This window comes from Pseudomonas sp. NFIX10, from assembly GCF_900111955.1.
GTDB lineage: Bacteria > Pseudomonadota > Gammaproteobacteria > Pseudomonadales > Pseudomonadaceae > Aquipseudomonas > Aquipseudomonas fluorescens_AA.
The window spans coordinates 54,302-111,271 of sequence record NZ_FOKH01000019.1 but is presented as its reverse complement, the minus strand read 5'-3'; the positions used below and the strand labels follow the sequence as shown (position 1 = coordinate 111,271).

The 56,970-nt window shown below is 62.0% G+C and carries 52 protein-coding genes and 1 pseudogene (2 of these 53 only partly in view); 37 read left to right on the top strand and 16 right to left on the bottom strand.

What is annotated here, in order from left to right:
- The 4 genes from BM321_RS18270 to BM321_RS18255 all read left to right on the top strand — a co-directional run.
- On the top strand, positions 1-2,106 hold the 3' portion of the coding sequence (locus tag BM321_RS18270; RefSeq protein WP_092443816.1) for a TonB-dependent receptor. Its footprint begins 489 nt before the window's first position; 2,106 of the gene's 2,595 nt are visible here — the last part of the coding sequence; its start codon lies off the left edge, out of view; its stop codon occupies positions 2,104-2,106.
- A 141-nt stretch (positions 2,107-2,247) separates the two neighbouring features.
- The gene (locus tag BM321_RS18265) at positions 2,248-2,838 is read left to right on the top strand and encodes a biliverdin-producing heme oxygenase (RefSeq protein WP_092443814.1); all 591 of its coding nucleotides are present in this window, start codon (positions 2,248-2,250) and stop codon (positions 2,836-2,838) included.
- A 120-nt stretch (positions 2,839-2,958) separates the two neighbouring features.
- Positions 2,959-3,402: a YbaN family protein gene (locus BM321_RS18260; protein ID WP_092443812.1), complete on the top strand. Its 444-nt coding sequence runs from the start codon at positions 2,959-2,961 to the stop codon at positions 3,400-3,402.
- 34 nt (positions 3,403-3,436) lie between these two features.
- Positions 3,437-4,783 (top strand): CoA transferase, encoded by a 1,347-nt coding sequence (locus BM321_RS18255; protein ID WP_092443810.1) that lies wholly within the window; start codon positions 3,437-3,439, stop codon positions 4,781-4,783.
- A gap of 118 nt (positions 4,784-4,901) precedes the next feature.
- Here the strand turns inward: BM321_RS18255 and arcD (BM321_RS18245) are convergent, their stop codons facing one another.
- Entirely contained in the window at positions 4,902-6,329 is a 1,428-nt protein-coding gene (arcD, locus tag BM321_RS18245; RefSeq protein WP_092443806.1) for an arginine-ornithine antiporter, read from the bottom strand.
- A 392-nt stretch (positions 6,330-6,721) separates the two neighbouring features.
- On the opposite strand from arcD (BM321_RS18245), the gene arcD (BM321_RS18240) reads away from it, so the two are divergent.
- The 6 genes from arcD (BM321_RS18240) (at position 6,722) to BM321_RS30565 (ending at position 12,342) form a co-directional block, all read left to right on the top strand.
- Entirely contained in the window at positions 6,722-8,149 is a 1,428-nt protein-coding gene (arcD, locus tag BM321_RS18240; RefSeq protein ID WP_092443804.1) for an arginine-ornithine antiporter, read from the top strand.
- Positions 8,150-8,179: 30 nt separating this feature from the next.
- The gene (gene arcA / locus BM321_RS18235) at positions 8,180-9,436 is read left to right on the top strand and encodes an arginine deiminase (RefSeq protein ID WP_092443802.1); all 1,257 of its coding nucleotides are present in this window, start codon (positions 8,180-8,182) and stop codon (positions 9,434-9,436) included.
- Positions 9,437-9,507: 71 nt separating this feature from the next.
- Complete coding sequence (locus tag BM321_RS18230) at positions 9,508-10,518, top strand: ornithine carbamoyltransferase (protein ID WP_092443800.1); 1,011 nt, start codon at positions 9,508-9,510, stop codon at positions 10,516-10,518.
- A gap of 60 nt (positions 10,519-10,578) precedes the next feature.
- Positions 10,579-11,508: a carbamate kinase gene (gene arcC / locus BM321_RS18225; RefSeq protein ID WP_092443798.1), complete on the top strand. Its 930-nt coding sequence runs from the start codon at positions 10,579-10,581 to the stop codon at positions 11,506-11,508.
- Between the two features lie 63 nt (positions 11,509-11,571).
- A complete protein-coding gene (locus BM321_RS18220; RefSeq protein WP_092443796.1) occupies positions 11,572-11,931 on the top strand; it encodes a DUF5064 family protein in 360 nt (119 codons plus the stop codon).
- Positions 11,932-12,165: 234 nt separating this feature from the next.
- Positions 12,166-12,342, top strand: a complete 177-nt coding sequence (locus tag BM321_RS30565; RefSeq protein ID WP_162843733.1) for a hypothetical protein — start codon at positions 12,166-12,168, stop codon at positions 12,340-12,342.
- A 7-nt stretch (positions 12,343-12,349) separates the two neighbouring features.
- On the opposite strand, the gene BM321_RS18215 is transcribed toward BM321_RS30565, so the two are convergent.
- Positions 12,350-13,243, bottom strand: a complete 894-nt coding sequence (locus tag BM321_RS18215; RefSeq protein WP_092203951.1) for a helix-turn-helix domain-containing protein — start codon at positions 13,241-13,243, stop codon at positions 12,350-12,352.
- 175 nt (positions 13,244-13,418) lie between these two features.
- On the opposite strand from BM321_RS18215, the gene pobA reads away from it, so the two are divergent.
- Entirely contained in the window at positions 13,419-14,609 is a 1,191-nt protein-coding gene (gene pobA, locus BM321_RS18210) for a 4-hydroxybenzoate 3-monooxygenase (RefSeq protein WP_092443794.1), read from the top strand.
- A 69-nt stretch (positions 14,610-14,678) separates the two neighbouring features.
- Complete coding sequence (locus BM321_RS18205) at positions 14,679-16,196, top strand: MDR family MFS transporter (RefSeq protein WP_092443792.1); 1,518 nt, start codon at positions 14,679-14,681, stop codon at positions 16,194-16,196.
- A 133-nt stretch (positions 16,197-16,329) separates the two neighbouring features.
- Here BM321_RS18205 and BM321_RS18200 read toward each other — a convergent pair whose 3' ends face one another.
- Positions 16,330-17,679: a spinster family MFS transporter gene (locus BM321_RS18200; RefSeq protein ID WP_092443790.1), complete on the bottom strand. Its 1,350-nt coding sequence runs from the start codon at positions 17,677-17,679 to the stop codon at positions 16,330-16,332.
- Positions 17,680-18,038: 359 nt separating this feature from the next.
- Between BM321_RS18200 and BM321_RS18195 the strand changes: the two are divergent.
- Positions 18,039-20,215: pseudogene (locus tag BM321_RS18195) on the top strand (hypothetical protein).
- A gap of 286 nt (positions 20,216-20,501) precedes the next feature.
- On the opposite strand, the gene BM321_RS18190 reads toward BM321_RS18195, so the two are convergent.
- Complete coding sequence (locus BM321_RS18190) at positions 20,502-20,807, bottom strand: DUF2288 domain-containing protein (RefSeq protein WP_092443788.1); 306 nt, start codon at positions 20,805-20,807, stop codon at positions 20,502-20,504.
- 340 nt (positions 20,808-21,147) lie between these two features.
- Between BM321_RS18190 and BM321_RS18185 the strand changes: the two genes are divergently transcribed.
- From BM321_RS18185 to BM321_RS18145, 9 genes are all read left to right on the top strand, one after another.
- Complete coding sequence (locus tag BM321_RS18185) at positions 21,148-22,275, top strand: branched-chain amino acid ABC transporter substrate-binding protein (protein ID WP_092443786.1); 1,128 nt, start codon at positions 21,148-21,150, stop codon at positions 22,273-22,275.
- A gap of 230 nt (positions 22,276-22,505) precedes the next feature.
- Positions 22,506-23,429 carry a high-affinity branched-chain amino acid ABC transporter permease LivH gene (livH, locus tag BM321_RS18180; RefSeq protein ID WP_060738894.1) on the top strand — a complete coding sequence of 308 codons (924 nt, stop codon included), beginning with the start codon at positions 22,506-22,508 and terminating at the stop codon, positions 23,427-23,429.
- On the top strand, positions 23,426-24,682 hold the full coding sequence (locus tag BM321_RS18175) for a high-affinity branched-chain amino acid ABC transporter permease LivM (protein ID WP_092329158.1): 1,257 nt from the start codon (positions 23,426-23,428) through the stop codon (positions 24,680-24,682). Before livH ends, BM321_RS18175 begins: the two co-directional genes overlap by 4 nt.
- Positions 24,679-25,446, top strand: a complete 768-nt coding sequence (gene livG, locus BM321_RS18170) for a high-affinity branched-chain amino acid ABC transporter ATP-binding protein LivG (protein WP_060738896.1) — start codon at positions 24,679-24,681, stop codon at positions 25,444-25,446. Before BM321_RS18175 ends, livG begins: the two co-directional genes overlap by 4 nt.
- Positions 25,447-26,148: an ABC transporter ATP-binding protein gene (locus BM321_RS18165; RefSeq protein WP_053119042.1), complete on the top strand. Its 702-nt coding sequence runs from the start codon at positions 25,447-25,449 to the stop codon at positions 26,146-26,148.
- Between the two features lie 278 nt (positions 26,149-26,426).
- The gene (locus BM321_RS18160) at positions 26,427-26,732 is read left to right on the top strand and encodes a BufA1 family periplasmic bufferin-type metallophore (RefSeq protein ID WP_092443784.1); all 306 of its coding nucleotides are present in this window, start codon (positions 26,427-26,429) and stop codon (positions 26,730-26,732) included.
- Between the two features lie 25 nt (positions 26,733-26,757).
- On the top strand, positions 26,758-27,627 hold the full coding sequence (locus tag BM321_RS18155; protein WP_092443782.1) for an MNIO family bufferin maturase: 870 nt from the start codon (positions 26,758-26,760) through the stop codon (positions 27,625-27,627).
- Positions 27,624-28,382 carry an HvfC/BufC N-terminal domain-containing protein gene (locus BM321_RS18150; protein ID WP_092443780.1) on the top strand — a complete coding sequence of 253 codons (759 nt, stop codon included), beginning with the start codon at positions 27,624-27,626 and terminating at the stop codon, positions 28,380-28,382. Before BM321_RS18155 ends, BM321_RS18150 begins: the two co-directional genes overlap by 4 nt.
- Positions 28,379-28,858 (top strand): DoxX family protein, encoded by a 480-nt coding sequence (locus BM321_RS18145; RefSeq protein WP_092443778.1) that lies wholly within the window; start codon positions 28,379-28,381, stop codon positions 28,856-28,858. Before BM321_RS18150 ends, BM321_RS18145 begins: the two co-directional genes overlap by 4 nt.
- A gap of 134 nt (positions 28,859-28,992) precedes the next feature.
- On the opposite strand, the gene BM321_RS18140 is transcribed toward BM321_RS18145, so the two are convergent.
- The gene (locus BM321_RS18140; protein WP_092329173.1) at positions 28,993-29,907 is read right to left on the bottom strand and encodes a LysR family transcriptional regulator; all 915 of its coding nucleotides are present in this window, start codon (positions 29,905-29,907) and stop codon (positions 28,993-28,995) included.
- A gap of 104 nt (positions 29,908-30,011) precedes the next feature.
- Here BM321_RS18140 and BM321_RS18135 point away from each other — a divergent pair, with 104 nt between their 5' ends.
- From BM321_RS18135 to BM321_RS18125, 3 genes are all read left to right on the top strand, one after another.
- Positions 30,012-30,611, top strand: coding sequence for a short chain dehydrogenase (locus BM321_RS18135; RefSeq protein WP_092329176.1), 600 nt, complete (start codon positions 30,012-30,014; stop codon positions 30,609-30,611).
- Positions 30,612-30,672: 61 nt separating this feature from the next.
- A complete protein-coding gene (locus BM321_RS18130; RefSeq protein ID WP_092443837.1) occupies positions 30,673-31,347 on the top strand; it encodes a COG3650 family protein in 675 nt (224 codons plus the stop codon).
- A gap of 73 nt (positions 31,348-31,420) precedes the next feature.
- Entirely contained in the window at positions 31,421-33,034 is a 1,614-nt protein-coding gene (locus tag BM321_RS18125; protein ID WP_092443776.1) for an NAD(P)/FAD-dependent oxidoreductase, read from the top strand.
- Positions 33,035-33,147: 113 nt separating this feature from the next.
- Here the strand turns inward: BM321_RS18125 and BM321_RS18120 are convergent, their stop codons facing one another.
- The gene (locus BM321_RS18120; RefSeq protein WP_092443774.1) at positions 33,148-34,242 is read right to left on the bottom strand and encodes a PLP-dependent cysteine synthase family protein; all 1,095 of its coding nucleotides are present in this window, start codon (positions 34,240-34,242) and stop codon (positions 33,148-33,150) included.
- 269 nt (positions 34,243-34,511) lie between these two features.
- On the opposite strand from BM321_RS18120, the gene nhaA reads away from it, so the two are divergent.
- Positions 34,512-35,699 carry a Na+/H+ antiporter NhaA gene (gene nhaA, locus BM321_RS18115; RefSeq protein ID WP_092443772.1) on the top strand — a complete coding sequence of 396 codons (1,188 nt, stop codon included), beginning with the start codon at positions 34,512-34,514 and terminating at the stop codon, positions 35,697-35,699.
- Positions 35,700-36,595: 896 nt separating this feature from the next.
- Here nhaA and BM321_RS18110 read toward each other — a convergent pair.
- A complete protein-coding gene (locus tag BM321_RS18110; RefSeq protein WP_092443770.1) occupies positions 36,596-37,060 on the bottom strand; it encodes an outer membrane lipoprotein in 465 nt (154 codons plus the stop codon).
- Positions 37,061-37,231: 171 nt separating this feature from the next.
- Here BM321_RS18110 and BM321_RS18105 point away from each other — a divergent pair, with 171 nt between their 5' ends.
- On the top strand, positions 37,232-37,519 hold the full coding sequence (locus BM321_RS18105; RefSeq protein ID WP_092443767.1) for a hypothetical protein: 288 nt from the start codon (positions 37,232-37,234) through the stop codon (positions 37,517-37,519).
- Here BM321_RS18105 and pdxH read toward each other — a convergent pair.
- From pdxH to dinG, 4 genes are all read right to left on the bottom strand, one after another.
- Entirely contained in the window at positions 37,467-38,114 is a 648-nt protein-coding gene (gene pdxH / locus BM321_RS18100; RefSeq protein WP_092205462.1) for a pyridoxamine 5'-phosphate oxidase, read from the bottom strand. The genes BM321_RS18105 and pdxH overlap by 53 nt on opposite strands.
- A 24-nt stretch (positions 38,115-38,138) precedes the next feature.
- Positions 38,139-39,275 carry an OmpA family protein gene (locus BM321_RS18095; protein WP_092443765.1) on the bottom strand — a complete coding sequence of 379 codons (1,137 nt, stop codon included), beginning with the start codon at positions 39,273-39,275 and terminating at the stop codon, positions 38,139-38,141.
- 115 nt (positions 39,276-39,390) lie between these two features.
- Positions 39,391-40,536 (bottom strand): serine hydrolase domain-containing protein, encoded by a 1,146-nt coding sequence (locus tag BM321_RS18090; RefSeq protein WP_092443763.1) that lies wholly within the window; start codon positions 40,534-40,536, stop codon positions 39,391-39,393.
- Between the two features lie 237 nt (positions 40,537-40,773).
- Entirely contained in the window at positions 40,774-42,918 is a 2,145-nt protein-coding gene (dinG, locus tag BM321_RS18085) for an ATP-dependent DNA helicase DinG (RefSeq protein ID WP_092443761.1), read from the bottom strand.
- Positions 42,919-43,017: 99 nt separating this feature from the next.
- On the opposite strand from dinG, the gene BM321_RS18080 reads away from it, so the two are divergent.
- Positions 43,018-43,482 (top strand): CopD family protein, encoded by a 465-nt coding sequence (locus tag BM321_RS18080; protein WP_092443759.1) that lies wholly within the window; start codon positions 43,018-43,020, stop codon positions 43,480-43,482.
- A 124-nt stretch (positions 43,483-43,606) separates the two neighbouring features.
- On the opposite strand, the gene BM321_RS18075 is transcribed toward BM321_RS18080, so the two are convergent.
- The 4 genes from BM321_RS18075 to BM321_RS18060 all read right to left on the bottom strand — a co-directional run bounded on the left by BM321_RS18075 (position 43,607) and on the right by BM321_RS18060 (position 46,290).
- Positions 43,607-44,365: a hypothetical protein gene (locus tag BM321_RS18075; RefSeq protein ID WP_092329199.1), complete on the bottom strand. Its 759-nt coding sequence runs from the start codon at positions 44,363-44,365 to the stop codon at positions 43,607-43,609.
- Positions 44,358-44,630, bottom strand: a complete 273-nt coding sequence (locus BM321_RS18070) for a DUF1145 domain-containing protein (protein WP_092205456.1) — start codon at positions 44,628-44,630, stop codon at positions 44,358-44,360. Before BM321_RS18070 ends, BM321_RS18075 begins: the two co-directional genes overlap by 8 nt.
- Positions 44,631-44,775: 145 nt before the next feature.
- Positions 44,776-45,501, bottom strand: coding sequence for a PA1041 family peptidoglycan-binding anchor lipoprotein (locus BM321_RS18065; protein WP_092443757.1), 726 nt, complete (start codon positions 45,499-45,501; stop codon positions 44,776-44,778).
- Between the two features lie 90 nt (positions 45,502-45,591).
- Positions 45,592-46,290, bottom strand: a complete 699-nt coding sequence (locus tag BM321_RS18060; protein ID WP_092205454.1) for a PA1041 family peptidoglycan-binding anchor lipoprotein — start codon at positions 46,288-46,290, stop codon at positions 45,592-45,594.
- Between the two features lie 192 nt (positions 46,291-46,482).
- On the opposite strand from BM321_RS18060, the gene BM321_RS18055 reads away from it, so the two are divergent.
- From BM321_RS18055 to BM321_RS18040, 4 genes are all read left to right on the top strand, one after another.
- Entirely contained in the window at positions 46,483-46,980 is a 498-nt protein-coding gene (locus BM321_RS18055; RefSeq protein WP_092329207.1) for a DUF6231 family protein, read from the top strand.
- A 2-nt stretch (positions 46,981-46,982) separates the two neighbouring features.
- Complete coding sequence (locus BM321_RS18050) at positions 46,983-47,471, top strand: YchJ family protein (protein ID WP_092205465.1); 489 nt, start codon at positions 46,983-46,985, stop codon at positions 47,469-47,471.
- A gap of 70 nt (positions 47,472-47,541) precedes the next feature.
- The gene (locus tag BM321_RS18045) at positions 47,542-48,027 is read left to right on the top strand and encodes an LEA/WHy family protein (RefSeq protein ID WP_092329210.1); all 486 of its coding nucleotides are present in this window, start codon (positions 47,542-47,544) and stop codon (positions 48,025-48,027) included.
- Between the two features lie 5 nt (positions 48,028-48,032).
- Complete coding sequence (locus tag BM321_RS18040) at positions 48,033-48,236, top strand: SEC-C metal-binding domain-containing protein (protein ID WP_003198420.1); 204 nt, start codon at positions 48,033-48,035, stop codon at positions 48,234-48,236.
- 141 nt (positions 48,237-48,377) lie between these two features.
- Here the strand turns inward: BM321_RS18040 and BM321_RS18035 are convergent, their stop codons facing one another.
- Positions 48,378-48,935, bottom strand: a complete 558-nt coding sequence (locus BM321_RS18035; RefSeq protein ID WP_092443755.1) for a cysteine hydrolase family protein — start codon at positions 48,933-48,935, stop codon at positions 48,378-48,380.
- Between the two features lie 205 nt (positions 48,936-49,140).
- On the opposite strand from BM321_RS18035, the gene BM321_RS18030 reads away from it, so the two are divergent.
- The 5 genes from BM321_RS18030 to BM321_RS18010 form a co-directional block, all read left to right on the top strand.
- Complete coding sequence (locus tag BM321_RS18030; protein ID WP_092443753.1) at positions 49,141-51,591, top strand: penicillin acylase family protein; 2,451 nt, start codon at positions 49,141-49,143, stop codon at positions 51,589-51,591.
- Positions 51,592-51,796: 205 nt separating this feature from the next.
- On the top strand, positions 51,797-52,828 hold the full coding sequence (locus BM321_RS18025; RefSeq protein ID WP_092443751.1) for a ligase-associated DNA damage response exonuclease: 1,032 nt from the start codon (positions 51,797-51,799) through the stop codon (positions 52,826-52,828).
- Positions 52,825-54,516: an ATP-dependent DNA ligase gene (locus BM321_RS18020; RefSeq protein ID WP_092443749.1), complete on the top strand. Its 1,692-nt coding sequence runs from the start codon at positions 52,825-52,827 to the stop codon at positions 54,514-54,516. Before BM321_RS18025 ends, BM321_RS18020 begins: the two co-directional genes overlap by 4 nt.
- A gap of 482 nt (positions 54,517-54,998) precedes the next feature.
- On the top strand, positions 54,999-56,147 hold the full coding sequence (locus tag BM321_RS18015) for an acyltransferase family protein (RefSeq protein WP_092443747.1): 1,149 nt from the start codon (positions 54,999-55,001) through the stop codon (positions 56,145-56,147).
- Positions 56,148-56,474: 327 nt separating this feature from the next.
- Positions 56,475-56,970, top strand: the 5' portion of a protein-coding gene (locus BM321_RS18010) for a transporter substrate-binding domain-containing protein (RefSeq protein ID WP_092443745.1). The gene runs 287 nt beyond the window's last position; only the first 496 of its 783 coding nucleotides appear in the window; the start codon lies at positions 56,475-56,477; the stop codon falls past the right edge of the window.

The window sequence follows — 56,970 nt, the reverse complement described above, 5'->3', positions numbered from 1 at the left end:
AATACCCTCAAGGACCTGGTGCGCTATGAGCCGGGCGTGTCGGTGGGCGGTGCGGGCCAGCGCGGCGGCATCAGTGGCTACAACATTCGCGGCATCGACGGCAACCGGATCCTGACCCAGGTCGACGGCGTGGAAGTACCCGGCGGTTTCTTCAACGGCCCCTACGCCAAGACCCAGCGCAATTACGTCGACCCGGAAATCATCAAGCGCGTGGAAATCCTCCGCGGTCCGGCCTCGGTGCTGTACGGCAGCAATGCCATTGGCGGTGCCGTTAGCTACTTCACCCTCGATCCGGACGACATCATCAAGCCCGGCCAGGACGTTGGCGCCCGCCTGAAGACCGGCTACAGCTCCGCCGACGAGAGCTGGCTCAAGTCTGCCACCGTCGCCGGCCGCAGCGGCCCATTCGACGGCCTGCTGCACTACAGCCAGCGCGACGGTCACGAAACCGAATCCTACGGCAGCCACAACGGCACCGGCCTGGACCGCACCGCCGCCAACCCGGAAGACGTGCGCGCCAACAACGTGCTGGCCAAGTTAGGCTGGAACTACAGCGATGACGCACGCCTTGGCCTGGTCTACGAGAAATACAAGGACGACCGCGACAGCGACCTGAAAAGCGCCTACGGCGGCCCCTACGCCAACGGCCAGCCGGCGATCCCCGACTTTGTACTGCCCGGCGGCATGTACCAGTGGCGCACCGGCAACGACACCATCACCCGCGAGCGTTTCGGCCTGGAGCACAGCTTCGTCCTCGACAGCCTGCTGGCCGACCACGTCAAGTGGAGCCTGAACCACCAGGTCGCCAAGACCGACCAGAGCACCGCCGAGTTCTATTTCCCGATCACCCGCCAGGTATTGCGCACCCGGGATACCCTCTACGAAGAAAAGCAGTGGGTCTTAGATGCACAACTGGACAAGGCCTTCAGCCTCGCCGACACCGACCACGCGCTGACCTACGGCACCACGATCAAGCAACAGAAAGTCACCGGCTCGCGCAGCGGCAATGGCGTGTGCCTGGCGGTGGGTGTCGGTTGCTCTGCGGTGGGCGCCATCAGCACCCGGGACGCGCTGGCAAAAGCCAGTGACTTCCCCGATCCGACCATCAACAGCTACGCCCTGTTCGCCCAGGACCAGATCAGTTGGGACAAATGGACCTTCACGCCCGGCCTGCGCTACGACTACACCCAGCTCAAGCCGCACCTGACCGAGGAATTCCTCAACACCGTGGACCCTACCGGCGGCGGTGAAGTCAGCGACAAGAACAAGACCTGGCACCGCGTCTCGCCGAAATTCGGCGTGACCTATGCCCTGACCGACCAGTACACCTGGTACGGGCAGTACGCCGAGGGTTTCCGCACCCCGACCGCCAAGGCCTTGTACGGTCGTTTCGACAACCCCAACGCCGGCTATAGCGTGGAACCCAACCCCGACCTGGAACCGGAAAAAAGCAAAAGCTACGAGACCGGCCTGCGTGGGCGTTTCGACTCCGGCTCGTTCGATGTGGCGGTGTTCTACAACAAGTACCGCGATTTCATCAACGAAGACGCCGTCACCCCCGGCGCCAACCAGTTGACCTTCCAGAGCAACAATATCAAGCACGCCACCATCAAGGGCGCCGAGGTCAAGGGACGCCTTGAGCTGGATGTGCTGGGCGCGCCAAAGGGCCTGTACACCCAAGGTTCGGTGGCCTATGCCTACGGTCGCAACAACGACACCGGCGAGCCGCTCAACAGCGTCAACCCGCTGACCGGCGTGTTCGGCCTGGGCTACGACCAGGACCACTACGGCACCTTGCTCAGCTGGACCCTGGTCAAGAAAAAGGACCGCGTCGACGACAGCAACTTCAACTCGCCCGATGGCGTGAGCAGCCAGTTCAAGACACCAGGCTTCGGCATCCTCGACCTGACGGGTTTCTACAAGGTGACCCACGACGTGACCGTCAGCGGCGGCCTCTACAACCTCACCGACAAGAAATACTGGCTGTGGGATGACGTGCGCGGCTACGACAGCGTCGGCGAAGCGGCGGTGCTGAGCCCCGCCAACCTCGATCGCCTGACCGCGCCCGGGCGTAACTTCGCAGTGAACCTGATCTGGGATATCTGACCCAGACCCAAGGATTTCCCCTGTGGCGAGGGAGCTTGCTCCCGCTGGGCTGCGAAGCGGCCCCTGGATTTTGCGGTCGCTGCGCAACCGAGCGGGAGCAAGCTCCCTCGCCACAATGTGCTCACTCAAAGGATTTTTTTCATGAATACCCTGCGCCCCGTTTCACGTTCCCAACGCCTGAACCAGATCACCCACGAGCCTCACAGCAAGCTCGACGCCCTGGTCAAGGCCCATGCCCCATTCGAAACCCAGGCCAGCTTCGCCCGTTTCGTCGTCGCCCAGTACCTGTTCCAGTCGGAACTGGTGGCGCTGTACAACGACGCCAAGCTGTCCGCCCTGATTCCCGACCTGCCGGCCCGTTGCCGGGCCGAGGCAGCCAGGGCGGATCTCGCCGACCTGAACACCGAAGTCCCCGCGCCGGTGGCCGGTGCGGTGCACAATCCGACTCAGGCCGAAGCCCTGGGCTGGCTGTTCGTCTCCGAAGGGTCCAAGCTCGGCGCCGCATTCCTGATCAAGCGTGCCGTGGGCCTGGGGCTGAGCGAAACCTTCGGCGCCCGGCACCTGGCGGAACCTGCCGGCGGGCGCGCCGAAGGCTGGAAAACCTTCACCCGCACCCTCGACGGCCTGGCCTTCACCGAACAGCAGGAAGCCGAAGCGGATAAAGGCGCGCTGGATGCGTTCAACCGCTTTACCGTGCTACTGGAACAGGCTTATGCGGCCGAGCCGGCTTGATCTGTGGGAGCGAGCTTGCTCGCGATGGCGGACTTTCAGCCACCTTATTGGCCGCCTGATACACCGCTATCGCGAGCAAGCTCGCTCCCACAAGGTAAAGTGCATGTCGGATAGAAGTACATGAGCCGCACGCCCTCCAAACTCACCCAACTGCTCTTCGCCCTGCTCGCCTACACCAGCCTGGCCATCGGCCTGGTCGCCATCGTCGTGCCCGGCCTGCCGACCACCGAGTTCATCCTGCTGGCCGCCTGGGCCGCGACCCGCAGTTCGCCGCGCCTGAGCGCCTGGCTGGAGAGCCATCGGTTGTTCGGGCCGATGCTGCACAACTGGCGCAACGGCAAGGTCATCCCGCGCCGGGCCAAGGTGGCTGCCACCGTCAGCATGCTGCTGTGCGCCGGGCTGATGCTGGTGATGCTCGACCACGGCTGGCCGGTTTACCTGGCACTCGCGGGCATGGGCCTGGGCAATCTGTGGATCTGGTCGCGCCCGGAACAGGCACAGGGCACTTGTGGCGAGGGAGCTTGCTCCCGCTGGGGCGCGAAGCGGCCCCCAACGGATTTTTGATCTATGATCGCCCTCTCGTACTGGAGGGCTTTCGATGTCAGATCTGCTCACGTCCATGCAAACCGCACTCGGCTTGCCCACGACCCCAATCACCTTCAGCGGCGAAGGCGCCCTGCCCTCGGCCTTCGCCGTCACGGAGCTGGCCAGCGCCAGCATCGCCGTGGCGGGCCAGGCGGCGGTCGCACTCATTCACCAGCAAACCGGACGCCAGGCGCCCGTCGAGGTCGACCGGCGCCTGGCGTCGTTCTGGTTCTCCACCTCCCTGCGCCCCATCGGCTGGAGCGTGCCGCCGATGTGGGACCCGGTGGCCGGCGACTACGCCAGCGCCGACGGCTGGATTCGCCTGCACACCAACGCACCGCATCATCGCCTGGCCGCGGAAAAAGTCCTCGGCACCTGCACCGACCGCGCCGACATGGCGGCGAGGGTGGTCCGTTGGAACAAGGCCGAGCTGGAACAGGCCGTGGTCGACGCCGGCGGTTGCGCCGCCCAGATGCGTTCGTGGCAGGCCTGGCAGGCCCATCCCCAAGGCATGGCGGTGAATGCCGAACCGCTGGTGCAACTGGGTGAAACGACTGCCGAGCAGCGCAAGCCCTGGCTCGGCTCCGTGACCCAGCCACTGGCGGGCCTCAAGGTGTTGGACCTGACCCGCGTGCTGGCCGGTCCCGTCGCCAGCCGCTTCCTCGCGGGCCTGGGGGCCGACGTGCTGCGCATCGACCCGCCGACCTGGAACGAACCCGGCGCGGTCCCGGAAGTCACCCTGGGCAAACGCTGCGCCCGCCTCGACTTGCATCGGCCTGATGATCGCGCGGTGTTCGAGGCGCTGCTCAAGGACACCGACATCCTCCTGCATGGCTACCGTGCCGATGCCCTGGAGCACCTGGGCTATGGCGCCGAACAGCGTCGGCAACTGGTCCCGGACCTGATCGACGTCAGCCTCAACGCCTATGGCTGGAGCGGCCCGTGGCAGAACCGGCGTGGCTTCGACAGCCTGGTGCAGATGAGCAGCGGCATTGCCGAAGCTGGCATGGGTTGGAAACACACCGACAAACCGACACCGCTGCCGGTGCAGGCGCTGGACCACGGCACCGGCTATCTGCTGGCGGCCAGCGCCCTGGTGTTGTTAACCCGGCGCCTGGAGAGGGGTCACGGCGGCTCGGCTCGCTTGTCACTGGCGCGCACGGCGAAGCTGTTGATCGAGCGTGGCCCAGGGGACCCGACGCCATTGCGCGCCGAGGACGATAACGATCAGGGCCTGGTGGTCGAACAAACGCCATGGGGGCCAGCCCACCGCTTGCAGGTGCCGTTGAAAATCACCGGGACGCCCCTGCAATGGACCTTGCCGGCGGCAGAGCTGGGCGCCCATCGGCCGCAGTGGTGAAGAAGGCCTGTGGCGAGGGAGCTTGCTCCCGCTGGGGCGCGTAGCGGCCCTGTTTTTTTGGGGGCTGCTGAGCAGCCCAGCGGGAGCAAGCTCCCTCGCCACGGGAACCGCACGAGCCTTACAACACCAGCACGCCAACGTACAACCCATAAGCCGCCACCCCCGCCCCCGCCATCACACAGGCAAAGACGCCTTTCTCCACAGGGGTGAACAAGGGGAGGCGCTGCTCGCGCTTGGCCTGGGCAAACAGGATCACCCCCGGCGCGTACAACAACGCCGACAGCAGCAGGTATTTCACGCCACCGGCATACAGCAGCCACACCGCGTAACACAGCGCAACGCCGCCAATGCACAGGTCCTTCATGCGCCGGGCCGAGGCTTGCCCATAGGTTTCGCCTCGTGCGCAAAGCAACACCGCATAGGCTGCCGACCACAGGTACGGCACCAGGATCATCGATGAGGCGAGGTAGATCAGGCTGGTATAGGTGCCTGCGGAAAACAGGGTAATCAGCAAAAACAACTGGATCATGCCATTGGTCAGCCATAACGCGTTGACCGGCGCACGGTTGGCGTTTTCCTTGGTCAGGAACGCCGGCATCGTCTTGTCCCTGGCGGTGGCATAGAGAATTTCGGCGCATAACAGCGCCCATGACAACAGCGCACCCAACAACGACACCGCCAGGCCGAGGCTGATCAACAACGCGCCCCAAGGCCCGACGATATGTTCCAGCACGCCGGCCAGGGACGGGTTCTGCAGTTGCGCCAGGGCAGGCTGGCTCATGATCCCCAGGGACAACACGTTCACCAGCACCAGCAGCGCCAGGACCCCCAGGAAACCGATCACCGTCGCACGCCCGACATCCGCGCGTTTTTCCGCCCGCGCCGAATAGACACTGGCGCCTTCGATGCCAATGAACACGAACACCGTGACCAGCATCATATGGCGCACCTGGTCCATCACGCTGCCCAGGTCCGGGTTCATCTCGCCCCAGATGTCCCGGGTGAACACCTCGACTTTGAACGCCACCGCGGCAATGACAATGAACATCACCAGCGGCACCACTTTGGCGATGGTGGTCACCAGGTTGATGAACGCCGCCTCCTTGATGCCGCGCAATACCAGGAAATGCACCGCCCACAGCAGCAACGATGCACAGGCAATGGCCACTGGCGTGTTGCCCTCGCCGAACACCGGGAAAAAATACCCCAGGGTGCTGAACAGCAACACGAAGTAACCGACGTTGCCCATCCAGGCACTGATCCAGTAGCCCCACGCGGAAGAGAAGCCCATGTAGTCGCCGAAACCGGCCTTGGCATAGGCATAGACCCCCGAGTCCAGCTCGGGCTTGCGATTGGCCAGGGTCTGAAAGACAAAAGCGAGGGTCAGCATGCCGACGGCGGTGATCGCCCAACCGATCAGCACCGCTCCAACGTCCGCCCGGGCCGCCATGTTTTGTGGCAGGGAAAAGATCCCGCCACCGATCATCGATCCCACCACCAGCGCCACCAGCGCACCGAGTCGTAACTTTTCAATCGGCTGCGGCATCTTTCTCGCTCATTAAGTAAATAATGCGACATAACGTTCTTGAATAACGTCATGCGCGTAAAACCCAAGGGATTATTACCTCGAGTATTGTCCAGAACAGCAATAAGAAAGACCAAGACAGCCGATTATTTTTTGCCAGAAAAGCCACCTTCAAAATAGTTGCGATCCAGTGGAAATCAACTAGCTTGAATAGTCCTACGGGGACAGGTTCCGTCTCGCCTCGCCTTCCAGAGCCTATAGAATGGGGCTCCCGCCAATTTATGGACGTGAAGGAAAGCATTTAACTCCTTCATTAACAACGTAATGTTGTCATGTACTGATCCAGATCAGCTATTTAACTTTCAAATCGACTTAGTCTGTTGACTCTCTTCTCCTGCATTGGAGTCTCGTAAATGTCTGATACCCCCGGAAAACTTCGATTGGGTGCGCTAGTTGCACTGGTTGTCGGCTCCATGATCGGCGGCGGGATCTTTTCCCTGCCACAAAACATGGCCGCCAGCGCCGACGTCGGTGCGGTGCTGATTGGCTGGGCGATTACCGCTATCGGCATGCTGACCCTGGCGTTCGTGTTCCAGACCCTGGCCAATCGCAAGCCCGACCTGGATGGCGGCGTGTATGTCTACGCCAAGGCCGGGTTCGGCGACTACATGGGTTTCTCGTCGGCCTGGGGCTACTGGATCAGCGCCTGGCTGGGCAACGTCGGCTACTTCGTACTGCTGTTCAGTACCCTGGGCTACTTCTTCCCGATTTTCGGTGAAGGCAACACCGTTGCCGCGGTGATCGGCGCCTCGGTATTGCTGTGGGCGGTGCATTTCCTGGTGCTGCGCGGCATCAAGGAGGCGGCGTTCATCAACCTGGTGACCACCATTGCCAAGGTCGTGCCGTTGCTACTGTTCGTGTTGATCGCAGTGTTCGCCTTCAGACTCGACATCTTCACCGCCGACATCTGGGGCGTGAAAAACCCGGACCTGGGCAGCGTGATGAACCAGGTGCGCAACATGATGCTGGTCACCGTGTGGGTGTTCATCGGCATCGAGGGCGCCAGTATCTTCTCGGCACGGGCCGAGAAACGCTCCGACGTCGGCAAGGCCACAGTCATCGGTTTCATCACCGTGCTGCTGTTCCTGGTGCTGGTCAACGTGCTGTCGCTGGGCATCATGACCCAACCTGAACTGGCCAAGCTGCAGAACCCGTCGATGGCCGCCGTGCTGGAACACGTGGTGGGCCATTGGGGCGCGGTGCTGATCAGCGTCGGCTTGATCATCTCGCTGCTCGGCGCCCTGCTGTCCTGGGTGCTGCTGTGCGCCGAGATCATGTTCGCCGCCGCCAAAGACCACACCATGCCCGAGTTCCTGCGCCGGGAGAACGCCAATCACGTACCAGCCAATGCCCTGTGGCTGACCAACGCGATGGTTCAGCTGTTTTTGGTCATCACCCTGTTCTCGGCCAGCACTTACCTGTCACTGATCTACCTCGCCACCTCGATGATCCTGGTGCCGTACCTGTGGTCGGCGGCCTACGCCGTGCTGCTGGCGGTGCGCGGCGAGACCTACGAAGGCTTCGCGGTCGAGCGGCGCAAGGACCTGGTCATCGGCGCCATCGCCCTGATCTACGCGGTGTGGCTGCTGTATGCCGGCGGGATCAAGTACCTGCTGCTCTCCGCCCTGCTCTATGCCCCCGGCGCGATTCTGTTCGCCAAGGCCAAGCGCGAGTTGGGCAAACCGGTTTTCACCTCTATCGAGAAGCTGATTTTCGCCGCAGTGATCGCAGGCGCCCTGGTGGCGGCCTATGGGCTCTACGACGGCTTCCTGACCTTGTAGTTGGCTGATTGTTTAACTGGAGGATTTGTAATGACCACGGAAAAAGTGAAGTACGGCGTTCACTCCGAAGCCGGTAAATTACGTAAAGTCATGGTGTGCTCCCCAGGCCTGGCCCATCAACGCTTGACCCCGAACAACTGCGATGAGCTGCTGTTCGACGACGTGATCTGGGTCAACCAGGCCAAGCGCGATCATTTCGACTTCGTCACCAAGATGCGCGAGCGTGGCATCGACGTGCTCGAGATGCACAATCTGTTGACCGACATCGTCGCCATCCCCGAAGCCCTGGACTGGATCCTGCAGCGCAAGATCACCGCCAACTCGGTGGGCCTGGGCCTGGTGAACGAAGTCGGTTCCTGGCTGCGCAGCCTGGAGCCGCGCCATATCGCCGAGTTCCTGATTGGCGGCGTCTCGGCCGACGACCTGCCGGACAGCTTCGGTGGCAAGACCATCCAGATGTTCCGCGACTTCCTCGGGCATTCCAGCTTCATCCTGCCGCCGCTGCCCAATACCCAGTTCACCCGCGACACCACGTGCTGGATCTACGGCGGCGTGACCCTGAACCCGATGTACTGGCCGGCGCGGCGCCAGGAAACCCTGCTCGCCAGCGCCATCTATAAATTCCACCCCGAGTTTACCCAGGCTGACTTTCAGATCTGGTACGGCGACCCGGACCAGGAGCATGGCAACGCCACCCTCGAGGGCGGCGACGTGATGCCCATCGGCAACGGCGTGGTGCTGATCGGCATGGGTGAGCGCTCGTCCCGTCAGGCCATCGGCCAACTGGCGCTGAACCTGTTCAAGCACAAGGCCGTGGAGCGGGTGATCGTCGCCGGCTTGCCGAGATCCCGCGCCGCCATGCACCTGGACACCGTCTTCAGCTTCTGCGACCGCGACCTGGTCACGGTTTTCCCGGAAGTGGTGGGCCAGATCGTTGCTTTCTCCTTGCGTCCAGACGAGAGCAAGCCCGGCGGCATCGACGTACGCCGCGAGGAAGGCAGCTTCCTCGACACCGTGGCCGCGGCCCTCAAGCTGCCAGCGCTGCGGGTGGTGGAGACCGGCGGCAACAGCTTCGCCGCCGAACGCGAGCAATGGGACGACGGCAACAACGTGGTGGCCATGGAACCGGGCGTGGTGATTGGCTACGACCGCAACACCTACACCAACACGCTGCTGCGCAAGGCCGGGGTGGAAGTCATCACCATCAGCGCCAGCGAGCTGGGCCGCGGCCGCGGCGGTGGCCACTGCATGACCTGCCCGATCATCCGCGACCCGATCGACTACTGACCTTTGAGCCTGGGCCGGTATCGAGCCGATATCCGCCCAGGGGATAACCGAAACCCAAGGAGATCCATATCATGGCTTTCAACATGCGCAACCGCAGCCTGCTGAGCTTGATGCACCACACCCACCGCGAGCTGCACTACCTGCTGGACCTGTCCCGCGACCTCAAGCGTGCCAAGTACACCGGCACCGAACAACCGCACCTCAAGGGCAAGAACATCGCGCTGATCTTCGAGAAGACCTCGACCCGCACCCGCTGCGCCTTCGAGGTCGCGGCCCACGACCAGGGCGCCCACGTCACCTACATCGACCCGGTGTCGTCGCAGATCGGCCACAAGGAAAGCATGAAAGACACCGCCCGGGTCCTGGGGCGGATGTTCGACGCCATCGAGTACCGGGGCTTCGAACAGGAGATCGTCGAGGAGCTGGCCAAGTTCGCCGGAGTGCCGGTGTTCAACGGCCTGACCGCCGAATTCCACCCCACCCAGATGATCGCCGACACCCTGACCATGCGCGAGCACAGCGACAAGCCGTTGCATGACATCAGCTACGCGTACCTGGGCGATGCCCGCTACAACATGGGCAATTCGCTGCTGATGATCGGCGCCAAACTGGGCATGGACGTGCGCATCGGCGCGCCGAAAGCCCTGTGGCCGCATCAGGATTTCATCGACCAGTGCCAGGCCTTCGCCGCCGAAAGTGGCGGGCGCATCACCATCACCGAAGATCCGAAAGAAGCGGTCAAGGGCGTGGACTTCATCCACACCGATATCTGGGTGTCCATGGGCGAACCGGTGGAAGCCTGGGACGAACGCATCGAGCAATTGCTGCCCTACCAGGTCAACGCGCAAATGATGAAAGCTTCGGGCAACCCGCGGGTGAAATTCATGCATTGCCTGCCGGCGTTCCACAACAGTGAAACCAAGGTCGGCAAGGACATCGCCGCCCGCTATCCGAACCTGGCCAACGGCGTGGAAGTGACCGAAGAGGTGTTCGAGTCCCCGGCCAACATCGCGTTCGAGCAGGCGGAGAATCGCATGCACACCATCAAGGCGATCCTGGTGTCGGCGTTGGCGGATATCTGAAACCAACACAGTTCCCTTGTGGGACCGCGTTGTTCGTCCATTTTTTTGAAGGACAGCATCATGCGCATCGTCGTTGCCCTGGGCGGTAACGCCCTCCTGCGTCGGGGTGAACCCCTGACCGCTGCCAATCAACGCAGCAACATCCGCACCGCGACCGGACAGATCGCCAAGATCCACCCCGGCAACCAACTGGTCATCGCCCACGGCAACGGCCCGCAGGTCGGCCTGCTGTCGTTGCAGGCGGCGGCCTACACCGCGGTCACGCCATATCCACTGGACGTGCTCGGCGCCGAAACCGAAGGCATGATCGGCTACATCATCGAACAGGAACTGGGCAATCTGCTGGACTTCGAAGTCCCCTTCGCCACGCTGCTGACCCAGGTCGAAGTGGATGGCAACGACCCGGCCTTCCAGAACCCCACCAAGCCCATCGGCCCGGTCTACAGCCAGCAAGAGGCGCAGAAGCTGGCGGCTGAAAAAGGCTGGACCATCGCCCCGGACGGCGACAAGTTCCGCCGGGTGGTGGCCAGCCCACGGCCCAAGCGCATCTTTGAGATCCGTCCGATCAAGTGGCTGCTGGAAAAAGGCAGCATCGTGATCTGCGCCGGCGGTGGCGGCATTCCGACGATGTACGACGCCGACGGCAAGCTGCAGGGCGTGGAAGCGGTGATCGACAAGGATCTGTGCTCGGCGCTGCTGGCCGAACAGCTGGAAAGCGATCTGCTGGTGATCGCCACCGACGTCAACGCCGCGTTCGTCGACTTCGGCAAGCCGACCCAGAAAGCCATCGTCCAGGCCCACCCCGACGAAATGGAAAAGCTCGGCTTCGCCGCCGGCTCCATGGGGCCGAAGGTGCAAGCAGCCTGCGAGTTCGCGCGCAACACGGGCAAGGTCGCGGTGATCGGGTCGCTGTCGGACATCGATGCTATCGTCCAGGGTCAGGCCGGCACCCGCATCAGCACGTCGACACCTGGCATCGCTTATCGATGACAGGAAACTTGCGGGGCGGATCCGGGGTCTGCCCTACACCCACGCCCTCGAGGAGAGTCGTTTATGGCCATGTTCGAACCCGGTCACCTGCACATGGAACGCCACGCGCTGAACAAGGATGACTTCAGCTACAACCTGTGCATCGACTACGAGGTTGCGCAGGACCCCAAGGAAGGCACCGGCATGTCGTTCCGGGTGCATGGCACGGTGGAGGAAAAGTCCCTGGACGAGACCTTCTTCCTGGCCAAGGACCAGGCCTTCGACTTCGCCCGCCACGCCACGCGCATCGCCCAGAAATACGGCCTACCCAAGACCGCCAGCATCGGCTCGATGCACGAGTACTACGACAAAATGTTCGAAGACGTGCGCCAGCAACTGGACGTCAAGCCGGGCGATCCGATGAAGCCGGAACACCTGGCATAACCCGGCTAAAAGATCACCCCAATCCCCTGTGGGAGCGAGCTTGCTCGCGATAGCGGTAGCTCAGTCGAAACACATAGTGACTGGCCCACCCTCATCGCGAGCAAGCTCGCTCCCACAAGGGTTATCAATGTTCTGAATAGTGGGTTAAACACCCTCACCGCCTGACTGGCAACCTGCCACGGCTGACCTATGCTGAAAGTAGTACCCCCGGGTATTCGTTCAGAGGTCACCGCCATGAACATCAAAACAAGAAGACGCCTCGCTATTTTCGTCACCTGCGCCGCCACGCTTGCGCTGTATGGCACTGCGGCCTACCGGGTCGAGCAGGCCAGGCAACTGCCCCGTGAATACGCCAGCTGCAACTTCGAACGCTGCATCCCCCACAGCGCAACCCTGAACGCCCTGCGCTGAGGCGTGGTCAGTCGTCCTGCTGATCGGTCTTGAGCCGGTCCCGGAACGCCTTGGGCGAGATGCCGACGCGCCGGCGGAACAGCCGGGTGAAGTTGGTCGGGTCGGAAAACCCGAGCAGTTCGGAGATCTCGTAGATGGTCATGCCGGTGTAGGTCAGCAGGCGCTTGGCTTCCAACAACTGGCGCTCATGCATGATCTGCAACGCCGGTTGCCCCGCCAGTTCCCGACAGGTGCCGTTGAGGTGCGACACGGAAATGCCCAGGCGGTGGGCCAGGTCTTCGACCTTGACGTGCTCGCGATAGGTTTCTTCCACCAACTGAATGAACCCGTTGAGGTATTCCCGGGCCCGTTGCGGGCGCTGGGCCTGGGTGTGTCGCTGCATCACCTGGCGGCTGACCCAGACCATGATCACGCTGACCAGCGCATGCATCAGCATTTCCCGAGCTGGCTGGTGCCCCATGTATTCATTCTGCAGGGCGCTGAACAGGCTGTTGAGATACTCGGCATTCTCGAGGGCGGGGTAGCTTTCGGCCTGGGCCAGCACATTGACCGAATGCCCCAGTTGCGCTTGCAGGTGCGTGACCAGCGGCGCCGCCAGGGTCACCACGTAACCTTCCACATCCTCGGAAAAACGAAAGCCATGGACCGACAGCGGCGGCAGGATCTGCACGGCCGGCTCGGTGAGCTGCGTGCGCCGGCCTTCGATTTCCAGTTCCGCCTGGCCCTTGAAGACAAACAGCAACTGGCACAGATCGGCGTGCCGATGGGGTTTGATTTCCCAGTGATGCTCGCGGCTGCGCTTGGAGATGGTTTCGCAGTGCAGCAGGTCCGGGGTCGGCCATTCCTGGCTCTCACCGTAGAGCTTGAACACCGGGATCGAAGGCAGATCAGGTTTTTTCATAACGTGGATCCGGGCCTGGGGTTGCGGGCGATAATCGCACCAATTGGCAGAAAGTACAGGTATCGGCTCAGTTTTCCCCTTCAACTGACAGGTCCGCAAGCGAAAAATGTAGGCACTCGATTTCTAATAATCAACACCGACCCTGGTCGCGTGCTTCGTGCGAGTCATAAGAACAATGAAAACCCTCAAGACCCAAGTCGCTATTATCGGCGCCGGCCCCTCTGGCCTCCTGCTCGGCCAGCTGCTGCACAACGCCGGCATCGACGCTGTCATCCTCGAACGCCAGACCCCGGACTATGTATTGGGCCGCATCCGCGCCGGAGTGCTGGAGCAAGGCATGGTCGAACTGCTGCGCCAGGCTGGCGTCGGCCAACGCATGGACGCCGAAGGGCTGCCCCACGACGGCTTTGAACTGGTGCTCAACGACCGGCGGGTGCACATCGACCTCAAGGGCCTGACTGACGGTAAAAACGTCATGGTCTATGGCCAGACCGAAGTGACCCGTGACCTGATGGCCGCCCGCGAAGCCGCCGGCGCCCGCACGTTGTACCAGGCCAGCAACGCCCAGCCCCACGACATGCAAACCGAGCACCCTTTCGTGACCTTCGAACATGAAGGGCAAACCTTGCGCCTGGACTGCGACTACATTGCCGGTTGCGACGGTTTCCACGGCGTGGCGCGACAGTCCATTCCGGCGGAAAAACTCAAGGTTTTCGAGCGTGTCTACCCGTTTGGCTGGCTCGGCGTGCTGGCCGACACCCCGCCGGTTCACGAAGAGTTGGTCTACGCTCGGCACGCCCGCGGCTTTGCCCTGTGCAGCATGCGCTCCAAGACCCGCACCCGTTACTACCTGCAAGTCCCCGCCGAGGAGCAAGTGGCCGACTGGCCGGACGAGCGTTTCTGGCATGAACTGAAAAACCGCCTGCCCACCGACCTGGCCGAAGCCTTGGTGACCGGCCCGTCCATCGAGAAAAGCATCGCGCCGCTGCGCAGCTTCGTGGTCGAGCCGATGCAGTACGGGCGGATGTTCCTGGTGGGCGACGCGGCCCACATCGTCCCGCCGACCGGGGCCAAGGGGCTGAACCTGGCCGCCAGCGATGTCAGCACGTTGTTCAACATCCTGCTCAAGGTCTATCGCGACGGCCGTGTGGACTTGCTGGAGCAATATTCGGCCATCTGCCTGCGGCGCGTCTGGAAAGCCGAACGGTTCTCGTGGTGGATGACTTCGATGCTGCACCGCTTCGACGACGATGCCTTCAACCAGCGCATCAGCGAAGCCGAGCTCGAATACTTCCTCGACTCCGAGGCCGGCCGAAAAACCATTGCGGAAAATTACGTCGGACTTCCTTATGAGGCTATCGAATAGCCGCCTACCGACTTAAACTGCGGGCTTCGTCCCATTCGCCTCTTCGACGCAATGCCCGCAGGTTCTGCCGTGACTCAGCTCAATACACCCCAAGCTCCGAAACCGGCCATCCGCAGCGTGCTGGTGGCCCTGATGCTGGCGATTTTCCTGGGTGCCCTGGACCAGACCATCGTCGCCGTCTCGATGCCGGCCATCTCCGCACAATTTGCCGACGTCAGCCTGCTGGCCTGGGTGATTTCCGGCTACATGGTCGCCATGACCGTGGCGGTGCCCATCTACGGCAAGCTCGGTGACCTCTACGGACGTCGGCCGTTGATGCTGTTCGGCATGGGCCTGTTCACCCTGGCCTCGCTGTTCTGTGGCCTGGCGCAAAACATGGAGCAACTGGTGCTGGCGCGGATCGTCCAGGGCATCGGTGCCGGCGGGATGATTTCGGTGAGCCAGGCGATCATCGGCGACATCATCCCGCCCCGCGAGCGGGGTCGCTACCAAGGGTATTTCAGCAGCATGTACGCGGTGGCCAGCGTGGCCGGGCCGGTACTCGGTGGCTACATGACCGAATACTTGTCGTGGCGCTGGGTGTTCTGGATCAACCTGCCGCTGGGCCTCACGGCCTGGTGGGTGGCCCGCCGCACCCTGGTGGGGCTGCCCGTACCGCAACGCACGCCGATCATCGATTACCTGGGCACCGTGTTGCTGATCATTGGCCTGACGACGTTGCTGCTGGGGATCACCGAGGTCGGCCAGGGCCATGCCTGGCACAGCCGTGAAGTGCTCGGATTACTGGGTTGCGCGGGGATAGCCCTGGGGGCGTTCGCCTGGTACGAGCGCCGGGCGCGAGAACCGTTGCTGCCGATGCACCTGTTCGCCAACCGCAGCGCGGTGCTGTGCTGGTGCACGGTGTTCTTCACCAGTTTCCAGGCGATTTCCCTGACGGTGCTGGTGCCGTTGCGCTTCCAGAGCGTGACCGGCGCCGGTGCCGACAGTGCGGCGTTGCACTTGCTGCCGCTGGCCATAGGGCTGCCGCTCGGCGCGTATATCGCCGGCCGCCGGACCTCGGTCACGGGGCGCTACAAACCGATGATCCTCAGCGGCGCACTGCTCTTCCCCTTCGCCATCCTCGGCATGGCCTTCACTGCGCCTGACGCGCTCTGGCTGAGCAGCCTGTTCATGCTGCTCAGTGGCATCGCCTCCGGCATGCAGTTCCCCACGTCACTGGTGGGTTCACAGAATGCCGTCCACCAACAGGACATCGGCGTCGCCACCAGCACCACCAACCTGTTCCGCTCCCTCGGCGGCGCGGTGGGCGTGGCGTTGATGTCGGCCTTGCTGCTGGCTTTGCTACAGGACTCAAGTCTGGCCCAACTCGCCGGTGCGTCGCTGATCGGTGAAGGACATGCCGGCAACGTCTTGCTGGACGGCCTCAACGCCGCCCCAGGCGAGGCCCGGAACGCCTTGCGCCAGGCATTGCAGGCGACATTCCGGCATTTGCTGTTGATCAGCGCGGCGGTATCGCTGTTGGGGCTGGCGGCCGCGGTGGCGATGCCCAATCGCTTGCTGCGTGGGCGGGATGAGAAGGTTGGGTAACCTGTATCGGTGAAGAAGGATTGTGGGAGCAAAGCTTGCTCGCGAAACAAGCACCTCGGTTTTTTGAAAGACCGCATCGCCTTCATCGCGGGCAAGCCTTGCTCCCACACAAGCTTTGCTCGCACAAATACTATCAAGCCGTCGCTGCCACCCCCCCCGGCTCCGCCACCACGCTCATCCCATCCTTCATCCGCTTGGCATCGCGCACGAAGCAGCGTGACGCCAGGAACAAAAACAGCATGGTCAAGAGCAGCGCCACCGGGATCAGGTACATCGCGTCATGCAGGCCGATGGCCTTGAATGCTTCGGTCATCTGGTCGACACCCGCGGTGGCCATGGCCATGCGGGCGAAGTAGTCGGACAAGCCGCCCACCACCACCGGCCCCAGGCCGCCGCCGAGCAAATACAGCCCGGCAAAGTACAACGCCATCGCCGTGGCGCGCAGGCGCGGCTCCACCACGTCCTGGATCGCGGTGTAGACGCAGGTGTAAAAGTTATAGGCAAACAGCCAACCCACGCTGAACACCGCCACGAACACGCCGATTTCAATGCGCCCGGCATGCAGCGCCCACGCCGTGGTAACCGTCGAAATCGCCAGGCTGAACGCTGCAAACAGCAGGCGGCCGTTGGGCACGCGTTGATGAATCTTGTCCGCGACCCAGCCGCCCAGGGTAAGCCCGAACAACCCCGTCACGCCCACCATGATGCCAGTGGCCACGGCCGCCTCGTGCAGCGGCATCAGGAAATAACGTTGCAGCATTGGCACCAGGAAGGAGTTGCAGGCATAGGTGGCGAAGTTGAAGCACAGCCCCGCCAGCACCAGCCACAGGAAGGTGGGAATCGCCAGCACCCGGCGCACCGGCTTGTCGATCTTTTCCTGGGAGACCTGCACGGTTTCCGCCGCACCGCGCTTGGGCTCCTTGATGAAAAACATGAACACCGCCAGCACCAGCCCCGGTACCGCCGCGATGAAGAACGGCGCACGCCAGCTGTCGAACGCCTTGACCATCGCGCCAATGGTGAAAAACGCCAACAGCAGGCCCAGGGGCAGGCCGAGCATGAAGATGCCCATCGCCCGAGCCCGGCGGTGGGCCGGGAACAGATCGCCAATCAGTGAGTTGGCGGCTGGCGCGTAGCTGGCCTCGCCGATGCCGATGCCCATGCGCACCACCAGGAACGCCCAGAAACTGCCTACCAGGCCGTTCACCGCCGTCAGTCCGCTCCAGGCCGCCAGGCCCCAGCCCATCAGCTTGCTGCGCGAACCGGTATCGGCCATGCGCCCCAACGGCAAGCCGGCAATGGCGTAGACGATGGTGAAGGCGGTGCCGATGATGCCGATCTGGAAGTCACTGAGGCTCCATTCCATGCGGATCGGCTCGATGATGATCGCCGGAATGGTGCGGTCAAAGAAATTGAACAGGTTGGCCAGGAACAACAGGAACAGAATGCGCCAGGCATTCGCCGCTTGGGTCGAGTTCTGCATGGGTCCGTCTCTTTTATTGTTATGGGCCAACGGTCCGTGGCCTGGATATGCAATCTAGACAGCGCTACGGGCGCTGTCTCCAATCATTCGCAAGACTGATACCCCCCCATGGGACGCGGCGTATTTCTTGATGCCAATCAAGCTCCTGTAACAATTGCCACCCTTTTGCCTTTTGCTGGTTAAAGATCGAAGTCCGGTGGCCGATCCAACGTGATCAAGAAAAAGAATATCCCGAGCGCTGCTCAGGCCGCAGCCCTGGCCGCTCGGATCGATTTTCGCGTTTATCCAGGCGCGAATTCCCATCCGTGAGCGTTCGATGACGCATTCGTCGAGCCACCCGTTCAGGCACATGGCGCACAATGACCTCAAAAAAAACAGCCACTGCGGTATCCGATCTGACCTTGAGCCCCGCCGCCAACGGCCCGGAAGCCTCGAAGCCGTCGAGCCCCCCGCGCCCTCTGTCGACCCAGCAATATCTGTATTTCACCGAAACCAACACCGACCGTATCCTCGATAACCTCGACGGCCTGCGTGACACCGTGTTCCCGCGTCCGCCGCACCTGGTGGACGACGAATACGACCGCGCGCAACAGGAGTTCCCGTCGGTGTGCCTGATCGGTCTGGGTCGCTGCGGCTCCAACATTGCCCTGGACGTGGCCGAGCTGGTGTACAACGCTCGCAAGTTCTACCTCAACGAATTCAACGCCGAAGACAAAGGCTACAGCGACAAGGGCTACAGCCCCGCACAATGGATCCGCAACAACCTGCGCCTGGGCACCAGCAAGGCCAGCAAGCCGGTGTTCCTGGTGGAGCCGCTGGTGATGCTCGGCGACCTGGACAAGGACATCGCCGGGCGCATCCGCTTCTCGCGCAAGGGTGAAAAAAGCGGCTTCTTGCGCGACTACAGCAAGATGAAAATCATGGACCTGTCGGAAGTCCAGCCGGTGGCGCCGGTAACGCGCCGATCCTCGGCCAGTACCTGGCCAAGATCATCCTGAACAAGGACACCCAGCGCTTCTCCAGCCCCGACTGGAAAATGATCCACTCGTACCTGATCGACAGCTGCGGCATCAAGGCCAACCAGTCGCGCCTGTACTTCTCGATCTTCAGCGCCGGCGGCGGTACCGGTTCGGGCATGGCTTCGGAGTTCGGCCTGGCCCAGCAGTACTCGTACATGAACAAGACGTTCGACACCAAGCCGATGGACGAACACGACAGCAAGAGCGGCCATTCCTTCGTCTTCGAGCCGATCTTCACCAGCGGCATCTGCGTGCTGCCGAACATTTCCGACCACCGCAGCGAAATGTCCGAAGCCTTGCACATCAACGCCGGACGCCTGCTGTGCAAGTACCTGTCGGAAGAATGGGATTTCTCGTACAACTTCGCCAATGAAGACAGCAGCGAAGCCAGCGTGATGGGCCGTATCCGTCCATGGAACGCGATGATGCTGATCTCCAACGACATCATGCGCTACGCCGAAGAAAGCGATGACGGCAACATCCAGAACATCGATGTCAATGCCATGGAGAAGCACGCCAACCAGTACATCTCCCAGCAGATCTTCAACATCCTGACGGCCCAGGCCGTCACCACCGACTACGACCAGAATTACTTCCGCCGTGCCGGCATCGACATCGGCGAAACCATTCGCCTGGACGCCAACGACCTGTTCATGAGCCTGGCCGGCCCGGTGGCAATCGCCTACGCCGAGTCTGTCGTCCCGGAAACCCCGGCACCGAGCGGCGACAAGTTCAAGGTGTTCGAGAAAGAGCCGCCGCGCCTGAACATCGACGACCTGTTCTTCCGCTCCATCGACCTGCCGCACTTCAACAAAGTCACCCAGGCCATCGAAGGCATCAGCCTGTTGCCGATCGAATCCAAGCGCTACCGTGCCTCGCTGGAGCAATACAAGAATTCCGGCTACGACGCCGCGGCCCTGCATGACCTGCACTTCTTCAAGAACTGCTCGTCGGTGGTGTCCATCGTCTCCTTGCCCAAGGACTATAAGCTGTCCTACATGGACCTGAACCGGCTCAAGACCCACCTCAACAGCCTGTTCCCCAACACCACGCTCAAGCGTTACGCGCTGGTGATCGGCGCCTCGGCGAACCTGTCGCTGACCACCCTGATCGCCAAGAGCCCGTGCCTGTCGGATGATTTCCTGACCTTGATCGTGGCCTTCATCAAACGCTGCTTCGCCCGCACCCCGTACCGTTTCGACGACACCCTGGACAACTCGATCCTGGACTTCATCATCAATGAAGACTTCGACGAAGCACGCATCGACGACCTGCTCAACGAGTTCGAAAACCCGGCGAAGATCCTCGACACCAACTGGTACGCGATCAAGCCGATGTACGAGAAGAAGTACCGCGAGCTGATCAATGACAAGGACAAGTTCGTCTCGATCAACGACATCCGCCTGTCCCGCGACTGCGTGAAGAAATCCATCAAGTACCTGCGCGAGATCTACCGTCACCGCATTGGCAAGACCAAGGTCATTTCTCTGAATAACCATACTGGCAGGACTTACTGAGGCCGGCGCAGCACCGTGTTGCCCCCAATCGCGAGCAAGCTCGCTCCCACAGGGTTTTGTGTACACAGACCCACTGTGGGAGCGAGCTTGCTCGCGATAGCGCTCTTGACTCACCACCGGAACAACATCCAGAAACAATTGAGCAGCCCAAAGGCTGCTCCATGAACTGTTCCCGTTACGTATACGTCACCCTGCCTTGTGGCGTTTCGCCACGGCAGGGTGCTATCACGCTACTCACCTACACACTTTTTCAAACACAAAAACACGAACCAATTTGGTGCATCAATCAATTCGACGCCCTTTCCTGGACCATAATCCACGGCGAAACCACCACAGCCCAAAGCTGCGGATCGCGCGCCAGAAAATCCAGCGCCCGCGTTTCAGACAGCTTGGCGAGCTGGTCGGCGGCCAGCCAGGCGGCGACTTTGGTACCTTCGTCCCGGGCGACGGCCTCGGCCGCGGCGATCAAATCCAGTGCCGGATCGACCCACAATAGGGCACCCTTGGCAAAGAACGGCTCCAGCTCTTTCCAGGTGATGGATGCGGTTTCTCCAAGCAGCTTGGCATAGAGGGTGCTAGGTTCTTGATTCATGGGACCTGTCCGGAAAAGAAATCGGCGCGAATGATAACGTCGGTGGTCTGGCAGAAAAACCCGGTAGCAAATTGCAGTACCGATTGAAAAGCGCAGGAAAGCCAAGGATTGCCGAAACGACCGGACAACCCCCGCCGCTATTCTGTCTTTTTCTTTCAATTAAGCGACACCCCCAGGTTTTGCCCCCAAGCGCCAGCTTCCCTTGCCAACAATGGGCGCTCTACACTGTACCGGTACAGTTGCCGGGGGCATTTTCCGCGAGGGTATCCAAGATATCTGACCCGGTTCTGCTGCTACGGCGCCAGGACTATAAAAACTACAACAGCATGAGTGGAGCACTATGACTAAGGCTACTAAGCAGATTTCCAAACTGTTTGCCGCTATGGTTCTGGCCGGGGTTGCCAGCCATTCGTTTGCCGCCGACACCATCAAGATCGGCATCGCCGGCCCCAAGACCGGCCCTGTAGCCCAATACGGCGACATGCAGTTCAGTGGCGCGAAAATGGCCATCGAACAGATCAACGCCAAGGGCGGCGTCGACGGCAAGCAGCTCGTCGCCGTCGAATACGATGACGCCTGTGATCCAAAACAAGCGGTCGCGGTCGCGAACAAAGTCGTCAACGACGGCGTCAAGTTCGTGGTCGGCCACCTGTGCTCCAGCTCCACCCAGCCAGCTTCCGACATCTACGAAGACGAAGGCGTGGTCATGATTACCCCGGCGGCTACCAGCCCGGACATCACCGCTCGCGGCTACAAGATGATCTTCCGCACCATCGGCCTGGACAGCGCCCAAGGCCCTGCGGCCGGCAACTACATCGCCGACCACGTCAAGCCGAAGATCGTTGCGGTCCTGCACGACAAGCAGCAGTACGGTGAAGGCATCGCCAGCGCCGTGAAGAAAACCCTCGAAGGCAAAGGCGTGAAAGTGGCCGTCTTCGAAGGCGTGAACGCCGGCGACAAAGACTTCTCCTCGATGATCGCCAAGCTCAAGCAAGCCAACGTCGACTTCGTCTACTACGGCGGCTACCACCCGGAGCTGGGCCTGATCCTGCGTCAATCCCAGGAAAAAGGCCTGAAGGCCAAGTTCATGGGTCCGGAAGGCGTGGGTAACGACTCCATCTCGCAAATCGCCAAGGAATCCTCCGAAGGCCTGCTGGTGACCCTGCCGAAATCCTTCGACCAGGATCCGGCCAACGTTGCCCTGACTGACGCGTTCAAGGCCAAGAAAGAAGACCCGAGCGGTCCGTTCGTGTTCCCGTCCTACTCCGCTGTCCAGGTGATTGCCCAGGCCATCACTTCGGCCAAGAGCGAAGACGCAGGCAAAGTGGCTGAAGCCATCCACACCGGCACCTTCAAGACGCCAACGGGCGACCTGAGCTTCGACGCGAAGGGCGACCTGAAGGACTTCAAGTTCGTGGTCTACGAGTGGCATTTCGGCAAACCTAAAACCGAAGCTTCGCCTCAGTAAGGCCTGGCCTGACTGACTGCCAATAAAGCCCACGGCGTGCCGTGGGCTTTGTTTTAAATGTATTGGGCCGCGCTGGCGTGATCCGCCAGCCTCCCCACCTGAAAATCTCAAAACCGTCATCAGCGGTTCGCTGGCAAACCTCGTGTTCGAAGTGGATGCAGATCCACGGGGCCCGGGCGGGAAAATGACTCCACCAGTGAAATGCGTATCAGGTTTTTAGGAGCGCTGTAATGCCTGACATCTATCACTTCTTCCAGCAGCTGGTTAACGGTCTGACCGTTGGCAGCACGTATGCCCTGATCGCCATCGGCTATACGATGGTCTACGGCATCATTGGAATGATCAACTTCGCCCACGGCGAGGTGTACATGATCGGCTCCTACGTGGCGTTCATCGCCATCGCCGGGCTGAGCATGATGGGACTCGACAGTGTCCCGCTGTTGATGACCGCGGCGTTTCTCGCGAGCATCGTCGTCACCAGCTCCTATGGCTACAGCATCGAACGGATCGCCTACCGCCCCCTGCGCGGCAGCAACCGTCTGATCCCGCTGATTTCCGCCATCGGCATGTCGATCTTCCTGCAGAACACGGTACTGCTTTCCCAAGACTCCAAGGACAAATCCATTCCCAACCTGATCCCGGGCAACTTTGCCATCGGGCCAGGCGGGGCACATGAAGTGCTGATTTCCTACATGCAAATCGTGGTGTTCGTGGTGACCCTGGTCGCCATGCTCGGCCTCACGCTGTTCATCTCCCGTTCCCGCCTCGGCCGCGCCTGCCGCGCCTGTGCCGAAGACATCAAGATGGCCAACCTGCTGGGCATCAACACCAACAACATCATCGCCCTGACCTTCGTCATCGGTGCGGCCCTGGCGGCCATCGCCGCGGTGCTGTTGAGCATGCAATACGGCGTGATCAACCCCAACGCCGGCTTCCTCGTGGGCCTGAAAGCCTTCACCGCCGCGGTATTGGGCGGCATCGGCAGCATCCCCGGGGCGATGCTCGGCGGGTTGGTGCTGGGCGTGGCGGAAGCCTTTGGCGCCGACATCTTCGGCGACCAGTACAAGGACGTCGTCGCGTTCGGCTTGTTGGTTCTGGTTCTGTTATTCCGGCCGACCGGCATCCTGGGCCGCCCGGAGGTTGAGAAAGTATGACTAGGCATCTCAAATCGGCGCTTTTCAGCGCCCTGCTGGTCTGGGCCGTGGCCTACCCGGTACTGGGTCTTAAACTGACCATCGTCGGCATCAACCTGGAAGTGCACGGCACCAGCCCGGCGATCCTGGCGACCATCGCCGTGTGCTCGCTGCTGATGTTCGTGCGCGTGCTGTTCAGCACGCAGATCAGCGCGGCGTGGAAGTCTTCGCCCGGCCTGCCGGTGATCCCGGCCAAGGCCAGCCACTTCCTGACCCTGCCGAGCACCCAGCGCTGGATCGTGCTGGGCCTGATCGTCGTGGCCCTGGTGTGGCCGTTCTTCGGCTCTCGCGGCGCGGTGGACATCGCCACGCTGATCCTGATCTACGTGATGCTGGGCCTGGGCCTGAACATCGTCGTAGGCCTGGCCGGCCTGCTGGACCTGGGCTACGTGGGTTTCTACGCCGTCGGCGCCTACAGCTACGCGCTGCTGTCCCATTACTTCGGCCTGAGCTTCTGGATCTGCCTGCCCATCGCCGGGATGATGGCCGCCACCTTCGGCTTCCTGCTGGGCTTCCCGGTGCTGCGCTTGCGCGGCGATTACCTGGCGATCGTGACCCTGGGTTTCGGCGAGATCATCCGCCTGTTCCTGCGCAACCTGACCGACATCACCGGCGGCCCGAACGGCATCAGCAACATCCCCAAGCCAACGTTCTTCGGACTGAGCTTCGATAGAACCGCCGCCGAAGGCCTGCAAACCTTCCACGAATACTTTGGCCTGGAATACAGCTCGATCAACAAGGTGATCTTCCTCTACCTGATTGCGCTGTTGCTGGCCCTGGCCGCGCTGTTCGTCATCAACCGCCTGCTGCGCATGCCGATTGGCCGCGCGTGGGAAGCCTTGCGTGAAGACGAAATCGCTTGCCGCGCCCTGGGTCTCAACCCGACCGTGATCAAGCTGTCGGCCTTTACCCTCGGCGCTGCGTTCGCCGGTTTTGCCGGCAGCTTCTTCGCCGCTCGCCAAGGCCTGGTGACGCCGGAATCCTTCACCTTCATCGAGTCGGCGATCATCCTCGCCATCGTGGTGCTGGGCGGGATGGGCTCGCAACTGGGCGTGATCCTGGCGGCGATCGTGATGATCCTGCTGCCGGAAATGATGCGTGAATTCAGCGAATACCGCATGTTGATGTTCGGCGCCTTGATGGTGCTGATGATGATCTGGCGTCCTCAAGGTCTGCTGCCTATGCAACGCCCCCACATGGAGCTGCGCAAATGAGCCGCGAGATCCTCAAGGTTGAAAATTTAAGCATGCGCTTCGGCGGTTTGCTGGCGGTCAACGGCGTGGCCCTGACCGTGAAAGAGAAGCAAGTGGTTGCCCTGATCGGGCCCAACGGCGCGGGCAAGACCACCGTGTTCAACTGCCTGACCGGCTTCTACCAGCCCACCGGCGGCACCATCCTGCTGGACGGCGAGCCGATCCAGGGCCTGCCCGGCCACCACATCGCCCGCAAGGGTGTGGTGCGCACCTTCCAGAACGTGCGGCTGTTCAAGGACATGACGGCGGTCGAGAACCTGTTGATCGCCCAGCATCGTCATTTGAACACCAACTTCTTTGCCGGCCTGTTCAAGACCCCGGCGTTCCGCAAAAGCGAACGCGAGGCCATGGAGTACGCCGAGTACTGGCTGGACAAGGTCAACCTCACCGAGTTTGCCAACCGTACCGCCGGCACCCTGGCCTACGGTCAGCAACGGCGCCTGGAAATCGCCCGCTGCATGATGACCCGTCCGCGGATCCTCATGCTCGACGAGCCGGCCGCCGGCCTGAACCCCAAGGAAACCGAAGACCTCAAGGCGCTGATCGGCGTGCTGCGTGAAGAGCACAACGTCACCGTGCTGCTGATCGAGCACGACATGAAGCTGGTCATGAGCATTTCCGACCACATTGTCGTGATCAACCAGGGCACGCCCCTGGCCGACGGTACGCCGGAACAGATCCGCGACAATCCTGAAGTGATCAAAGCCTACCTGGGGGAAGCGTAAATGCTGCAGTTCGAAAACGTTTCCACTTTCTACGGCAAGATCCAGGCCCTGCACAGCGTCAACGTCGAAGTCCGCCAGGGCGAAATCGTCACGCTGATCGGTGCCAACGGTGCCGGCAAATCCACCCTGCTGATGACGCTCTGCGGTTCGCCCCAGGCCCACAGCGGCAGCATCCGCTACATGGGTGAGGAACTGGTGGGCCAGGACTCGGCGCAGATCATGCGCAAGAGCATCGCCGTGGTACCTGAGGGTCGTCGGGTATTTGCCCGGCTGACCGTGGAAGAAAACCTCGCCATGGGCGGATTTTTCACCGACAAGGGCGACTATCAGGAACAAATGGACAAGGTCCTGCACCTTTTCCCACGCCTGAAAGAGCGCTTTACCCAGCGCGGCGGCACCATGTCCGGCGGCGAACAGCAAATGCTCGCCATCGGCCGTGCGCTCATGAGCAAACCCAAGCTGCTGTTGCTCGACGAGCCTTCCCTGGGCCTGGCACCGATCATCATCCAGCAGATCTTCGACATCATCGAGCAACTGCGCAAGGATGGCGTGACGGTGTTCCTGGTGGAGCAGAACGCCAACCAGGCGCTGAAAATTGCCGACCGGGCGTATGTGCTGGAGAACGGCCGGGTGGTGATGCAAGGCACCGGCGAGGCGCTGCTGACCGACCCGAAAGTGCGCGAGGCGTATCTGGGCGGTTGAGTCCTGTCGCAGTAACAGAAACGGCCTTCGGGCCGTTTTTTTTTTGCCCGGACCGCCCGCAATCCCCTGTGGCGAGGGAGCTTGCTCCCGCTGGGCTGCGCAGCGGCCCCAAGATTTTGCGGTTGCTGCGCAACCGAGCGGGAGCAAGCTCCCTCGCCACGGGTTTTGCAGTGCGTAAAAAAATCGAGAGTCCGCTGTAACACTTCCCCACCTCCCTTCTCTAGTTCAGCAGACCGGCGCTAACGCCGGTTCATTTCCCTGAAGACTGGAGAATCACCATGACTGCTTCGACCCGTACCCTGTCCGCCGCTGCCTTGGTCCTCGCCCTGGGTTCTGCCCTGAGCATGACTGCCGTCACGACCGCTCACGCAGCCGACGACGCCATGGAAAAATGCTTCGGCGTCGCCCTCAAAGGCAAGAACGACTGCGCCGCCGGGGCCGGCACCACCTGCGCCGGTACCGCAAAGATGGACTATCAGGCCAACGCTTGGAAATCGGTCCCTAAAGGCACCTGCACCACCACCAAAAGCGAAACCTCCCCCACCGGTTTCGGCCAGCTCGAAGCGTTCAAAGCCAAGTCCTGATCGCACCCGCCTGAGGCCCGCCACCATGTTGAACGCCCCATCCCTCACCACTGATAGCCGGCTGCCGCCAAGGGCAGGGTTGGGGCTCAAGAGTGCGCATTTTCGTGAGGTCCTGCAGACCCGACCGGATCTGGGCTTTTTCGAGGTGCACGCGGAAAACTACATGGTGGCCGGTGGGCCGCTTCATCACTTCCTGGGGCTGATACGCGAACAGTACCCGCTGTCGTTGCACGGCGTCGGCCTGTCGATCGGTGGGGAAGGGCCGCTGGATGTCGCGCATATGCAGCGCCTGGCCGCCCTGATCGAACGCTATCAGCCCCAATCCTTTTCCGAACACCTGGCCTGGTCCAGCCACGGCCCGGTGTTCCTCAATGACTTGCTCCCCCTGGCCTATGACGCAGCAACCCTCGACCGGGTCTGCGAACACGTCGACCAGGTGCAGTCCAGCCTCAAGCGCACGCTGTTACTGGAAAACCCGGCCACCTACCTGGCCTTTGAAACCTCGACCTTCGACGAGCCACAGTTCATGAGCGAAGTGATCCGTCGCACCGGCTGCGGCCTGCTGCTGGATGTGAACAACGTCTACGTTTCGTGCGTCAACCATTGCCGCGATCCATTGGCCTACCTCGACGCCCTGCCTCTGCAAGCGACCGGCGAAATTCACCTGGCCGGCTTTGCCGAAGATTCCGACAGCCTCGGCGAGCGCCTGTTGATAGACGATCACGGCGCCCCCGTCGACCACGCGGTCTGGCAACTGTATCTCCAGGCACTGGAGCGGACCGGGCCGGTCGCCACCTTGATCGAGCGCGACAACCACGTCCCGGCATGGGAGGTGCTGCTGGCCGAAGCACGCCAGGCCGATCAACTGTTGAGCGCCGCTGGAGCCCGGCCATGAGCAACCAGCACGCATTTGCCGCCGCAATGCTCGACCCGCGCAAGGCATGTCCGACCGGCCTGGTCAGCGCCAATGGGGCGGCCCCGGAAAGCCGTTTCGCGGTGTACCGCAACAACGTACTCAGCTCATTGATCAACGCCCTGGCCGACAACTACCCGGTGGTGGCGCAACTGGTGGGCGAGGCATTCTTCCGGGCCATGGCCGGGGTCTATGTCCAATCGACGCCGCCGCGCAGCCCGGTGATGAACGACTACGGGGGCGACTTTGCCGAATTCATCGAACACTTCGAACCTGTCGCCAGCGTGCCTTACCTGGCGGACGTCGCTCGGCTGGAGCGACTGCATGTGCAAGCCTGGCATGCCGCCGACGCCGAGCCCATGGCGCAAGAACGAATCGTGGCGGCGCTGTCGTCCCCCACGCTGGCGGGGCACCTGAAGATCGGGCTTCACCCGTCACTGCGGCTGCTGCAATCCCCCTACGCCGTGGTGACGATCTGGGCCGCTCATCAGCACCAGGCGCCCGTACCGTTCGAAACGTTTCCCGCGCAAAACGCCTTGGTGCTGCGCAACGGCCTGGATGTGGAGGTGTTTGCGATCAGTCGCGCTGCCCATGGGTTCATCGCCGCCCTGCAACAAGGGTCTTCCCTGACGGCTGCCATCGAAGCCTCAATCGATCTTGACCTGGAACAGACCCTGGCGGGGCTCATCCGCCACCAGGCCATCACCCACCTCCTAGCCGAACAGGTATCCCCATGAACGCCCTGATTGCCGGTTTCATTCAATGGCTGGAGAAAATCCCCCACAGCCTGATCGCCTTCGTCGCACGCTTCTCGATTGCCGCCGTGTTCTGGAAATCCGGCCAGACCAAAATCGAAGGACTGGCCATCGACCTGTTCGACGGCACCTTCCAGATCGGTCTGCCGCGGCTGGCGGACTCGGCCATCCCCCTGTTCAAAAGCGAATATGCCTTGCCGCTGCTGTCGCCGGAACTGGCTGCGCACTTGGCGGCCTCTGCCGAGCATGTGTTCCCGGTACTGCTTCTGTTTGGCCTGGCGACACGCTTTTCGGCAATGGCCTTGCTCGGCATGACCTTGACCATTCAGGTGTTCGTCTACCCGGACGCCTACCCGACCCATGGCACCTGGGCGGCGGTCTTGCTCTACCTGATGGCCCGTGGACCGGGGGTGTTGTCGATCGATCACCTGATCGCCAAGCGTTACGCCCACGGCTGAACACAGATCCCCTCACAGATCCCCTGTGGGAGCGAGCTGGCTCGCGATAGCGGTGGGTCAGCTTGCACAAATACCGGATGTACCACCGCCTTCGCGAGCAAGCTCGCTCCCACAAGGGATGACAAATGACCGGGTTATCGCTGTAGCCGATCCAACGCCTCGCCACTGCGCTTGAACCAGTCGATCAAGTAGTCGGCCAGCACCTGGGTGCGCTTGGGCAGGCCGCCCTGGTACGGGTGCACCAGGTACATCGGCATGCGCCGGGTCTGGTAGTCGCGCAGCAGCCAATGCAGACGTCCGTCCGCCAACGCTTCATGCAGCAGGTACGACGGCAGCCGGGCGATTCCGGCACCGGCCAGGGCGGCTTTTTTCAGCAGGCTGTAGTGATTGCTGGCGAACGGCCCCGACACTCGGACCCGCAACAGTTCGTGTTGTTGGTGGTAAAGCCATTCTTCCCGGCCGCTGTAGTGGCTGTTGAGCAAACAGCGGTGCTCGGCCAAGGCCTGGGGCGTTTCAGGTTCGCCATAGTGTTCGAGGTAGGCCGGGCTGGCGCAGGTCATTTCGTGCCACGCCAACAATGGCCGGGCCACCAGCCGCTCATCGATGGCGGCGTCGGAGCGGATCGCCAGGTCGAAACCATCGCGGCTCAAGTCACGGTAACCGTTGTTGAGCTCCAGTTCGATCTGCACGTTGGGGTACGTGCGAGCGAACTCCATCAGCAAGCCCTCGAAGAAGGTTTCACCCAACGAAACCGGAACCGTCATACGCACCGGCCCGCAAATGTCATCCTTCAACCGAGCCAATGCCTGACGCGCCCTTTCCACCTGCACCAGCAGCGCCTGGGCCTGAGGCAACAGCGCCGCCCCTGCCGCCGTGAGGCTCAAGCGCCGTGTGGTGCGTTGCAGCAACACCACCGAAAACCGGCTTTCCAACAGGCTGATGCGCTTGGACAACTGGCCCTTGCTGCACCCCAATTGCTGGGCCGCCAAGGTAAAACTGCCGGCCTCCATCAACACGGCGAACGCCGCCAGGTCATCCATTTCGCTCATTGGATTGTTTCCAAATGAAAACCAAAGGTTGCCTATTAGCATGATTATCACTGGAAAGAACCCCTCTAGACTGAAAACTCGTTCAACCCATTAAGGAACAACTCATGAAAATCCTCTTGATCGGCGCCAACGGCACGATCGGTTCGGCCATTGATAAAGAACTGTCGCCCCGCCACGAAATCGTTCGGATCGGCCGCCACAGCGGTGAACTGCAGGTGGATATCAGCGACAGCGCCTCGATTCGCGCCCTGTTCGAGAAGACTGGTCGTTTTGACGCCCTGGTCTGCGCCGCCGGCAACGTCACCTTTGCGCCCCTGGCCGACATGACCGAAGACAGCTTTGCCCTGGGCTTGAAAGACAAGCTGATGGGCCAGGTCAACCTGCTGCTGATCGGTCGCGAATTCGCCAATGACGGCGCCTCCTTCACCTTCACCACCGGCGTGCTCAGCCACGACCCGATCAAGAGCGGTGCTTCGGCGGCCCTGGTCAACGGCGCCCTGGACAGTTTCGTGCGCGCCGCGGCAATCGAGTTGCCACGGGGCCTGCGGGTCAACTCGGTGAGCCCGAACGTGCTGCTGGAAGCCATGGACAAATACGCGCCTTATTTCCGCGGTTTCAAACCCGTACCCGCAGTGGATGTGGCATTGGCCTACGCCAAGAGCGTCGAAGGCCTACAAACCGGTCAGACCTTTCATGTGGGTTAACACCCCTTGTGATGCAGGATTAGTCTGAGTAACGTGGCGGCACTTGTCTGGAGACCCAATGATGCGTGCCGCCCGCTCCCTGCTGTTTGTCGCCCTCCTGCCGCTGTTCACCGGCTGCCAATTGCTCGACACCCCACGTCAGAGCGCCTCCCACGCCGGACAGACACGCCTGCAGGGCGAACTCACGGCGGCCGATGGCAAACTAGTGCTCCAACCGTGCCAGGAACAGCGCCGCTACATCGTCAACGACAGCGGTGGCACCAGCGTGCTGCAACAGGCCGCCAGCCTGGCCGATGACCAGGGCAAACTGTTTGCCGATGTACGTGGCCGTATCGTTTCCAGCGCAGCGGCCGGCACCGACAGTCAGTTGGACGTTGAACAGCTGTATCGACTGGAGCGTTCGGGAACGGCTTGCGAAGACGTCGACTTCAAACGCGTGATCCTGCGCGCCGCGGGACACAGCCCGGAATGGACGCTCAAGGCCAGTGGCAAGGGCCTGGTGCTGGACCGCGAAGGCCAGCCGCCGCTGGCGGTGCCTTACGTCGAGGAGCAATTGGGCGATGGCCGCTTCAACCTGGGCACCGAGGCCAACGGCCAGAAAGTCGAGCTGTGGGTCACACCTGCGCGTTGTGTCGACAGCGTCAGCGACAGCGTGCAACACATGAGCGCCGAGTTGCGGGTCAACGGCCAGGTCCAACGCGGCTGCGCCTACTTCGGCGGCGCGCGCGACGACTGATTCACAGCTTTTGGCTTATAATCGCCGGTTCACGCCCTGGTGCAGTTGTGCATCCCGCGAACCGGACCCCGCCATGTTACGAATCACCGAACTCAAGCTGCCAATCGATCACCCCGAAGAAGACCTGCGCCCTGCCATCGTGCAGCGCCTGGGCATCGCCAGCGATGACCTGCTCGACTTCACCCTGTTCAAGCGCAGCTACGATGCGCGCAAGAAATCCTCCGAACTGTGCTTCATCTACACCATCGACCTGACGGTGCGTGATGAAGCCAGCCTGCTGCGCAAGTTCGCCGATGACCGTAACGTCAACGAAGCGCCGGATGTCAGCTACAAAGTGGTGGGCCAGGCCCCGGCCGACTTGAGCGAGCGGCCGATCGTGGTCGGCTTCGGCCCGTGCGGGATTTTCGCCGCCCTGTTGCTGGCGCAGATGGGTTTCAAGCCGATCATCCTCGAACGTGGCCCGGAAGTGCGCCAGCGCACCAAGGACACCTGGGGCCTGTGGCGCAAAAGTGTGCTCAACCCCGAGTCCAATGTGCAGTTCGGTGAAGGCGGCGCAGGGACGTTTTCCGATGGCAAGCTCTACAGCCAGATCAAGGATCCGAAATTCCTTGGCCGCAAGGTCCTGCACGAATTCGTCAAGGCCGGGGCGCCGGAAGAAATCCTCTACGTCAGCAAGCCGCACATCGGCACGTTCCGCCTGACAGGCGTGGTGGAAACCATGCGTGAGCAGATTCGCGCCCTGGGCGGCGAAGTACGCTTCCAGCAACGGGTCACCGATGTGCTGATCGAGGACGGCCAACTGGTCGGCGTCGAATTGGCCGGCGGTGAACGCATTCATTCGAAACACGTGATCCTGGCCCTCGGCCACAGCGCCCGGGACACGTTCCGTATGCTCCACAGCCGTGGCGTGTATATGGAAGCCAAGCCGTTCTCGGTGGGTTTCCGCATCGAACACCCGCAATCGCTGATCGACAGCGCGCGCCTGGGCAAGTACGCCGGCCATCCGAAACTCGGCGCCGCCGACTACAAACTGGTGCACCACGCCAAGAATGGCCGCTCGGTATACAGCTTCTGCATGTGCCCGGGCGGCACCGTGGTAGCGGCGACGTCCGAGCCGAACCGCGTCGTCACTAACGGCATGAGCCAGTATTCGCGCAATGAGCGCAACGCCAACTCTGGCATCGTCGTCGGCATTACCCCGGAAGTGGATTATCCGGGTGGCCCACTGGCCGGTATCGAGTTGCAGGAACGCCTGGAATCCCACGCGTTCGTGCTCGGCGGCAGCAACTACGAGGCCCCGGCGCAACTCGTGGGCGATTTCATCGCCGGCAAGCCGTCTACCGCACTGGGCAGCGTCGAACCTTCCTACAAGCCTGGGGTGTCCCTGGGTGATCTGGCCCTGGCCTTGCCGGACTTCGCCATCGAAGCCATCCGCGAAGCCTTACCGGCGTTCGAGAAACAGATTCGCGGCTACTCGCTGCACGACGCCGTGCTGACCGGCATCGAAACCCGCACCTCATCGCCCCTGCGCATCACCCGCAACGAATCGCTGCAGAGCCTGAACGTCAAGGGTCTGTTCCCGGCGGGTGAAGGCGCCGGTTATGCGGGCGGGATCCTGTCGGCGGGGGTGGACGGGATTCGGATTGCCGAGGCCGTGGCGCGGGACATTCTTGGTCTCGAAGCCTGACAGTTGGCCCAATGTGGGAACGAGCTTGCTCGCGATGGCGGCCTGGCATTCAACACAGATGTTGACTGATCCACCGCTATCGCTCCCACAAGGGACCTCAGGGTTTTCAAGATTCAGATGTTGGCCCGCAACACACTCTCTGGCAGTGCCTCGCCCCGCTCCACACTCGCCGCCACGATGTCCATCAACTCGCTCAACGCATAGCCTTGGGCCTTTAGCCATGCCGGGTCGTAATAGGTCGTGGCGTAGCGCTCGCCGCCGTCACACAAGATCGCCACGATCGACCCCGACTCCCCCGCATCTGCCATCTGCCGGGCCGCCATGAGTGCGCCGATCAGGTTGGTGCCGCTGGACCCGCCGACCCGTCGTCCCAGACGCTCGGCCAGGTAATGCATGGCCGCCAGCGACAAGGCATCCGGGACCTTGACCATCGCATCGATGACGTTCGGCAGGAACGACGCTTCGACTCGCGGCCGGCCGATACCCTCGATGCGTGAACCGCAATCCAGGCGCAGGCTGGCGTCGCCACTGCGGTAGTAATCGAAGAACACCGAACGCTCGGCGTCGGCACACAGCACGCGGGTGCCGTGCTGGCGGTAACGGACATAGCGTCCCAGGGTGGCCGTGGTGCCGCCGGTGCCGGGGCTGGAGATCAGCCATGTGGGCTCCGGATGCCGCTCGAAGCGCATCTGCTGGAAGATCGATTCGGCAATGTTGTTATTGGCCCGCCAGTCCGTGGCCCGCTCGGCATAGGTGAACTGGTCGATGAAATGCCCGTCATGCTCGCGGGCCAGGCGCTCGGATTCGGCGTAGATCTGCGTAGGATCATCCACCAGGTGGCTCTGGCCGCCATAGAAAGCGATCTGTGCGATTTTTTCCCTGGAGGTAGTCGCCGGCATCACCGCAATGAACGGCAGGCCCAGCAACCTGGCGAAGTAAGCCTCGGAAATCGCCGTCGAGCCGCTGGAGGCCTCGATCACTGGCGCACCGGGCTTGAGCCAGCCGTTACACAACGCATAGAGAAACAGCGAACGGGCCAACCGATGCTTGAGGCTGCCGGTGGGATGACTGGACTCATCCTTGAAGTACAGCTCGATGCCCGGCAGGCCAGGCAGCGGCAGCGGAATCAGGTGAGTATCGGCGCTGCGCTGGAAGTCTGCCTCGATGATGCGGATCGCTTCACGGGCCCACTGGCGGTGGTCGTTCATGGTGTGTTTGCTCACTGATCGTGTTCGGCGTGGGGAGATCACGCGCTCGTGCAGGCACGGCTGGAGTTCGGAAAAACCAGACGTCAGCTTAGGAAAAAACCGACATCACGCACAGGTACAGCTAAGGTCCAATATGGCCCATAACTGCCGACTGCGTGGCGCAGGCCTTGTAACGCCATATAACAAAAAAGAATATAAATTTTGTTTTAACAACTAACAGTACGGGTTAGGGTGTGCCATCTTTTTGATTCGATACATGGAGAGCGATCGTGGCTCTACGCAATTCTCTGACACGTTTTTTTCAACTGGAGGCTGCCAGCGGCCTGCTGCTGATCGCCGCCGCCGTACTGGCCCTGGTCATCAACAATTCACCGCTGTCCTGGTTGTATAACGGCCTGCTGGACACCCCGGTGGTCGCCCAGGTGGGCGCCCTGAAGATCGCCAAACCCCTGCTGCTGTGGATCAACGACGGCCTGATGGCGATGTTCTTCCTGCTTATCGGCCTCGAAGTCAAACGTGAAGTACTCGACGGGCAACTATCAAAGCCGTCGCAAATCGTCTTGCCGGGTGCGGCGGCGATTGGCGGCATGGTGGTACCGGCGCTGATCTACTGGTTTCTCAACCGCGACAACCCGGCCGCCCTCGCCGGCTGGGCGATTCCGACGGCCACTGACATCGCGTTCGCCCTCGGCGTGCTGGCCTTGCTCGGCAAGCGGGTGCCGGTGTCGCTCAAACTGTTCCTGATGACCTTGGCGATCATCGATGACCTGGGCGCCATTATCATCATCGCCATCTTCTATTCCGGCGCCCTGTCGACCGTGTCGCTCATGCTGGCGGCCGCCTGCATCGCCGTACTGGTGGCGATGAACCGGATGGGCGTGGTCAAGCTCGGGCCCTACATGGTGGTAGGTCTGATCCTCTGGGTCTGCGTGCTCAAGAGCGGTGTCCATGCCACGTTGGCCGGGGTCACCCTGGCGTTCTGCATTCCGCTGCGCACGAAAAACGCCGAGACTTCGCCGCTGCTCACCCTGGAACATGCCCTGCACCCCTGGGTGGCCTATGGCATCCTGCCGCTGTTCGCCTTCGCCAATGCCGGCCTGTCCCTGAGCGGCGTCACCGTCGAGAGCTTCACCCATCACGTGCCAATGGGCATCGCCATCGGCCTGTTGCTGGGCAAGACCGTCGGCGTCTTCGGCCTGACCTGGCTGGCCGTGAAAATCGGCATCGCCAGCCTGCCCGCCGGCGCCAATTGGGGCCAGGTACTGGGCGTGGCGATCCTGTGCGGGATTGGTTTCACCATGAGCCTGTTCGTCGGCTCCCTGGCGTTCGAGCCGGGTGTGAGTGACTACGCTGGCATGGACCGGATGGGGATCCTCACCGGTTCGATCCTGGCGGCGTTGCTGGGTTATGCGGTGACGGCGGCGGCCAGTCGCAAGCAGTCTGCATTGCCTGGCTGATCCTTGCTTCTGCGTTAGCGTCTTGAGAGCCATGGGAGGTTAAGGAATGGTGTGTATATCCGTTGCTGCGGTAACGGCGGCTGGCGGTTCCGCTCTTACAGCGGCTCACTTTTGAGAAGCCTGCGCGGCCCGGCGCAAAGTAAGCAAAACGCTTTATGCCCCACCACTCGGCCAGCGTGGTTAACGGGGCGCCGAGATCAACGTCCACCACGAGGCGGCCTAACAGCCGACCTGGTTCTGGATGGGACCGCGTTTTTCCTGTGGGAGCGAGCTTGCTCGCGATGAGGCCAGCAGCCCAACATCCATGTAACTGACCCACCGTCATCGCGAGCAGGCTCGCTCCCACATTGGATCTTTCGCGGCGCCCTATTCATGTGCACCCGGAGTCCCTCTGTGGGAGCGGGCTTGCTCGCGAAGAGGCCGGTACATCCAACATCACCGCAAACTGACACACCGCCTTCGCGAGCAAGCCCGCTCCCACAGGAAAAACGCGGTCCCACCCAGAACCAGGTCGGCTACTAGGCCGCCTCGGTTCTGTTTTTGATCTGGGGCGCCCCGTTAACCACGATGGCTGAACGAAGGCCTTGCGCAGTGGGCACCTCGGCATGGATGCCGAGGTAGCCGCGCTGGGCCATGGATGGCCCTTCGCGGCGGCCCACGGAGCAAGGCCTTCGTTCAGGCATGCCGAGCCTAGGCGAGGCACCGAGTGGTGGGGCAAAGCGTTTTTGGTTATTTTTGGCGCTCTTCCAAAAGTGACCCGCTGTAAGAGCGGAACCATAAGTAGCCGTTACCGCAGCAACGGATATGCCCCCAAAAAAACCAGCAAGTATCGAAGAAACAAAAACGGCGCTTTCCCATTCAGGAAAAAGCGCCGTTTTTTCTTACCTGACTCCTGCTTAGTGCGACACGCGACTCGTACCATCCACAGTGGCAATACGAACCCGCTCACCCACACGGAATATCTCGTTTTCCTGAACCTGCTGCACATAGGCACGCATGCTGCCGTCATCTTCACGAACGGTAATTTCCACACCCTGGGTACGGGTCAGGCCTTCTTCAGTAGCCGAACCAATCAGGCCACCCGCCACGGCGCCGATCACGGCAGCGACGATGCTGCCACGGCCACCACCGATGGCACTGCCGCCTACGCCACCGACCACAGCACCGGCCGCACCACCGATTGGGGTCTTGGTGCCTTCGATCTTGACCGGACGCAAGGCTTCGATCGTGCCCATGCGAATCGTCTGCACACGACGCGCCTCGTCACGGGAGTAGGAGTCACCGGTCAGGCTCGACTGACAGCCAGTGAGCAACATCGCCATCGTGGAAAAGGAAGCAACCAGCAAAACAGACTTACGCATAGCATCAAACTCCAAAAGACAGGGATTCATTAAACTCCGCAGCTTGACGCCTGTCACGGCCTCGCCGGGATAAAATTGCTTTCATTCAGGTGGGATACAGGCGCGCCCGAAAAATTCACCAAACAGTAGCGTCAATTTCCGAAACCTGCGTCATCAACCCTGGAATTTTTCATGGATTATTTCATTATCGTCGCCACCACCGTGGCCGGTTTGTATTTCCACTGGTGGCTGTACGTGCGGATCAAACGCTGGGTGGATCGCGATCTGGCGCTTTCACTGGCGGGGCCGGATGGGCAGAAGAAAACTTACATGTTGCAACAATTGGCCCGCGCCCAGGCACAAGGCATCAAGCGCCGCGACCTGCCGCAATGGCTCCAGACCGCCGCCGCGGCAGGTTATTCCGATGCTAAGGCGCCAGACGCTCGCGAGCCCACTGCGCCCCTTGCAGGCGATAGTTGAGGCGATCGTGCAGGCGGCTCGGACGGCCCTGCCAGAACTCGATGCGTTCGGGCAGCAGGCGATAACCGCCCCAATGCTCGGGACAGTGTGGCTGGCTGTCGCTGAAGCGCTGCTCGGTGGCCTTGAGCAGGTCTTCCAGTTCGCCGCGCCCGGCAATCACCCGGCTCTGGGGTGACGCCCAGGCGCCCAAACGGCTGCCCAGCGGACGGACTTGGTAGTAGGCGTCCGACTCCTGCGCCGTGACCTTCACCACTTTGCCCTCGATGCGCACCTGGCGCTCAAGGGTCGGCCAGAAAAACGTCATGGCCGCAAACGGGTTCGCAGCCAGTTGCTGGCCCTTGGCGCTGTCGTAGTTGGTGAAAAAGGTAAAGCCCTGGGCATCCAGGCCCTTGAGCAGCAGGATCCGACAGTGCGGACGTCCCTGCTCATCCACCGTGGCCAGGGTCATGGCATTGGCCTCCACCGGGGCCTGTTCGGTCTTCACCGCGTCGGCGAACCATTGATGGAACAGGGCGAACGGCTCGGCCGGGGCTTGCGCCTCGGTCAAGCCGTCGCGGGTGTAGTCGCGGCGCATATCAGCCAGCGCTTGGGTCATGGCGCATTCCTTGTGGTTAGCCCATCACTGCTTGGGGGTATCGGCGGCCGCGACTTTCTTGGTATCGGTGGCGGCTTTGGCCGGTTGGGGCTTCTTCGCTGGGGTAGCGGGCTTGGCTGCGACCTTCTTTGCAGGCGCCTTGGTCGCGGCTTTTTTGGCCGGAGCTTTCTTGGCCGCGGCTTTGGTGGTCGAGGCCACCGCTTTTTTAGCCGCAGGCGCAGGCGCCGGGGCAGCAGGCTTAACATCCTGGGCGGCAACCATCGTCACTGGAGCCGGGGCCGGCATGTTGTACTTGCTCAGCAGCGCAACCATGGTGTTGGCCGGCGTGACCAGCAATTCCACACGACGGTTCAAGGCGCGACCCTCAACGCTGTCGTTGGCGGCACGTGGCGCCACTGCACCCATGCCGCGCAGCATCAGGCGATCACGTTGCAGGCCGCTGAGGCGGAAAATCGCCGCCACGGCCTGGGCACGCTCCTGGCTGAGCTTGAGGTTGGCCGGTGCGACGCCCGAGGTGTCGGCGTGACCAAGGATCAGCACGGCGGTCTTCGGGTCGGCTTCAAGGATCTTCGCCACGCGGGTAAACGGGCCGAGGGTCACGGGCAGCAGCATCGCCGGACGGTCCGGGTTGAAGGAACTGTCCGCGGGCGCGGTGACCACCAGCACGTCGTCGCGGCGCTCGAGTTCGAGCTTGCTGTCCTGAATCGCCGTGCGCAGCTTCGGCTCGTAGTCGTCGAGCCAGGCCTGGGTGACTTTCGGATCGGGCATCGGCACCGCCTTGGCGGTTTCCTGGTCCTTGCCGCCGAACGGCCACCACCACTTGCCATTGCTTTCGGCTTCGGCCTTGGCAACAACTGCCGGCGCCTTGGCCTCAGGCTTGGCTTCCACTTCTGCCTTTGCTTCGACTTTTCTGGCGGCGTCTGCGGCGGTTTCCTCGGAAGAGAACGGCCACCACCAGTGGCTGGCGCCCTCGGCCTTGGCTTGCGGTGCGACAGCGGCAGGCTTCAGGGGCGCCGCTGGCGCCGTTTCCTTGGCCGCCACCTTGTCGGAGGAGCCGAACGGCCACCAGCCTCCGCTGCCCTCGGCATCATTTTGTGGGTTTTGTGCGCAACCAGTGATAGCGAAGCACAGCGCCAGAGCGAGGGTTTTATTCGATGACATTGGATATCCACAAAATGATCTAAATGAAAAAAAGGCCATGTTCTGGCCGCATAAACAGACGCTTCGAAACTGAAAAGGACACGAGGTTCCTGTGTCCATGGCCTTCAATGGCGCTTTATAGACAAGTGGCAAGCACCCGCGCAATATTTTGCGCGCGCGGGTCCATCAAAACGTAAGGCCCGAGCGTGTTGGTCACGAAACCGAACGCTACATCATGTTCGGGATCGGCAAACCCGATGGAGCCCCCGGCCCCCGGATGACCGAACGCCCGTGGGCCGAGGCCGTAGGTCGCGTTCGGCACATCCGGCTGGTCGAGCATGCAACCCAGGCCGAAACGGGTCTGGGTCAATAAAGTCTTGTCCTCGCCAAAGCTGTGCTGGCGAGTCAGTTCGTCGAGCATTTCACCTTCCAGCAGGCTGCCGTCCAGCAAACCCGCATAGAACCCGGCCAGGCTACGGGCATTGCCGTGGCCATTGGCCGCCGGTTGCTGCATGCGCCGCCATTCCGGTTTGTTGGTGCTGGTCATGATCGACGGTGGGTTGGTAAAGGCCCGGGTGGTCATGGCCGTCGGTTCGCGCATCGTCACCTGCAGCAGGCGCTGGGCCGCCGCATCGCCGGCGTTGCCTTTGCCACGGGCGATGTGGGCCACGCGATGGAACTCGTCGTCGGCCAGGCCAACGTGGAAATCCAGGCCCAACGGCTTGGCGACGCGGGCGACGATGGACTCCCCCGGGCCACGCCCATCGGCCCGGCGCAACAGCTCGCCCACCAGCCAGCCGTAAGTGATCGCGGCATAACCGTGGCCTTCGCCCGGCGTCCACCAAGGTGTTTCGGCAGCCAGGGCATCGACCATGGCTTGCCAGTCATAAAGCGCTTCGGGCGGCAGCAATTCATGTAGCGCCGGCAGCCCAGCCTGGTGGCAGAGCAGTTGGCGCAGGGTGATGGATTGCTTGCCGGCCGCAGCAAACTCTGGCCAATAGCGGGCTACCGGGGCGTCCAACTGCAACTTGCCTTCGGCCACCAGTTGCAGGGCGGTGACGGCGGTGAACGTCTTGGTGCAGGAAAACAGGTTGGCGATGGTGTCGCTGTGCCAGGCTTCATGGCCATCCTTGTCGGCGGTACCGGCCCACAGGTCGATCACCGTGCGGCCACCCACCTGGATGCACAACGCCGCGCCGCGCTCCTGGGGAGCATCGAACAGCGCCGCGAACGCTTCACGCACCGCCTCGAACTGAAGCTCATAATGGCCTTGAATCTGCACCCGCAACTCCCTTGAAACAAAGACTTTTTAGAGTGGCTGGCATTGTTTCAGGCATTAGGTCATTTGGGAACCGCCACAGGACGGCTGGCTAAGCATGCCCGTGTGGCAAGAAGAACCTGTGGGAGCAAGGCTTGCCCGCGAAGAGGCCTGTGAGGTCTTTCTGAGACCCAGGTGCCCTCATCGCGGGCAAGCCTTGCTCCCACAAATACATTGCTTCACCGTGAAATCGCAGCGGCCTCAGGAAATCTCCCGTCGAAACGGCGGCAACGCATTCAGGATCGCCTTGCCATAGCGCTGGGTGACCAGCCGTCGGTCAAGCAAGGTGATGGTGCCGCGATCCTCTTCGGTACGTAGCAAGCGGCCACACGCCTGGACCAGTTTCAGCGAAGCGTCCGGCACGGAGATTTCCATGAACGGGTTGCCACCGCGGGCCTCGATCCACTCGGCCAGCGCCGCCTCCACCGGGTCGTCGGGAACCGAGAACGGGATCTTGGCAATCACCACGTGTTCGCAATAGGCACCGGGCAAGTCCACGCCTTCGGCGAAGCTCGCCAGGCCGAACAGCACGCTGGAGTCCCCACCGTCGACCCGTGCCTTGTGCTTGCTCAGGGTTTCCTGCTTCGACAGGTTGCCCTGGATGAACACCTGCTTGCGCCAGTCCCGGTCAAGGCCATCGAACACGTCCTGCATCTGTTTGCGCGAGGAAAACAGCACCAGCGTGCCCCGTGAGCCTTCCACCAGTTCCGGCAGGTCGCGGATGATCGCCGCAGTGTGGGCGGCGGCATCCCGTGGGTCGGCCTTGAGGTCGGGCACCCGCAGCACGCCGGCATCGGCGTGGTGGAAGGGGCTCGGGACCACGGCGGTCACGGCTTTCTTCGGCAGGCCGGCGCGCATGCGGAAGCGGTCGAACGTGCCCAGGGCGGTCAGCGTGGCGGACGTCACCAGCGCGCCATAGGCCACGTTCCACAGGTTGCGCCGCAGCATTTCCGCGGCCAGGATCGGGCTGGCATTGACCTCGATGTCGAACAGCGAACCGCTTTCGGCCAGGGTCAGCCAGCGCGCCATCGGCGGGTTGTCTTCCGGGTCTTCGGCGGTGAATGCCGTCCACAGCTCCCAGTTGCCCTGGGACCGGGACAACAGGCTGCCGAACAGCGGGTACCACTCCTCGGCCTGGTTGCTGGCGATACCGATGTTGACCTCGCCGTCCATGCCTTCCTTGAGCAGGTCGGTCAGGCGCGTGAACAGGTCGGTCAGGCGCGCGAAACCTTTCTTGAGCTCGATGCCCATTTCGCGCATGTGTTCAGGAATCACTCCGCCGACGAAGCGATGGCGTGGCCGCTCGCGGCCCTCGACGTCTTCGCCGGGTTTGAAATCGGCCACTTGCTCGCACGCGGTGAACATGAACTGCTGGTTCGTCTTGATTTCCCGCGCCAGCTCGGGCACTTGCTCGATGAACTTGCCCAGGTCACCCGGCAACGGATGCTGGGCCAGCAGCTTGGTGAGGTTCTTGGCGGTGGTTTCCAGCCAGTCGGCGGTGGAACGCAGCCGGGTGTAATGGGCGAAATGGCCGATGGCCTTGTCCGGTAGGTGATGGCCTTCGTCGAACACGTAGATCGTGTCGCGCGGGTCCGGCAGCACCGCACCGCCGCCCAGGGCCAGGTCGGCCAGGACCATGTCGTGGTTGGTGACGATGACGTCGACCTTGCCCATGCCTTCGCGAGCCTTGTAGAAGGCGCACTGGCCGAAGTTCGGGCAATGGCGGTTGGTGCACTGGCTATGGTCGGTCGTCAGGCGGGACCAGTCAGCGTCTTCCAGGGCCGTGGACCAGCTGTCGCGGTCGCCGTCCCATTTATTGCCCGCCAGTTTCTCGATCATGCTGGTGAACAGCTTCTGGCTGGCTTCATCCACCTCGATCTTGAAGCCTTCTTCTTCGAACAACTGGGCCGTGGCGGTCTGCGCCTGGCCCTCCTGGAGCAACATGTCGAGCTTGGACAGGCACATGTAACGCCCGCGGCCCTTGGCCAGCGCGAAGGTGAAGTTCAGCCCACTGTTGCGCATCAGGTCGGGCAGGTCCTTGTAGACGATCTGTTCCTGCAGGGCGACGGTGGCCGTGGCGATCACCAGGCGCTTGCCGGCGGCCTTGGCGGTGGGAATCGCCGCCAGGCTGTAGGCCACGGTCTTGCCGGTACCGGTGCCGGCCTCCACCGCCACCACGGCAGGCTCGCCGCTGCGCCGGCCTTCGTCGTCGGTGTCGATGTCGCCCAGGACTTTTGCCACTTCGGCAATCATCAGGCGCTGGCCATATCGCGGCTTGAGGCTCTTGGCTTCGAGAAAACGCGAATAGGCGCCCTGGATCGTGGTTTTGAGTTCGGTGCTGATCATGAATGGTCGGGCGCTAAAAACGCTGGATAAATTTTCAGTGGTTCGGATCGGCGGCTATCATACCCCGCTAATGAATCCTGCGCAGAACGGAGTAACCCAATGACACCCTTTGCCCTTGTCTACACCCTGCATTTACTGGCGGCCCTGGTCTGGGTCGGCGGCATGTTCTTCGCCTGGATGATCCTGCGCCCCGCCGCAATGACGGCGCTTGAGGGCCCTGCCCGGCTCAAGTTGTGGGTAGAAGTGTTTCAGCGTTTTTTCGTCTGGGTCTGGGTCGCGGTCGTACTTTTGCCGATCAGCGGCGTAGGCCTGATCCATCTGCGCTTCGCCGGTTTCGAAACCGCGCCGCGTTATGTGCAGGTGATGATGGGGTTGTATGTGGTGATGACGGCGCTGTTTATCCGCATCCAGGGCTTGCAGCTGCCCGCATTGCGCAACGCCGTGACGGCGCAGGACTGGCCGACGGGTGCGGCGGTGCTGGGGAAGATCCGGCGGTTGGTAGGAATCAATCTGTTGATCGGGTTGCTGCTGGTGGCGATCGGTGCGGCGCGACCGATGTTCTGAAAATCACATAGAGCCCTGTGGGAGCGAGCTTGCTCGCGATGACGGTGTATCAGCACTACTTCATCGACTGACACAACGCCATCGCGAGCAAGCTCGCTCCCACAGGTTCAGATCCGATTTTTCTTCAGAACCGCTGCACCGTCACCGTCCCCGCCGCTCCGGCAGGCCCTGGCTGGCCATCGGCGCCAGGACGGCCGCTTTTACCGCCATCGGCGGTATAGACCAGGCACCCCTTGGCCTTGCCTCCCGCCCCGGGTTTGCCGCCGTGTCCCGCCGCGCCACCGGCACCGCCGTCCACCGTCACCTTGATCTGCTCGGCAGGGTAGGCCCGGGGCAGCTCGAGGCGTACCTGCGCGCCAGCGGCCCCCGGCTGGCCATCACTGCCATTGCTGCCGTCGGCACCGCGACCGGCCGAACCCCAGGTGCAACCCGGCGCCTGGCCATTGGCACCGTCAAGACCGACGAACCCCGGTGCACCGGTGCCGCCACGGGCGTCCACCGACAACAACGGCGCATTCAACGCCTTGAAATGCAGATTGAGATCACGCCCCGGCCGCGCGGCCTTGGTGTAGGTCCCCGGGGCGCCGCGTGAAGTGATCTGGCTGCCCTCGGCCAATTCAGCCTGGGCCACTTTCATTTCCAGTACCTGCGGCGCCGGCACGATGGCGATCCGCGCTTCACGCCCCAGGTGCAACTGGTCGATGGTCAATTCAGTGACATTGGAAGGCACCAGCAGCGTGCCGTAATCGGCCACGTCCAGTCGTTCCAGGGTCAGGGTGCTGGTGGTATTGGGCAGGCGCATCAATGAATGGCCTTCGACCTGGAGCACCTGGGCCGAAGCCCATGGGCATACGAGTGCGGCAAGCAGACACAGTTTACGCATGGGAAGCCTCTGGCGCGGTCGGGAGGGTTTGCACGTGGAAGATGCCGAACAGCAGCACTCTGAGGCGATCGCGGCCAGGCGCGGGGCGGCCACGGAAACTGGCCCGGAACAACAACAGTTCCAGCAGATGGAGTACCAGCAAAAACGCGCCGGCGACATTGACCAGCAGATGCAGCGGATGGACGAACGGCACCACCAGATTGACCAGCACCACCAGCCAGAACAGCAGGGTCAGCAAGCGCCCCAGCCCCCAAAACACCTTCATACGCCCCCCTGATGAGCATTATTCTTTGCCCGCACAGTAACGGCTTGCGCGCAGGATAAGCCAGGGGGTCCGGTAAATTTAATCTAACCCGGGCCCTGGCCCACCGGATCGTCCTCCCGACGACCCGGCAGCCCTGGGCCGCGCCTCAGCGTTGGATATGCAATTCAACCCGACGGTTCTGCGCCCGCCCTTCATCGGTCTCATTGTCGGCCACCGGCTCGCTTTCACCCTTGCCTTCGCTGGTGAGTTTGCCGGGGGCCAACCCCTGGCTCAGCAAATACTCCACGACGCTGCTGGCCCGGCGTTCGGATAGCCCTTGGTTATAGGCATCGGTGCCGACACTGTCGGTGTGGCCCACCACCCGGATGCTGGCGACATTGGCATGGCTGAGTTTGCCCATCAGCCCATCGAGCTGGCTTCGAGCGTCTGCGGTGAGATCGGATTTGTCGAAATCGAACAGCACCTTGCCCGCGTCGTTGAGGGTGATGACCTCGCTCGCCGGTGCTGGCGGTTCGACCGGTGGCGCACTGGCCGGGTATTGCGGCACCGGGCAACCGTGATGCTCGACCGGCGTATTGGCCGGGGTATCGGGACACCGGTCGCGACGGTCGAACACACCGTCGTCGTCTTCATCGCCATCCTGGGCGTAGCAGATCAAGCCTCCGCCCAGCAGCCCCAATGCGGCGCCGCCGGCGGCCCAACCACTGCTTTCAATGGCCCCCAACCCGCCGCCGACGAGGCCGCCGATCAGGCTACAGATTGGCCAGGTGCGTTGATTGAGGGATGCGCTGCCGTCGCTGTGAGTGGCGCAGCCGGACAACAGACTGCTTGCCAGCAGTACCGGTAAGGCGGCCCTGATTAGAAGGTTCATGGTGAAGGCTCCTGTGTCACCGGCCCATACCGGTCACACAGGAGTAAAGACCCGCATCCGCAACTCGACAAGCCGCGGATGACAAGGGTTTCAGCGGTTTATCTTGATTTCCGTGCGACGGTTCATCGCGCGGCCATCGGCGGTCTTGTTATCGGCCACCGGCTGGCTCTCGCCGGCACCGGACACCGAGACGAAACTGGCGCGCGGTACGCCATTCTCAACCAGGTATTGCACCACCGAGTTGGCCCGTTTCTCCGACAGTTTCTGGTTGTAGGCATCGCTGCCGACGCTGTCGGTGTGGCCGGTGACCCGCAGTTGCGCGGTGGACGTTTCCTGTTTCAGCCGGGTGGCGACCGTGCTCAGTACCTCTTTGTCGGCCGGGGTCAGCGTGGCTTTGTTGAATTCAAAGTGCACGTCGCGGATCACGATGGTTTCTTCCTTGACCACCGCGACTTCTTCAACAACCACCGGCGCCGGGGCGGGTGGCGGGCAACCGTCGGCATCGACCTGCACGCCCTTCGGTGTGCCCGGGCACTTGTCACGGCTGTCCGGCACACCATCGCCGTCTTCGTCGCCGTCGCCATGGGCCCAGCACCAGCCCGCCGCCACAGTGCCGGCCACCAGCGCTCCCGGGCCGATCCAGGAGCTGCTTTCGATGGCGCCCAATCCCGCGCCGACGACACCGCCAGTGGCCGCACAGATCGGCCAGTCGGTTTTCTGCAAACCTGCGCAACCAGTCAACACACTGGTTAGCAGAACCAGGGGTAACGCTGTCCGAACTATGCTCATCGGGTTTTCTCCTTGAGGGATCGGCTTGACGCCGATTCAGGGGAGTAAAGACCCGACTTCGTATCTGCGCCAGCCTGAGCAATCGCGGGTTTTCGCCCCGTGTTTACGAAGATTCCGCACGTTCAGAGACAAACCGCTCTAGGCCATGCTGTCCGGGCAGGCTATCGTGGGGGTTCTGACTGAGGAACTTCGATGACCGTTGCCATTTCTTCGCGTACACCCCAGCAAGCCCTGGCGGCCGTGCTTGACCGTTACGCCCCGCAAAAACTGCTGCTGATCGGTGCCAGCGGCTTTCCCGCACTCGAAGCATTCCAGCAGGCCCACCCCGACACCGAAGTGGTCCACGCCAGCCCCGGCGCGCTGCCGGCGGACGTGGCGGCGCGACGTTTTGACCTGGCCCTGGCGCTCGATTGCCTGGAGCATTTGCCCAAGCGCGAAGGTCTGAACCTGTTGGGCGGCATCCGCAATCTCAACGCCAGCCGCATCGCCGTGCTCGCCGACCTCAACGCCTGCGGCTGGCAAGAGACGGATTTTTTTTCCCTGGCCCTGCAAGCCAGTGAGCGATTCCAGCGCGAAGACCAGGTGCTGACCCTGTTCACCTACGATCTGCTTGAATACAAACAGGTCCCCGACTGGCTCAACTCACGTTTTTGGGCCAACCCGGAAAACTTTGGAAAATATTGGTGGTAACCGTGAACACAAGCTCGCACTCGCCCATTTGCCCCTGTGGCAGTGGCAACTCACTGGAGGCCTGCTGCGGCCACTACCACGACGGTCATCCGGCGCCCTGTGCCGAAGCCTTGATGCGCTCGCGCTATAGCGCCTATGTGCTGGGCCTGGTGGACTATCTGGTCGCCACCACCCTGCCCGCCCAGCAGCAAGGCCTCGATCGCCAGTCCATCCGCGAGTGGAGCGCCAACAGCACCTGGCTGGGGCTGGACGTGGAAAGCAGCGAAGTATTCGGCGGTCAACCGGAACACGCTTTCGTCACGTTCACGGCACGCTGGCACGACGGCCAGGGCGAGCACAGCCACCGTGAACAGTCCTCGTTCGTACAGAACGACGGGCGCTGGTACTTCATCGATCCGACCGTGCCGGTCAAGACCGGACGCAACGATAGCTGTCCGTGCGGCAGCGGGCACAAATTCAAGAAGTGCTGCGCCGGCTACTTCAATCGCTGATTTTAGGAAACGTCCGACGCTCGCCCATCGCCCCAAGGGGCTAGACTGGGGATAAACCAGAGGCACGGACATGACCCCTCCATCATTCTTGCTGCGCATCACCTGCCTGCTGCTGTTCGTTGGGTTCGGCGGCTGCGCATCCTGGCGAGGTGAAGAAGCCCCGGAACCACAGGTGCACCTGGTCAAAGTCGAGGTGGTGCGGGCCCGGCTGCTGGAACAGAGGTTCACGCTGCACTTTCGCGTCGACAACCCCGGCGACAGCGACCTCACCGTTCGCGGCCTGACCTACCGCATCCACCTGGGCGACCTGTTGCTGACCGAAGGCGAACATGAGCACTGGTTCACCGTGCGCCCCAAGCACAGCGCCTACTTCAAGGTACCGGTGCGCACCAACCTGTGGCCACAGGTGCGGGAAGTGGTGAAGCTGCTGGAGAAACCCCGGGAACAGATCCCCTATCGTCTGGAAGGTGAGCTGGAAACCGGATTATTCATCGCCCACTACGTGCACCTTGAGCGCAATGGCGTGATAATCGCCGCCGATTTAATTGCGGAGTAACCCCGATGACCCAGCAACCCCACGTCCACGGTCCTGATTGCAACCACGATCACGACCATCATCACGACCATGACCACGGCCACGTCCACGGCCCGAATTGCGGCCATGCCCACCAGGAACCGGTGCGCAACGCCCTGAAGGATGTCGGTCGCAACGACCCTTGCCCTTGTGGCAATGGCAAGAAATTCAAGAAGTGCCACGGGGCTTGAGGGGCTGGGCGAAAAATTTCTTCGCCTGTTAGACCGTCATCGCGAGCAAGCTCGCTCCCACAAGGGTTCTGCGCCTCAGCGCAATTTCCCTGTGGGAGCGAGCTTGCTCGCGATGAGGCCGGCGCTGTCGGTACCTATCTGTCAGCCCGCCTGCAGAATCCGCTTCACACCCACCACCGTCGCATACTCACCGTGCAAGTTGCCCAGGGACATGGCATGCACTTCGGCTGCCGAATGGGCGTTGCCGAAGTAATCGTTCTTGTCGAAGGTGAAGCAGGCGTCCTCGGCCACCCAGGTGTCGAATCCCAGATTGCCGGCCGTACGCGCCGTGGACTCCACCGAGTTGTGCGTCGCCACACCGACGATCACCAGTTGCCTGATTCCGGCTTGGCGCAGGTCTTGCTCCAGGTGGGTGCCACTGAACGCATCCGGCACCTGCTTTTGCACCAACCATTCCCCTGCCTTCGGCTCGAACCGTGGCTGGACCTCCACCCCCGACTGCCCCGGCCAGAACACCGAGTCCGGCGAGCGGGACAGATGGTGGACGTGAATCACCGGGCGCGCCGTGTGTCGCCAGAACGCCAGCAGTTCCAGCATGCGCAGCTCTGCCTCGGGGTTGTTGCGAGGGCCGAGCCTGGGGTGAAGGATGCCTTTTTGTTGATCGATGAGGATCAGCGCCGCGTCGTTCTGTAGCTCCATGCCGGTTTCTCTTGCTTGGTCGTTGTATGTTCCACACTTGAGCATCCCCCCTTCCAACAGGCAAGCCTTCGAGCAAAAGCGATGACCCGGTCCCGGGCTTTCATCGCCAAATCAACAAATAACCCTCGCCCCCGCTTGCGCGGCCCCCGCCTGCTCACTAACGTAGCGCCTTTATTGGTGCCCCCCCTCCCGCAGGAGCTTTGCCATGGCCTCGCCAGCCTCTATTTCCTTCATCCCCCGGCTCGGCGTTGCCGCCGCAGTGGCCAGTGTGCTCGGTTTGAGCGGATGCCAGACCTGGAATGCCCAGGACACGGTCCCGCCCACGTCCGGTGTGCAACCGCTCAAGGGGCTGGCGCAGAACGTCTCGGTCCGCCGCAACGCCACGGGCATGCCGCTGATCGAAAGCAACAGCTTCCATGACGCCTTGTTCACCCTCGGCTACGTCCACGCCAGCGACCGTATCACCCAGATGGTGACCCTGCGCCTGCTGGCCCAAGGACGGTTGGCAGAGATGTCCGGCGCCGAACGGCTGGAGGTCGACCGCTACATGCGCGCCGTTAACCTGAAGAAAAACGCCGACGAGCTGTACAAGGCATCTTCGCCTCGGCTCAAGCGTTTCTTCGAAGTCTATGCCCGTGGCGTCAACGCCTACCTGTTCCGCTACCGCGACAAGTTGCCGTCGGACCTGGCCGCCACCGGTTACAAACCGGAATACTGGAAACCGGAAGATTCGGCGCTGATGTTCTGTCTGCTGAACTTCAGCCAGTCAGCCAACCTGCCGGAAGAAATCGCCAGCCTGGTGCTGGCCCAGACCGTCACCAACGACAAACTCGCCTGGCTGAGCCCGTCCTATCCGGACGAGCAACTGCCCGTGGCCGAGGCCGACAAGCTCCAGGGCCTGCGCCTCAATGGCCAGATCCCCGGCCTGAACGAAATCAGCAAGGCCACCCAGCAATTGGCCGGGTTGAACCTGTTGGGTGCTGCGTCTTCAAGCAACTGGGCCATCGCGCCACAACGCAGCCGCAGCGGCAAGAGCCTGCTGGCCAGCGACAGCCACGGGTCGCTGGGCATGCCGGGGCTGTGGAGCCCGGTACAGATCCGGGCGCCCAAGTACCAGGCGGCCGGGATTTCCGTGGCGGGCATCCCGATGATCCTGGCCGGGTTCAACGGCAAAGTGGCCTGGAGCATGACCAGCGTGCTGGGGGACAACCAGGACCTGTTCCTGGAAAAAATCCGCCGTCAGGGCAATGGCCTGTCCTACGAGGTCAACGGCAAATGGCAACCGGCAATCGTGCGCAACGAAACCTACTTCATCAAAGGCCAGCGGCCGATTCGTGAAGCGGTGTTCGAGACCCGCCACGGCCCATTGCTCAACAGCGCCCAGGGCCCCGCCATGGCCAACGGCTTTGGCCTGGCCTTGCAGACGCCGAGCTTGAGCGACGACAAGACCCTGGACGCCTTCTTCGACCTGTCCCGGGCGCAGAACGTCGAGAAAGCGTCCGACGCCAGCCGGGAAATCCGCGCCATGGCCGTGAACCTGGTCTTTGCCGACGCCAGCCATATCGGCTGGCAAGTCACCGGTCGCTACCCGAACCGCCGTGAAGGCGAGGGTCTGTTGCCGTCGCCGGGCTGGGACGGTCGCTACGATTGGGACGGTTACGCCGACCCGATGCTGCACCCCTATGATCAAGATCCGGCCCAAGGCTGGCTCGGCACGGCCAACCAACGGGTCATTCCCCATGGCTACGGCATGCAATTGTCCAACTCCTGGGCTTCGCCGGAGCGTGGCGAACGCATGGCCGAACTGGCCGGCGCAGGCAAGCACGACACCCGCAGCCTGACCGCCATGCAATACGACCAGAGCACGACGTTCGCGGCCAAGCTCAAGCAAGTCTTCGAAGCGCCGGGCATGAGCCAGCCGCTCAAACAGGCCATCGAAGCCCTGCCGGTGGCTGATCGGGCCAAGGCTCGCGAGGCCTATACCCGCTTGATGGCATTCGATGGCCGGCTCAGCCCGACCTCCGCCGACGCGGCGATCTATGAGCTGTTCCTGCAGGAAAGCATGAAGCAGATTTTCCTCGACGAGCTGGGCCCGGACAGCAGCCCGGCGTGGCAGGCGCTGGTCGCCAACGGCCAATTGTCCTACTCGGCCCAGGCCGATCATCTGCTGGGGCGTGAAGACAGCCCGTTCTGGGACGATGTGCGCACACCCCAGAAAGAAGACAAGGCCGTTATCCTCGCCCGCAGCCTGGCCGCCACCATCAACGCCGGTGACAGCCAGTTGGGCGGTGACCACAAGGCCTGGCAATGGGGCCAATTGCATCGCTACGCCTGGAAGAACAGCAACGGCCAGGTCATACGCGGCCCGCTGCCGGCCGGTGGCGACGCCACCACGCTCAACACGGCGGCGTTCGCCTGGGGCCAGGATTTCACCACCACCCTGGCGCCGACCATGCGCTTTATCGTTGACTTCGGCCAGCCCGAACCGTTGATGATCCAGGACGGCGCCGGCCAGTCCGGCAACCCCGTCAGCCCGCACTATGCCAATGGCATCGATCCGTGGATCAAGGGGCAGTACCAGAGCCTGCCGTTGCAGTCGCAGAACTTCGATCGGGCGTATGGCAAGACGCGGTTGACGTTGGTGCCCGGCAAGTAACTGCAGCTTTTTTTTGCGGGCGCTACGCACCCGATCGCGAGCAAGCTCGCTCCCACAGGGGCCGGTGTTGAATCCGTATTGCGATTCGACACAAAGCCAATGTGGGGGCGAGCTTGCTCGCGATGGCGTCAGTCCCCCCAAATCCGATAGAACTTCCCCCCTCGCCAGCGCCTCTACCTGACAAGCCCATCGTCCTGGTGATTGCATGGATCTTGTCATTGCCCGCCCCGAAGGCCTGTACTGTCCGCCCGGAGATTTCTACATCGACCCGTGGCGTCCGGTTGAACGCTCGGTCATCACCCACGCCCACGGCGACCATGCCCGCAGTGGCAACCAACACTACCTGGCAGCGGCACCCGGCGAAGGCATCCTGCGGTCACGCCTGGGCCAGGACATCAACCTGCAAACGCTGCCCTACGGCGAACGCCTGTCGCACCATGGCGTGACCTTGAGCTTTCACCCCGCCGGCCACGTGCTGGGCTCGGCCCAGGTACGGCTGGAGTATCAAGGCGAGGTCTGGGTGGCGTCGGGGGATTACAAAGTCGAGCCTGACGGCACCTGTACCCCGTTCGAGCCGGTGAGATGCCATACCTTCATCACGGAATCGACCTTCGGCCTACCGATCTACCGCTGGCAACCCCAGGGGCAGATTTTCGACGAGATCAACCAGTGGTGGCGCGGGAACATCGCCGTCGGCCGGGCCAGCGTGTTGTTCTGCTATTCCTTCGGCAAGGCCCAGCGGATTCTCCACGGCATCGACGAAAGCCTCGGCCCGATCCTGGCCCACGGGGCGGTGGAACCGCTGAACCGGGTCTACCGCGAGGCCGGGGTTCATCTGCCGCCAACGATCTATGCCGGCGATATCAAGAAGAACGACCCGATCATGGGCCAGGCGCTGGTCATCGCCCCGCCCTCTGCCGGAGGCAGCAGCTGGATGCGCCGCTTCGGCGACTACAGCGACGCCTTCGCCAGCGGCTGGATGCGCCTGCGTGGTACGCGTCGGCGGCGCGGCGTGGACCGGGGTTTCGTGCTGTCCGACCACGCCGACTGGCCTGGCCTGCTCTGGGCCATCGAACAGACTGGCGCCGAACGGGTGATGGTCACCCATGGATCAGTCGCCGTACTGGTGCGCCACTTGTGCGAGCAAGGCCTCGATGCCCAAGGGTTCACCACCGAATACGGCGACGACGAAGAAGACCTCGCTACGGCCACCGACAGCGCTGAGGAAGCGCCATGAAAGCCTTCGCCGAGTTGTACGCCGAACTGGACGCCACCACCTCCAGCAATGCCAAGCTCACGGCCATGCAGGACTACTTCAGCAAAGCCCCGCCCCAGGACGCGGCATGGGCCGTGTATTTCCTTTCCGGCGGGCGTCCACGGCAACTGGTGCCGGTAAAAATCCTGCGGGAGTTGGCGGTCCAGGTATCCGGATTGTCAATCTGGCTGTTCGAAGAAAGTTATCAGGCCGTGGGCGACCTGGCCGAAACCATTTCGCTGGTATTACCCGAATCGCCCCACAGCTCCGATGAAGGCCTGGCGCTGTGGATCGAAGAGAAACTGCTGCCGTTGCGCGGTGAGTCGCCCGACGTCCTGGCTGACCGGCTTCCGGCGCTGTGGGCGCAGCTCGACCGGCCGAGCCTGATGCTTTGCATCAAACTCATCACCGGCAGTTTCCGGGTGGGCGTATCCAAACTGCTGGTGACCCGGGCCCTGGCGACCATGGCCGGGCTGGACAGCAAACGGGTGGCCCAACGCCTGGTGGGCTACACCGACCTGTCCCATCGCCCCACGGCCGCCAGCTACCTCAAACTGATCGCGGCCGAGTCCGACGATGAACATGCCCAACGCGGCGGCCAGCCTTATCCGTTTTTCCTGGCCCATGCGTTGTCTGCGCCAGTGGAACAATTCGACGCGCTGCTGGGGCCGGCCAGCGACTGGCAGGTGGAATGGAAATGGGACGGCATCCGGTCCCAGGTGATCAAGCGCGACGGCCATTTGTGGGTCTGGTCGCGAGGCGAGGACCTGGTCACTGAACGATTTCCGGAATTGCATTCGCTGGCCCAGGCGTTGCCTGACGGCACGGTGATCGACGGTGAAATCGTGGTCTGGAAAGCCCCCCAGTCGGTCACCGAGGACGCCTTCGACCCGGGCGCACCATTGCAGCCGGCGGTGCAACCCTTCGCCCTGTTGCAGCAGCGCATCGGTCGCAAGACCCTGGGCAAGAAAATCCTCGACGACGCCCCCGTGGCGGTGATGGCCTACGACCTGTTGGAATGGCAAGGCGAGGATTGGCGCAGCCGCCCCCAGGCCGAGCGCCGCGAACAATTGGAAGCACTGATCGCCCGTGTCCACAGCCCGGTGCTGTTGCCTTCGCCGATCGTCACCGGGCAGGACTGGCTGGACCTCGCCCGGCAACGCGAAGCCTCTCGCAGCCTCGGTGTCGAGGGCATGATGCTCAAGGCCCGCGACGCGCTGTACGGCGTCGGTCGCACCAAGGACATGGGCGTGTGGTGGAAATGGAAGATCGACCCGTTCAGCGTCGACGCGGTGCTGATCTACGCCCAACGCGGCCACGGCCGACGCGCCAGCCTCTACAGCGACTACACCTTCGCCGTGTGGGACAACCCGCCAGGCAGTCGCGAGCGCACCCTGGTGCCATTCGCCAAGGCCTACTCAGGGCTGACCGATGCAGAAATGCGCCAGGTCGACAGCATCGTGCGCAAGACCACCGTTGAGAAGTTCGGCCCGGTGAGCAGCGTCACCCCCACCCTGGTGTTCGAACTGGGCTTCGAAGGCATCGCCCTGTCCAAGCGCCACAAGAGCGGGATTGCCGTGCGGTTTCCACGGATGTTGCGCTGGCGCCAGGACAAGAGTGTCGACGAGGCGGACACACTGGCGACGCTTCAGGATCTGTTGAAATGCTGACCACCCTTCTCTGGTCAGAATCAGCTTCGGCCGGCGTCGGGACGCTCTCCACGTCAAGGCGAAAATGCTTTCAGCCGGTACTTCAACAATTGAGCACGTCGAGCAAACCATTCCGGGCTGAGTTGAATTAAAGATAGGCAATCAAGTTCTTATTCATGCATTTCTAAAAAACTATCGATATCCCGCGCACTGGCAGTTTTTCTGACGCCGTAATTGCGTCATTCGAGCATTCATCAAGACAAGCAAAAACCGACTTGCTCTTTTAAAGCGCACTGCTAACGTGACATTAGATCCGTCATTTATTCAAGTGTCGCCAATCGTCCAGATCCTGCGCCAGCCCCATTAAGCAACCGTGAAAGGGATGCAATCATTCGGGGTAGTGACAGCACCTTCTCAGGGTGAAGCCGAGCGGGACCGCCCCAATGGCATGTTGACCGGAGTGATATCCAGGACGTGCCGCCCACACGAATAGGGAGCCTGCCATGCGCGCAGAGAAGCGGTTTCAGTCGCTGGACAGCTTCCGGGGGTTGATGGCCATTTCAGTGATGCTCTATCACTTACGCGTCAGCGGCAGCTTTACCGAATGGTTGTTATTCCGCCATGCCGAAGTATTTGTATCTTTCTTTTTTGTATTGAGTGGCTTTGTCTTGACCCATGCTTATGGCAGCTCGGCACTGTTCAACTTTCGAAAGTTTTTTATCACACGGACCTTTCGCTTGCTTCCCCTGCACCTCTTTATGCTGAGTATTTTTATACTGTTAGAATGCGGGAGATACCTGGTCGCCCAAAAAGGCATGGACTTCAATAACTCACCCTTTACAGAGAAGTTTGCCCCTTCTGAAATCCTGCCGAATGTACTGCTGTTGCAATCCTGGACGTATTTGACTAACCCACTGTCGTTCAACTATCCATCTTGGAGCATCAGTATCGAGTATTACACCTACATGATCTTCGCCCTGATCCTGGGCATCGCGTTCGGCATCAGGACGTGGGTGTGGGTGACGGTGGTGTTCGTAGCCCTGGCGTTGATGCATGCAGGCAATACTTTCTTTACCATCGAGTCGCTGCGGGGCCTCGCCTACTTTTTCACCGGCTGTCTGGCTTACGCCGTGTATCTGAGGCTCCCCCAGCCCGCCCAGGCTCAAACCTGGTTGCTGACAACGTTTGAAGTGGCGGCGGTGGTCGTGGCGCTGGTTTTCGTGATCAATGATTTTGCAGCGAAGCCGTTGTGGGCCAGCCCGTTGTTCGGTGTCATCGTGGTGATATTCGCCTTCGATCGCGGCGCTGTGTCGCGGCTATTGGCGGGTCGTGGCTTCGGTTTTCTCGGCAAATTGTCTTATTCCATCTACCTGACCCATGCGGCCGTTCTGTTTTGCGTAGTGTCGGCGTTCATGGTGGCGAAAAAAATCTCAGGCGTTGACATCGCACCGGTGATCGACGGGACTCGTTATCTGGACCTCGGTAATGGGCCACTCAATAACCTCATCGCGTTACTGACAGCCGGAGCGGCCGTCCTGGTGTCGATGTTCACCTACCGATATGTCGAAATGCCCGGGCAGTCCCTTGGTCGAGCGCTTAGCAACACCCCGACGCGCAACAGCCCGGCATTGAGACCTGATACCGAGGTTTGAAAAAACGCGATAACCCCTTCAGGTCGCTACGGCTTTGCTGTATAGAGCCTGTTCCGGCGCGGTCGGCACACCGATGTTTTGACAGCGGCCATTCTCCCGTCACGTGAGCGTCAGAACGCAGCGTCGGCGCCATCCTGGTGCATCTTTTGAAGCCTGCTCGTCCCCGCGCACCATCATGTCCCGTCGGCAGTCACCAAAGTTTTTAAAACACTTGTTCGGCACTCTGGTTCGGAAATTGCTACCTTTATGCCGTCATACCGTTCTCGCCTTCACCGGTAACAATACTTACGCGCCACAAGCGCTCATATTGGTTTTAGGGATTGAATAATGAAAAAAGCACTGCTGACCCTTTCTGCACTGGCGTTGTGCATGGCCGCTGGCGTCGCCACGGCCAAGGAATACAAGGAATTGCGTTTTGGTGTCGACCCGTCCTACGCCCCGTTTGAATCCAAAGCCGCCGACGGCAGCCTGGTCGGTTTCGACATCGACCTGGGCAATGCGATCTGCGCGGAGCTGAAGGTCAAATGCAAATGGGTCGAAAGCGATTTCGACGGCATGATCCCGGGCCTGAAGGCCAACAAATTCGACGGCGTGATCTCCTCCATGACCGTTACGCCAGCCCGGGAAAAAGTCATCGACTTCTCCAACGAGCTGTTCTCCGGCCCAACGGCCTATGTCTTCAAGAAGGGCTCGGGCCTGAGCGAAGACGTTGCCTCGCTCAAAGGCAAGACCATCGGCTACGAGCAAGGCACCATCCAGGAAGCCTACGCCAAGGCCGTGCTGGACAAGGCCGGCGTCAAGACCCAGGCCTATCAGAACCAGG

What these genes read in the sequence shown, in the direction of transcription:
- dinG (WP_092443761.1), bottom strand. Translation starts at nt 42,918, where the DNA reads ATGATCAGCACCGAACTCAAAACCACGATCCAGGGCGCCTATTCGCGT.
- arcD (WP_092443804.1), top strand. Translation starts at nt 6,722, where the DNA reads ATGTCTGATACCCCCGGAAAACTTCGATTGGGTGCGCTAGTTGCACTG.
- BM321_RS18230 (WP_092443800.1), top strand. Translation starts at nt 9,508, where the DNA reads ATGGCTTTCAACATGCGCAACCGCAGCCTGCTGAGCTTGATGCACCAC.
- BM321_RS18135 (WP_092329176.1), top strand. Translation starts at nt 30,012, where the DNA reads ATGAAAATCCTCTTGATCGGCGCCAACGGCACGATCGGTTCGGCCATT.
- livH (WP_060738894.1), top strand. Translation starts at nt 22,506, where the DNA reads ATGCCTGACATCTATCACTTCTTCCAGCAGCTGGTTAACGGTCTGACC.
- BM321_RS18130 (WP_092443837.1), top strand. Translation starts at nt 30,673, where the DNA reads ATGCGTGCCGCCCGCTCCCTGCTGTTTGTCGCCCTCCTGCCGCTGTTC.
- BM321_RS18175 (WP_092329158.1), top strand. Translation starts at nt 23,426, where the DNA reads ATGACTAGGCATCTCAAATCGGCGCTTTTCAGCGCCCTGCTGGTCTGG.
- BM321_RS18055 (WP_092329207.1), top strand. Translation starts at nt 46,483, where the DNA reads ATGACCGTTGCCATTTCTTCGCGTACACCCCAGCAAGCCCTGGCGGCC.
- BM321_RS18105 (WP_092443767.1), top strand. Translation starts at nt 37,232, where the DNA reads ATGGATTATTTCATTATCGTCGCCACCACCGTGGCCGGTTTGTATTTC.
- BM321_RS18125 (WP_092443776.1), top strand. Translation starts at nt 31,421, where the DNA reads ATGTTACGAATCACCGAACTCAAGCTGCCAATCGATCACCCCGAAGAA.
- BM321_RS18065 (WP_092443757.1), bottom strand. Translation starts at nt 45,501, where the DNA reads ATGAACCTTCTAATCAGGGCCGCCTTACCGGTACTGCTGGCAAGCAGT.
- pobA (WP_092443794.1), top strand. Translation starts at nt 13,419, where the DNA reads ATGAAAACCCTCAAGACCCAAGTCGCTATTATCGGCGCCGGCCCCTCT.
- BM321_RS18185 (WP_092443786.1), top strand. Translation starts at nt 21,148, where the DNA reads ATGACTAAGGCTACTAAGCAGATTTCCAAACTGTTTGCCGCTATGGTT.
- BM321_RS18025 (WP_092443751.1), top strand. Translation starts at nt 51,797, where the DNA reads ATGGATCTTGTCATTGCCCGCCCCGAAGGCCTGTACTGTCCGCCCGGA.
- livG (WP_060738896.1), top strand. Translation starts at nt 24,679, where the DNA reads ATGAGCCGCGAGATCCTCAAGGTTGAAAATTTAAGCATGCGCTTCGGC.
- pdxH (WP_092205462.1), bottom strand. Translation starts at nt 38,114, where the DNA reads ATGACCCAAGCGCTGGCTGATATGCGCCGCGACTACACCCGCGACGGC.
- BM321_RS18150 (WP_092443780.1), top strand. Translation starts at nt 27,624, where the DNA reads ATGAGCAACCAGCACGCATTTGCCGCCGCAATGCTCGACCCGCGCAAG.
- BM321_RS18095 (WP_092443765.1), bottom strand. Translation starts at nt 39,275, where the DNA reads ATGTCATCGAATAAAACCCTCGCTCTGGCGCTGTGCTTCGCTATCACT.
- BM321_RS18045 (WP_092329210.1), top strand. Translation starts at nt 47,542, where the DNA reads ATGACCCCTCCATCATTCTTGCTGCGCATCACCTGCCTGCTGCTGTTC.
- BM321_RS18035 (WP_092443755.1), bottom strand. Translation starts at nt 48,935, where the DNA reads ATGGAGCTACAGAACGACGCGGCGCTGATCCTCATCGATCAACAAAAA.
- BM321_RS18155 (WP_092443782.1), top strand. Translation starts at nt 26,758, where the DNA reads ATGTTGAACGCCCCATCCCTCACCACTGATAGCCGGCTGCCGCCAAGG.
- BM321_RS18160 (WP_092443784.1), top strand. Translation starts at nt 26,427, where the DNA reads ATGACTGCTTCGACCCGTACCCTGTCCGCCGCTGCCTTGGTCCTCGCC.
- BM321_RS18165 (WP_053119042.1), top strand. Translation starts at nt 25,447, where the DNA reads ATGCTGCAGTTCGAAAACGTTTCCACTTTCTACGGCAAGATCCAGGCC.
- BM321_RS18215 (WP_092203951.1), bottom strand. Translation starts at nt 13,243, where the DNA reads ATGAAAAAACCTGATCTGCCTTCGATCCCGGTGTTCAAGCTCTACGGT.
- BM321_RS18015 (WP_092443747.1), top strand. Translation starts at nt 54,999, where the DNA reads ATGCGCGCAGAGAAGCGGTTTCAGTCGCTGGACAGCTTCCGGGGGTTG.
- BM321_RS18020 (WP_092443749.1), top strand. Translation starts at nt 52,825, where the DNA reads ATGAAAGCCTTCGCCGAGTTGTACGCCGAACTGGACGCCACCACCTCC.
- BM321_RS18070 (WP_092205456.1), bottom strand. Translation starts at nt 44,630, where the DNA reads ATGAAGGTGTTTTGGGGGCTGGGGCGCTTGCTGACCCTGCTGTTCTGG.
- BM321_RS18060 (WP_092205454.1), bottom strand. Translation starts at nt 46,290, where the DNA reads ATGAGCATAGTTCGGACAGCGTTACCCCTGGTTCTGCTAACCAGTGTG.
- BM321_RS18030 (WP_092443753.1), top strand. Translation starts at nt 49,141, where the DNA reads ATGGCCTCGCCAGCCTCTATTTCCTTCATCCCCCGGCTCGGCGTTGCC.
- BM321_RS18110 (WP_092443770.1), bottom strand. Translation starts at nt 37,060, where the DNA reads ATGCGTAAGTCTGTTTTGCTGGTTGCTTCCTTTTCCACGATGGCGATG.
- arcD (WP_092443806.1), bottom strand. Translation starts at nt 6,329, where the DNA reads ATGCCGCAGCCGATTGAAAAGTTACGACTCGGTGCGCTGGTGGCGCTG.
- BM321_RS30565 (WP_162843733.1), top strand. Translation starts at nt 12,166, where the DNA reads ATGAACATCAAAACAAGAAGACGCCTCGCTATTTTCGTCACCTGCGCC.
- BM321_RS18140 (WP_092329173.1), bottom strand. Translation starts at nt 29,907, where the DNA reads ATGAGCGAAATGGATGACCTGGCGGCGTTCGCCGTGTTGATGGAGGCC.
- BM321_RS18190 (WP_092443788.1), bottom strand. Translation starts at nt 20,807, where the DNA reads ATGAATCAAGAACCTAGCACCCTCTATGCCAAGCTGCTTGGAGAAACC.
- BM321_RS18080 (WP_092443759.1), top strand. Translation starts at nt 43,018, where the DNA reads ATGACACCCTTTGCCCTTGTCTACACCCTGCATTTACTGGCGGCCCTG.
- BM321_RS18040 (WP_003198420.1), top strand. Translation starts at nt 48,033, where the DNA reads ATGACCCAGCAACCCCACGTCCACGGTCCTGATTGCAACCACGATCAC.
- BM321_RS18075 (WP_092329199.1), bottom strand. Translation starts at nt 44,365, where the DNA reads ATGCGTAAACTGTGTCTGCTTGCCGCACTCGTATGCCCATGGGCTTCG.
- BM321_RS18200 (WP_092443790.1), bottom strand. Translation starts at nt 17,679, where the DNA reads ATGCAGAACTCGACCCAAGCGGCGAATGCCTGGCGCATTCTGTTCCTG.
- BM321_RS18255 (WP_092443810.1), top strand. Translation starts at nt 3,437, where the DNA reads ATGTCAGATCTGCTCACGTCCATGCAAACCGCACTCGGCTTGCCCACG.
- BM321_RS18260 (WP_092443812.1), top strand. Translation starts at nt 2,959, where the DNA reads ATGAGCCGCACGCCCTCCAAACTCACCCAACTGCTCTTCGCCCTGCTC.
- BM321_RS18265 (WP_092443814.1), top strand. Translation starts at nt 2,248, where the DNA reads ATGAATACCCTGCGCCCCGTTTCACGTTCCCAACGCCTGAACCAGATC.
- arcA (WP_092443802.1), top strand. Translation starts at nt 8,180, where the DNA reads ATGACCACGGAAAAAGTGAAGTACGGCGTTCACTCCGAAGCCGGTAAA.
- BM321_RS18145 (WP_092443778.1), top strand. Translation starts at nt 28,379, where the DNA reads ATGAACGCCCTGATTGCCGGTTTCATTCAATGGCTGGAGAAAATCCCC.
- arcC (WP_092443798.1), top strand. Translation starts at nt 10,579, where the DNA reads ATGCGCATCGTCGTTGCCCTGGGCGGTAACGCCCTCCTGCGTCGGGGT.
- BM321_RS18120 (WP_092443774.1), bottom strand. Translation starts at nt 34,242, where the DNA reads ATGAACGACCACCGCCAGTGGGCCCGTGAAGCGATCCGCATCATCGAG.
- BM321_RS18220 (WP_092443796.1), top strand. Translation starts at nt 11,572, where the DNA reads ATGGCCATGTTCGAACCCGGTCACCTGCACATGGAACGCCACGCGCTG.